This window comes from Ruegeria sp. CG11 (assembly GCF_056537245.1).
The window spans coordinates 1-57,671 of record NZ_JBQFRE010000010.1; the positions used below are offsets into that span (position 1 = coordinate 1).

45 protein-coding genes and 6 pseudogenes are annotated in these 57,671 nt (G+C 55.1%); 32 read left to right on the forward strand and 19 right to left on the reverse strand.

Going from position 1 to position 57,671, the window contains the following annotated elements:
• From ACR0KW_RS17425 to ACR0KW_RS17440, 4 genes and pseudogenes are all read right to left on the reverse strand, one after another.
• Positions 1–196: pseudogene (locus ACR0KW_RS17425) on the reverse strand (YjbF family lipoprotein); the annotation flags it as partial.
• Positions 197–247: 51 nt separating this feature from the next.
• Positions 248–772, reverse strand: coding sequence for a flavodoxin domain-containing protein (locus ACR0KW_RS17430; RefSeq protein ID WP_480806143.1), 525 nt, complete (start codon positions 770–772; stop codon positions 248–250).
• Between the two features lie 132 nt (positions 773–904).
• Positions 905–1,288: a hypothetical protein gene (locus ACR0KW_RS17435; protein ID WP_480806144.1), complete on the reverse strand. Its 384-nt coding sequence runs from the start codon at positions 1,286–1,288 to the stop codon at positions 905–907.
• Between the two features lie 277 nt (positions 1,289–1,565).
• Positions 1,566–7,211, reverse strand: a complete 5,646-nt coding sequence (locus ACR0KW_RS17440; protein ID WP_480806145.1) for a hypothetical protein — start codon at positions 7,209–7,211, stop codon at positions 1,566–1,568.
• Between the two features lie 423 nt (positions 7,212–7,634).
• Between ACR0KW_RS17440 and ACR0KW_RS17445 the strand changes: the two genes are divergently transcribed.
• Complete coding sequence (locus tag ACR0KW_RS17445; protein ID WP_480806146.1) at positions 7,635–8,588, forward strand: winged helix-turn-helix domain-containing protein; 954 nt, start codon at positions 7,635–7,637, stop codon at positions 8,586–8,588.
• A gap of 232 nt (positions 8,589–8,820) precedes the next feature.
• Positions 8,821–10,914: a tetratricopeptide repeat-containing sulfotransferase family protein gene (locus tag ACR0KW_RS17450; protein ID WP_480806147.1), complete on the forward strand. Its 2,094-nt coding sequence runs from the start codon at positions 8,821–8,823 to the stop codon at positions 10,912–10,914.
• 190 nt (positions 10,915–11,104) lie between these two features.
• On the opposite strand, the pseudogene ACR0KW_RS17455 reads toward ACR0KW_RS17450, so the two are convergent.
• Positions 11,105–11,786, reverse strand: a pseudogene (locus tag ACR0KW_RS17455) (IS6 family transposase).
• Positions 11,787–12,288: 502 nt separating this feature from the next.
• Positions 12,289–13,203, reverse strand: a complete 915-nt coding sequence (locus tag ACR0KW_RS17460) for a LysR substrate-binding domain-containing protein (protein WP_480806148.1) — start codon at positions 13,201–13,203, stop codon at positions 12,289–12,291.
• 145 nt (positions 13,204–13,348) lie between these two features.
• Between ACR0KW_RS17460 and ACR0KW_RS17465 the strand changes: the two genes are divergently transcribed.
• From ACR0KW_RS17465 to ACR0KW_RS17495, 7 genes are all read left to right on the forward strand, one after another.
• Positions 13,349–13,840 (forward strand): TRAP transporter small permease, encoded by a 492-nt coding sequence (locus ACR0KW_RS17465; protein ID WP_480806149.1) that lies wholly within the window; start codon positions 13,349–13,351, stop codon positions 13,838–13,840.
• Positions 13,837–15,135 carry a TRAP transporter large permease gene (locus ACR0KW_RS17470; RefSeq protein WP_480806150.1) on the forward strand — a complete coding sequence of 433 codons (1,299 nt, stop codon included), beginning with the start codon at positions 13,837–13,839 and terminating at the stop codon, positions 15,133–15,135. Before ACR0KW_RS17465 ends, ACR0KW_RS17470 begins: the two co-directional genes overlap by 4 nt.
• Before the next feature lie 36 nt (positions 15,136–15,171).
• Positions 15,172–16,164, forward strand: coding sequence for a TRAP transporter substrate-binding protein DctP (gene dctP, locus ACR0KW_RS17475; protein WP_480806151.1), 993 nt, complete (start codon positions 15,172–15,174; stop codon positions 16,162–16,164).
• Positions 16,165–16,238: 74 nt separating this feature from the next.
• Positions 16,239–16,550, forward strand: coding sequence for a (2Fe-2S)-binding protein (locus ACR0KW_RS17480; RefSeq protein WP_480806152.1), 312 nt, complete (start codon positions 16,239–16,241; stop codon positions 16,548–16,550).
• A complete protein-coding gene (locus ACR0KW_RS17485) occupies positions 16,537–17,934 on the forward strand; it encodes an FAD-dependent oxidoreductase (RefSeq protein ID WP_480806153.1) in 1,398 nt (465 codons plus the stop codon). The genes ACR0KW_RS17480 and ACR0KW_RS17485 overlap by 14 nt, the downstream gene beginning before the upstream one ends.
• Positions 17,931–19,046 (forward strand): NAD(P)/FAD-dependent oxidoreductase, encoded by a 1,116-nt coding sequence (locus ACR0KW_RS17490; RefSeq protein ID WP_480806154.1) that lies wholly within the window; start codon positions 17,931–17,933, stop codon positions 19,044–19,046. The genes ACR0KW_RS17485 and ACR0KW_RS17490 overlap by 4 nt, the downstream gene beginning before the upstream one ends.
• Positions 19,047–19,060: 14 nt before the next feature.
• On the forward strand, positions 19,061–19,405 hold the full coding sequence (locus tag ACR0KW_RS17495; protein WP_480806155.1) for a RidA family protein: 345 nt from the start codon (positions 19,061–19,063) through the stop codon (positions 19,403–19,405).
• 212 nt (positions 19,406–19,617) lie between these two features.
• Here the strand turns inward: ACR0KW_RS17495 and ACR0KW_RS17500 are convergent.
• Positions 19,618–20,331 (reverse strand): annotated as a pseudogene (locus ACR0KW_RS17500) (IS5 family transposase).
• 214 nt (positions 20,332–20,545) lie between these two features.
• The gene (locus tag ACR0KW_RS17505) at positions 20,546–21,448 is read right to left on the reverse strand and encodes a LysR family transcriptional regulator (protein ID WP_480806156.1); all 903 of its coding nucleotides are present in this window, start codon (positions 21,446–21,448) and stop codon (positions 20,546–20,548) included.
• Positions 21,449–21,579: 131 nt separating this feature from the next.
• Between ACR0KW_RS17505 and ACR0KW_RS17510 the strand changes: the two genes are divergently transcribed.
• A complete protein-coding gene (locus ACR0KW_RS17510) occupies positions 21,580–22,443 on the forward strand; it encodes an MBL fold metallo-hydrolase (protein ID WP_480806157.1) in 864 nt (287 codons plus the stop codon).
• Between the two features lie 214 nt (positions 22,444–22,657).
• Here ACR0KW_RS17510 and ACR0KW_RS17515 read toward each other — a convergent pair whose 3' ends face one another.
• A complete protein-coding gene (locus tag ACR0KW_RS17515; protein WP_480806232.1) occupies positions 22,658–23,614 on the reverse strand; it encodes an isopenicillin N synthase family dioxygenase in 957 nt (318 codons plus the stop codon).
• Between the two features lie 567 nt (positions 23,615–24,181).
• Between ACR0KW_RS17515 and ACR0KW_RS17520 the strand changes: the two genes are divergently transcribed.
• From ACR0KW_RS17520 to ACR0KW_RS17530, 3 genes are all read left to right on the forward strand, one after another.
• Positions 24,182–25,057 (forward strand): type IV pili methyl-accepting chemotaxis transducer N-terminal domain-containing protein, encoded by an 876-nt coding sequence (locus ACR0KW_RS17520; protein ID WP_480806158.1) that lies wholly within the window; start codon positions 24,182–24,184, stop codon positions 25,055–25,057.
• Positions 25,058–25,109: 52 nt separating this feature from the next.
• Positions 25,110–26,000: a type IV pili methyl-accepting chemotaxis transducer N-terminal domain-containing protein gene (locus tag ACR0KW_RS17525; RefSeq protein WP_480806159.1), complete on the forward strand. Its 891-nt coding sequence runs from the start codon at positions 25,110–25,112 to the stop codon at positions 25,998–26,000.
• A 165-nt stretch (positions 26,001–26,165) separates the two neighbouring features.
• Entirely contained in the window at positions 26,166–27,860 is a 1,695-nt protein-coding gene (locus ACR0KW_RS17530; RefSeq protein ID WP_480806160.1) for a phosphate ABC transporter substrate-binding/OmpA family protein, read from the forward strand.
• Positions 27,861–27,963: 103 nt separating this feature from the next.
• Here ACR0KW_RS17530 and ACR0KW_RS17535 read toward each other — a convergent pair.
• From ACR0KW_RS17535 to ACR0KW_RS17560, 6 genes and pseudogenes are all read right to left on the reverse strand, one after another.
• Positions 27,964–28,581, reverse strand: a pseudogene (locus ACR0KW_RS17535) (IS6 family transposase); the annotation flags it as partial.
• A gap of 69 nt (positions 28,582–28,650) precedes the next feature.
• A pseudogene (locus ACR0KW_RS17540) lies at positions 28,651–29,079 on the reverse strand (integrase core domain-containing protein); the annotation flags it as partial.
• A gap of 219 nt (positions 29,080–29,298) precedes the next feature.
• Entirely contained in the window at positions 29,299–30,369 is a 1,071-nt protein-coding gene (locus ACR0KW_RS17545; RefSeq protein WP_480806161.1) for an ABC transporter ATP-binding protein, read from the reverse strand.
• Positions 30,366–32,582 carry an ABC transporter permease gene (locus ACR0KW_RS17550; protein WP_480806162.1) on the reverse strand — a complete coding sequence of 739 codons (2,217 nt, stop codon included), beginning with the start codon at positions 32,580–32,582 and terminating at the stop codon, positions 30,366–30,368. The genes ACR0KW_RS17545 and ACR0KW_RS17550 overlap by 4 nt, the downstream gene beginning before the upstream one ends.
• Positions 32,583–33,608 carry an ABC transporter substrate-binding protein gene (locus ACR0KW_RS17555; protein ID WP_480806163.1) on the reverse strand — a complete coding sequence of 342 codons (1,026 nt, stop codon included), beginning with the start codon at positions 33,606–33,608 and terminating at the stop codon, positions 32,583–32,585.
• Between the two features lie 57 nt (positions 33,609–33,665).
• A complete protein-coding gene (locus ACR0KW_RS17560; RefSeq protein WP_480806164.1) occupies positions 33,666–34,130 on the reverse strand; it encodes an NUDIX hydrolase in 465 nt (154 codons plus the stop codon).
• A 244-nt stretch (positions 34,131–34,374) separates the two neighbouring features.
• On the opposite strand from ACR0KW_RS17560, the gene ACR0KW_RS17565 reads away from it, so the two are divergent.
• From ACR0KW_RS17565 to ACR0KW_RS17590, 6 genes are all read left to right on the forward strand, one after another.
• Complete coding sequence (locus tag ACR0KW_RS17565) at positions 34,375–35,184, forward strand: DeoR/GlpR family DNA-binding transcription regulator (protein ID WP_480806165.1); 810 nt, start codon at positions 34,375–34,377, stop codon at positions 35,182–35,184.
• Between the two features lie 61 nt (positions 35,185–35,245).
• Entirely contained in the window at positions 35,246–36,220 is a 975-nt protein-coding gene (phnD, locus tag ACR0KW_RS17570) for a phosphate/phosphite/phosphonate ABC transporter substrate-binding protein (protein WP_480469231.1), read from the forward strand.
• Between the two features lie 60 nt (positions 36,221–36,280).
• A complete protein-coding gene (phnC, locus tag ACR0KW_RS17575; protein WP_480806166.1) occupies positions 36,281–37,075 on the forward strand; it encodes a phosphonate ABC transporter ATP-binding protein in 795 nt (264 codons plus the stop codon).
• Positions 37,072–37,887 (forward strand): phosphonate ABC transporter, permease protein PhnE, encoded by an 816-nt coding sequence (gene phnE, locus ACR0KW_RS17580; protein ID WP_480806167.1) that lies wholly within the window; start codon positions 37,072–37,074, stop codon positions 37,885–37,887. The genes phnC and phnE (ACR0KW_RS17580) overlap by 4 nt, the downstream gene beginning before the upstream one ends.
• Complete coding sequence (gene phnE / locus ACR0KW_RS17585; RefSeq protein WP_480806168.1) at positions 37,887–38,702, forward strand: phosphonate ABC transporter, permease protein PhnE; 816 nt, start codon at positions 37,887–37,889, stop codon at positions 38,700–38,702. Before phnE (ACR0KW_RS17580) ends, phnE (ACR0KW_RS17585) begins: the two co-directional genes overlap by 1 nt.
• The gene (locus ACR0KW_RS17590) at positions 38,699–39,604 is read left to right on the forward strand and encodes an HAD-IIA family hydrolase (protein ID WP_480806169.1); all 906 of its coding nucleotides are present in this window, start codon (positions 38,699–38,701) and stop codon (positions 39,602–39,604) included. Before phnE (ACR0KW_RS17585) ends, ACR0KW_RS17590 begins: the two co-directional genes overlap by 4 nt.
• A 632-nt stretch (positions 39,605–40,236) precedes the next feature.
• On the opposite strand, the gene ACR0KW_RS17595 is transcribed toward ACR0KW_RS17590, so the two are convergent.
• Positions 40,237–41,181: a LysR family transcriptional regulator gene (locus tag ACR0KW_RS17595; protein ID WP_480806170.1), complete on the reverse strand. Its 945-nt coding sequence runs from the start codon at positions 41,179–41,181 to the stop codon at positions 40,237–40,239.
• A gap of 56 nt (positions 41,182–41,237) precedes the next feature.
• Here ACR0KW_RS17595 and ACR0KW_RS17600 point away from each other — a divergent pair, with 56 nt between their 5' ends.
• The 8 genes from ACR0KW_RS17600 (at position 41,238) to ACR0KW_RS17635 (ending at position 52,469) form a co-directional block, all read left to right on the forward strand.
• On the forward strand, positions 41,238–41,966 hold the full coding sequence (locus tag ACR0KW_RS17600; protein ID WP_480806171.1) for a TSUP family transporter: 729 nt from the start codon (positions 41,238–41,240) through the stop codon (positions 41,964–41,966).
• A 6-nt stretch (positions 41,967–41,972) separates the two neighbouring features.
• Positions 41,973–42,995, forward strand: a complete 1,023-nt coding sequence (locus ACR0KW_RS17605; protein WP_480806172.1) for a D-cysteine desulfhydrase family protein — start codon at positions 41,973–41,975, stop codon at positions 42,993–42,995.
• A gap of 68 nt (positions 42,996–43,063) precedes the next feature.
• On the forward strand, positions 43,064–44,026 hold the full coding sequence (locus ACR0KW_RS17610) for a TAXI family TRAP transporter solute-binding subunit (protein WP_480806173.1): 963 nt from the start codon (positions 43,064–43,066) through the stop codon (positions 44,024–44,026).
• Positions 44,027–44,347: 321 nt separating this feature from the next.
• Positions 44,348–45,400 (forward strand): helix-turn-helix transcriptional regulator, encoded by a 1,053-nt coding sequence (locus ACR0KW_RS17615; protein WP_480806174.1) that lies wholly within the window; start codon positions 44,348–44,350, stop codon positions 45,398–45,400.
• 568 nt (positions 45,401–45,968) lie between these two features.
• Positions 45,969–47,090 (forward strand): TIGR03032 family protein, encoded by a 1,122-nt coding sequence (locus ACR0KW_RS17620; RefSeq protein WP_480806175.1) that lies wholly within the window; start codon positions 45,969–45,971, stop codon positions 47,088–47,090.
• A 103-nt stretch (positions 47,091–47,193) separates the two neighbouring features.
• A complete protein-coding gene (locus tag ACR0KW_RS17625; protein WP_480806176.1) occupies positions 47,194–50,892 on the forward strand; it encodes an autotransporter outer membrane beta-barrel domain-containing protein in 3,699 nt (1,232 codons plus the stop codon).
• Positions 50,893–51,033: 141 nt separating this feature from the next.
• Positions 51,034–51,360 (forward strand): hypothetical protein, encoded by a 327-nt coding sequence (locus ACR0KW_RS17630; protein ID WP_480806177.1) that lies wholly within the window; start codon positions 51,034–51,036, stop codon positions 51,358–51,360.
• 242 nt (positions 51,361–51,602) lie between these two features.
• Positions 51,603–52,469, forward strand: coding sequence for an alpha/beta fold hydrolase (locus ACR0KW_RS17635; RefSeq protein WP_480806178.1), 867 nt, complete (start codon positions 51,603–51,605; stop codon positions 52,467–52,469).
• Between the two features lie 172 nt (positions 52,470–52,641).
• Here the strand turns inward: ACR0KW_RS17635 and ACR0KW_RS17640 are convergent, their stop codons facing one another.
• Positions 52,642–53,532: a LysR family transcriptional regulator gene (locus ACR0KW_RS17640; RefSeq protein ID WP_480806179.1), complete on the reverse strand. Its 891-nt coding sequence runs from the start codon at positions 53,530–53,532 to the stop codon at positions 52,642–52,644.
• Positions 53,533–53,627: 95 nt separating this feature from the next.
• On the opposite strand from ACR0KW_RS17640, the gene acdA reads away from it, so the two are divergent.
• From acdA to ACR0KW_RS17665, 5 genes and pseudogenes are all read left to right on the forward strand, one after another.
• Positions 53,628–54,845 (forward strand): 3-sulfinopropanoyl-CoA desulfinase, encoded by a 1,218-nt coding sequence (gene acdA / locus ACR0KW_RS17645; protein ID WP_480806180.1) that lies wholly within the window; start codon positions 53,628–53,630, stop codon positions 54,843–54,845.
• An 8-nt stretch (positions 54,846–54,853) separates the two neighbouring features.
• Positions 54,854–55,171, forward strand: a pseudogene (locus tag ACR0KW_RS17650) (thiamine pyrophosphate-binding protein); the annotation flags it as partial.
• A gap of 276 nt (positions 55,172–55,447) precedes the next feature.
• Positions 55,448–55,861, forward strand: coding sequence for a hypothetical protein (locus tag ACR0KW_RS17655; protein ID WP_480806181.1), 414 nt, complete (start codon positions 55,448–55,450; stop codon positions 55,859–55,861).
• A 230-nt stretch (positions 55,862–56,091) separates the two neighbouring features.
• Positions 56,092–56,433 (forward strand): tetratricopeptide repeat protein, encoded by a 342-nt coding sequence (locus ACR0KW_RS17660; RefSeq protein WP_480806182.1) that lies wholly within the window; start codon positions 56,092–56,094, stop codon positions 56,431–56,433.
• 25 nt (positions 56,434–56,458) lie between these two features.
• Positions 56,459–56,596, forward strand: a complete 138-nt coding sequence (locus ACR0KW_RS17665; protein ID WP_480806183.1) for a hypothetical protein — start codon at positions 56,459–56,461, stop codon at positions 56,594–56,596.
• Positions 56,597–56,778: 182 nt separating this feature from the next.
• Here the strand turns inward: ACR0KW_RS17665 and ACR0KW_RS17670 are convergent, their stop codons facing one another.
• Positions 56,779–57,000: a hypothetical protein gene (locus ACR0KW_RS17670; RefSeq protein WP_480806184.1), complete on the reverse strand. Its 222-nt coding sequence runs from the start codon at positions 56,998–57,000 to the stop codon at positions 56,779–56,781.
• The gene (locus ACR0KW_RS17675; RefSeq protein ID WP_480806185.1) at positions 57,001–57,360 is read right to left on the reverse strand and encodes a hypothetical protein; all 360 of its coding nucleotides are present in this window, start codon (positions 57,358–57,360) and stop codon (positions 57,001–57,003) included. It lies immediately after the preceding gene.
• Between the last annotated feature and the right edge of the window lie 311 nt (positions 57,361–57,671).

A 57,671-nucleotide genomic window follows, 5' to 3' on the forward strand; every position in this document is an offset into this window, starting at 1 on the left:
GCTCGGTCTCCAGCAGCATGACACCGGCCAGATCGCGGCTGGGGAAGCCGACCTCGAGCCGGGGCGGGATAGGGCGGCGCGCGGCCAGTACTTCGGCGCGCGGATGGAAGCGCGGGGCGCTGGGAAACAGCGCGCCTTTCAGCAGATCGACATCCTCCTGCGCTTCGCCGCAGGAAATCAGCATCAGGGCCAGCAACGTCCGCAGGTCAGATTTCTGAAGAGTTGCGGCAAAAATCCCCGGGCTGGATCATTTGTTTAAAAATGTTTCCACGGTTTCCTTCAAAGCGTCCCAATCGGTGAATTCCCGTGCGCCATCCCTTGGATCGATCTTTTGATCCAATAGGACAACATGCTGAACGATCTCCTCTTCAAAATACCCATAGTTATCAGGTCGCACAGCACCCGCGACCAAAGCAGTCTGGTTAGGCTCAAAATGCGTGCGCAAAAGCATTTCGGTGAGATAATCCCAGGCGTCCTCCCGACCACTTGCAAAAGCAGCTTTGAGACTAACAGAAAGTACCAGCGACTTCCGGGATGCAAATGCATCCTTTTGCGATTCAATAAACGCTTCGAATTGCTTGGGGTGCCGACGTTCATGGACAGGAGCTGCAAGGATGACCCTGTCCACATCTGCCAATGACACTTGACTTGTCTGATCGCAGGTGTTGATCAGTATTGTATTAAAGCCAGCTTCGCTTGTTACATCGTTGATAAATTGCGCGACCTTGGCCGTCTGGCCTTCAACGGTACCGTAGGCAATAAGCACTGTCATTCCGGCCCTCCCGCAAATCGGTCTGAAAAGCGCACCAACTGTGCCGAAACTTTTCGCCATTGCACTTGATCTCAATCAAAATGCGTAACCCACCAAGCTGTTTGGGCACGGGCGCGACGTCGTTTGGCTGGCTCATGACTTTCTGGAAAGTGCGATAGCTATCGTTAGCCAGAATCCAGTGCGTATGGTCATCGCTCCGACGGTTCGCCATTCAAACGGGGTCCCACCAAGAGCCATTATTATTAGAACAGCGAAGACAAAAAGTGTAAGGACACCAATCAACCAGGCAATTTTCTGTGCCCAAATTGTGGATTTATAGAGTGCGAATGCGCCAAGCAAATAGACGAATCCAGCCAGGAAATTGAACCAAAGCACTAATGGAACTGCATCTCCAACTGCTGCTTTAGCTGCGGCACCCCCGAACAGAGCCGCGCCTCCCGAAAAAATGGTTAATAGACCGAAAAATGCCGCGGCTATTGCAATTGGGCGAACCCAAGGTGGAGAGGAAGACATCATTGTTATTCTCAGGGATTAGATTGAGTGTCGTGTCGCATGCAACCTAAACGTTCAACCCGATGTCAGCTTGATCAATATCAACTCGTCCGTGCCGGGGCGTGGATTTACCCGAAACGGACTTGCCCATCCAAGAGATAACCCAGTACGAAGCGGACATTTGTATGACACCTGATCGCTGGCTGGAATGCGCAACAAAGCAGACATCTGTTTCATTTTACCAGATGACCGCTTCCCTCAGAAAGTATCCGAGAATTTGTCTTTGCGGCTATCTACAAGATCAGAACGACCACCTGAGACCTACTTTAACAAATGGGCCTTGGGCGTCGGTGCCGAATTCCTGCTCAGCGTTCAATTCCAGTTTCAGTCCAGAGGCAAAGTCCTTTTTAAAACCAACCAGCGCACTACCTCCGGTGAAATCCGTGCTTGGGAAGATCAGTGCATTCGTGGTTGAAAATACGGTTACGTCAGCTGATGAGTCACCCAGGTCGCGCCGCAGGACACCGCTGAGCTGGCCTATCAGGACGCCGCCTTTGCCCAAGGGTTTTTCAGCCTCGACCCCAAGTCTTGTTTCGAGAACCTCGGTGGTTACGTCGCCAACCGCCGCATTCGCCAGCGAACCGGTTTCGGCATAACTGTCATCATCCTGCCGGGTGTAGCGGATGTTACCAAAGCCCTGCAGATCAAAGTCACTTTGAAGATCGAACGACCGTTCAACACCGACGCCTAATGTGTACAGGGTCGAATCGTAGTCGCCTTTGGCATCTGGGCTGCCATTGATTTCCCGGGTCTTGTCATTCGACAAAAAGCCAACACCCAAATCTGCCTCAACAGTGTAGGCGCCGAACTGGCGACCGGCAGCGAAGTTCAGATATACGGCGTTTGTGTCGAAAGAGGTCCTGTCGCTATCCCCATCGGCGGTAAACACACCCATGCCAAAGGCCAGGGCCACTCCGTTTTCCAACTGGCCAGAGAAACCAAAGCTGCCATTCAGGATATCAACGTCCGTGTCCGAGGCACTGGATTGCTCGAACCGTTTCGCCTGCGCGTCAACCATCACATAAGGGCGGAACGCGTTCACGAACCCGCCCCCAAAAGCCAAACCCCGAGAGACCTGCGCTGGCGTCTTATATCTCAATGCCTGCCCGGCACTTCCGACCACTGCACCATATGAGGCAATGACGTCCCCCGATGTGAATACATCCGCAGAATCTACACTTGCATAGACCGGGGTGGAGCCGCCTTCGTCGTCGACAAACCATGCCGATCTTCCGTCAGATATTGTTGTCGTGAAAGTTCCGCTGCCAGTTGCCGCATCCTCGAGGAAAAACACGCTGCTACCGCCTCGCGCGTCAAGATTCACGTTGTGATCCGCAACCCGCATGGTGCCAGTCACCCGGTCTTCGGTATCGACGTTCAGCGTCCCTGTGCCGCTATCCAGATAAATTGCATAGGCGTCGCCACTCTCCGAACTGGCTGTGATCGTGCCAACGTCGCTGATCACGCCATCGAAGTCGTTGATATAGATACCAAAGGCATCCGCTCCGTTGCCAGACGCTGTTGCGGTAATCGTCCCTCTGTTGGCTATTGCACCGGATGTATTGCCAATGGAAACCCCTGTAGCCACGGTGGATGCCGTGCCGGATTGCGCATTTGTCGCAATGGCTCGGATCGTGCCACTATTGGTGAAATCCCCGTCAAGCGTACCGGATACGTTGAAGCCCGTCGCGTACATAAAGGAACCGTCGCTCCTGGCGGTTGCAACAAGCGTGCCGGAATTTTCGACATTGCCAGATAGCGTTCCGGTGAACATCGCAGCAGCGGCGCTTGCCCCGATGCCGCTATCAAGACTTTCGACAGTTGCGCTTATTGACCCTGAATTGGTCAGGTCGCCGACGAAACTGTTGTTCAATACCATTCCATATGCAAAGGCAGAAGACCCCCCGTCAACGGAGGCAGTGATCGTGCCGCTGTTGGACAAACTGCCATTCATGCTGCCGCTGATGTTGATGCCGGTGGCCGTTGCGCTGCCAATCCGGTTGCCAGTGACAACTGCGCTGATTGTCCCGGAATTCATGATGTCAGAGTCAGCGTCACGACGGATAAAGATGCCGGTTGCAGAGGCGTATGTGCCGCTCTCGTTCTCGGTTCGAGCTACAATTGAACCCGTGTTGCGGATGCCTCCGCCCGCACTCAGATTCCCGCGTATTTCAAGCCCCGCTGCACTTGCGAAACTTGCCCTGCCAGCGACATTAGTCCTAATGGTTCCGGAATTTTCGAACGTGCCGTTCAAGTCTTCATCTAAGTAGACACCGTAGGCTGAGGCAAATATGCCGCCATTTTGTACCGCAGACGCGTTGATTGTTCCCGAGTTACTGATGTCGCCTGTCACGTCCCTTCCGACATAGACGCCATAGGCCTCAGCCCCTAATGTGACTTCGGTACTGAAGGCCGTAATCACACCGGAATTCGAAACATCACCGGTCAGGTTGCCCCCTACATAAAGGCCCGCTGCGCTTGCGTGGCTTTCGCCGTCTGCGGCGACACTGATGGAACCGGAGTTGACGATTTTCCCGGTCATATCATTGCCGACAAAAAAGCCGTACGCTTCAACAGATTGCGTCTGGTCCGTACCGATAACCGTTATCGAACCGGAATTGGTGAAGTTGCCATCCAGGCCATTGTCCAGGAAGAAGCCACTTACCGTTGCTTCGGAGTACCCGTCTGCACGGGCAAAAACCGTTCCGGAATTGACAATGTCGCCGGTCGCGTTTCGAAAAACATAAAGGCCGTAGGCCTGAGCTTCTTCGCTTTGAGCCGTGGCGACTGTGGTTATGGTGCCGGAGTTGGTGAAATCGCCATCAAGACCCCGATCAAAATAAAACCCGCCGACAGTAATTGAAACGTTTGCATCGCCGCGCACATCTACCGTGCCGGTATTTAGAATATCTCCGGAAACGCTGCCATCGATATGGATTCCATAAGCATTGGCTTCGTCGTTGTTGCTTGTGGAACTGTCGGTTGCAACGACCGTTATTGAGCCTGAATTCGTGAAATCTCCGTCAAGAGTACTATCGATGTAAATCCCGCCGACTGTGACCGAGAATCCCTCGCCCTGTGCATAAAGAGTTCCAGAGTTGACAACGTTGCCATCAACGCTGCTGCCGACATACAGGCCATACACGTCCGCTTCGCCGCTTATAAGGCCAGGAGCAATAGCCGTTATGGAACCCGAGTTGGTGAAAGTACCAGAGAGACTGTCGTTAAAATAAAAGCCTGCGACCGTCGCCGATTTCGCCTGATCAATTCTTGCCTGAACATTGCTGCTGTTTGAGACATCTCTGTTCACGTTCCCGTTGACGTAAACACCATAAGCTTGGGCATCACTACCAGTCGCATTTGCTGTTGCCGTAATTGTCCCGGAGTTCGAGAAAGACCCGTTCAGATCGCTTTCCAGATGAACGGCCAAAGCTGTCGCGCCGAAACCACCGGTCGCGCTTACTGCTATTGCCCCGTTGTTGTTCAGGTCCCCGGTTACTATTCCTTCAACGCGCAATCCGGTAGCTTCTGCATCTCTCCCATTAGTTGCCGATGCCTGAATTGTTCCGGAATTGTTGAGGTCGCCGTTCAACTGGCCTTCAACCAGGAAGGTGACAGCATCAAGTGTACGCCCATTTTCAGCAGCAACACTTATCGTGCCGGCGTTGCTGATATCCCCGGTCATGTCGCCGCTGACTTTGAACGCGTCGGCCCCTGCGCCGCCAAGAGAGTCGGCCAGAATGGTAATTGTGCCGACGTTTTCGAAGTTTCCAGCCAATCCGCCGTTTAGGGTGAATCCGCCCGCATCCGCGTCGGTGGCTCCGTCCGCTGTTACTCTGACGGTACCTGAGTTTGTAAGGTTACCGGTCACTAAACCATTGACAGTAAGTGCCCCCGCTGTCGCATTCCCACTGCGGTTCGAATCCGAGTGAATTGTGATCGTTCCTGAGTTCGCGAAACCTCCGTCCAACGCACCTGCGATCTCGAAACCATGAGCGTGGGCGTCAGTGCCATGCGTCGCGGAGAGTGCCTCGACGCTTACAACACCGCTGTTTTCCAGCGCGCCGGTCATATTCCCACTGAGAGAGAATGCGGTCGCGAATGCCGAATTTCCGGCGAGAAGTGTCGATACGGTAATGGAACCTGACCCGGCATTCGTGAAATTACCGATCAGCCCGCCGGAGATATCGAATCCATAGGCATCAACGTTTTTGTCGCCAGTGGCCGTTACATCCAGACTGCCGCTGTTGGTGATGTTGCCTTGCATCCTGCCAGAAACGAAAAGACCAGTAGCCTCTGCGCTGGATGAATTGCTGACGCTGTATACGGTGACTGTGCCGGAGTTTTCAAAATTCCCGTCGAGCCCGTTGGACACATAGAAACCGTAGGCGCTCGCCTTCGAGTCTCCGGAACCAAAAACATCTACGGTACCGCTGTTGCCGATGTTCCCTGTCATCCCACCGCTGACATAAAGCGCGGCGGCTTCTGCCGACTGGTTCTGGGCTGTGGCCGAAACGAAAACGGAGCCGGTGCCGGAGTTCGAAAAATCGCCGGTCAGCTGGCCGTTGATATGAAACGCGTCCGCGTCTGCTGAAAGCCTTCCATCAGCCATAACCGCCACGGCACCAGCATTCGTAATGTTCCCATCCAAATCGCCGTCGACATTGAATGCATCCGCGTCTGCCGACCGGCCCCGAGCTGTGGCCGAAACGGTAACGGATCCGGTATTCGAGAAATTACCGGTCAAACCACCGTTGATATCAAACGCATCCGCGCCTGCTGAAAACCCGCCATCAGCCGTAACCGTCACGGCACCAGAATTCGCAATGTTCCCATCCAAATCGCCGTCGACATTAAATGCGTCTGCGTCTGCCGACCGATCCCGGGCTGTGGCCGAAACGGTAACGGAGCTGGTGCTGGTATTCGAGAAACTGCCGGTCAGCCCGCCGCTGATGTAAAACGCATCGGCATCTGCCGAAATCTTGCCGTCAGCCGAAACCGATACAGCACTCGAATTCGTAATGTCCCCGTCCATACCGCCGCTGACATGGAACGCGTCTGCTTCAGCAAAAAAATTGTTCTCGGCGCCAATGGTGATCGTGCCGGAATTCTCGAAACTTCCGCTGTGTCCGTTGTTGATGACGAACCCGTCCGCATCCGCGGTGGTATCGCCAGAGGCCAATGCGTCCAGCGTTCCCGTATTCGTGATATTCCCGGTCATGCCGTCGCTGACACTGAACCCGGTGGCAATCGCCCTAAAAGCACTTGTATTTGAAGCGTTCACCGTGATCGTATTGAAATTCGAAAAATCACCGGTATAGCCGTCGTCAATGACGATGCCATAAGCGTGGGCGTCTGTAATCCCCTTGGCCGTGGCATCGATTGTGCCACTGTTTTCGATTTTTCCTGTCACGCCCTGACTGGCGTAAATCCCATAGGCGTTGGCGAGAGTGGACGTACCTGTTGCGGCAATCGAAATAGTGCCGGTGTTGGAAAGATATCCTCCAAACTTGTCGTTAAAGAAAACGCTATACGCCTCCCTGACGATCCAATCCTCAACGTCCAGGGAAATCGAGCCATTGTTGATGATCTGACCGGTCGATGTCACCTCGGAAGAGAATCGCAGGGCCGTTGCCTGGGTTGCGCCGGACAAATTGAGACTGATCGACCCGTCATTGGTGAACGTGCTGGAATAAACAGGCGCAACAGTAACCGCAGGAACGCTTGTAAGCCCCACATCGACTGACCCCGTCGACGTGATCATATTGTCTTCGTCAATCGAAAACGTGTACGGGCTTGTCTCCGGCGTGGAGATGGTCTCAGCCACAGCCACTCCGTTTGACAGCGCGCCCACCGACACCGACGCCAGGAACAGCGATGGCGCCATGCTCGCCACTGTCCCTTTCCATTTCACTACTCGACCGCCACGGACCACGTGGTTTTTCACGTGCCAACCCAATTTGGTACTATTCACCGTCTGATCCCCTCGGAACCTTTATTTTTGTTTTTGCCGGTTAGAAAACCTACCAGCCTGAACCACAGTCCCGTGAAATCCGTCACCCCAACGAAACGGTGTGGACAAAGTCGCTGGATGGCAGCGTTTTGCTTCCGGCGGCCACCTTTGGCTGCGCCCACAGAACCATTCCTCAGTGCCCGTTAAGCGCGAAGTAGCCCGAGCTTTCTACTCGCCCCCCACAGTGGGAATCTGCACCCACAAGTCCCATTTTTTTAACTTGAAGTTGAGTTTGGATGTGGAATCACACAAGAATTACACCTAAACGCAGATCAAACCGGCGAGAGGTTGAGCAGCATGAACGTGACCCCCCATTTGATCAGCTATGGGAACTGGAGTTTCGACGCCGCACGAAACCTGCTGTATGTCGACGGCGAGGTGGTGCGGTTGCAACGAGGCGTCTTGAAGCTGCTTCAATATCTGTTGCGTCGTGAGGGTGCCGTGGTGACGAAAGAAGAGCTCATCGAAGCCGTTTGGAGCGGCCGCGAAGTCTCTGATGCTGCGATGTATAACCGGGTCGGTGCATTACGGAGAGCATTGGCAGATGACGAAGGTCCGGAGCGTTGCATTCAGTGGGAATATGGCCGGGGGCTGCGTTTTGTCCGGCCCAATACCTCCCGCGTTGAAAGTGCTTTTTCCACGTCAGAAATTGTGCCTTCTTTGCCGCGCAAAGCCCGCTTTGACTCAACTGAAACAGGCGAATCCGTGGAACAAAAAAGGCACTTCATTGGTGTCAGCCCACTCAAGGATTGGCGGAACATTTTGGGGGTCTACCATTCGTTCTACCGCACACCATCATGGCCCAACACAATTAAGGTCGGTGTGACTGTACTGAAAGAAGTTGACGGCCAAGTTGTCGTATGGACGTCGGAACGCGGTGAAGATCGCAAGGTCGGCACCCGCCAAAGGGCACGCTATCGAGGTTCCGCAGTCTTCATAAACGGGCGCCTGTATGTGACGGAACAAAACTCTGAACCGCCGCATTCTGTGTGCCAATTAACTCTGGATGCACCACATGCGTACAGGCCTGATATCATGACGGGCTTGATGCACGGCAGTTCCTGGCGGCTGGGAGGGGCACCCTATGCGACAAGAGTGGTTTGGCGCCGCATACCACTTGGAATGAACCTGCGGGCAGCGCTTGAATTTTCTGGCCCTTATCCGGAAAACACTGATTTGATCGAGCCGACTATCCTCAAGAGCGTCGGACCCGACTGCCTGACATTTCATGAACGGACAAACGACCTTTGAGCAGGTTGACCAAAGTGTTCAATGACTGATCCTGGGTCTGAATTCGAACGGAAACTAAAGCACTTTTACACACAGGTTTAGCGGGACTTGAAATCGTGCCGGTATAGCCGCGCCCGGGGTTTCTGTGGGACATGGACGGGCCGCCGGGTTTGTGTTCTAGGTTAGGCCAGTTTTCGCAGGAAGTGGGGACAAGGCTGGTCGCCAGACCATACCAAAGATAGGAGTTCTCAGAATGGTTCACGGCAAGCAGATGTCGGTTCAGGACGCCTTTCAGCAGGGTATGGCGCAATATCAAAAAGGGCAGCTGAAACCGGCTGTGCAGGTATTCTCCGAAATCATCCGCGCCGCTCCACATTATGCCCCTGCTCATCAGATGCTCGGTCTGATCGCCTACCAGACAGGCCAGATCGAACCGGCGGTCAAAGCCATGACCGAGGCGGTTCGCTTGCAGCCCGACAATGTCAATTTCCTGACCAATTTCACCGAGATACTTCGTTCTGCAGGCCAAATGGAACAAGCGCTTGAGGTCGGCACGCATTCCGTCCGTCTGGCGCCGGGAAGTGCAGCAGCGCACTCCAACCTGGGGCTGGTCTATTATGACCGGAACAATCTGCTTGAGGCTCAAGCATCGCAAGAGCGGGCCATAGCGCTGGACCCGGAGTTTGATCGCGCCATCAACAACCTGGGTAGTATCGAACGTGACAATGGAGATCGGGGTAAGGCGGCTGACCTTTATCGCAAGGCGCTTCGGATCAACCCGAACTCGTCGGAAACTGTGAACAACCTGATCTCTGTCCTGATCGAAGGCGAAAAAGTCACCGAAGCGCGCTCTTTTGCGAAAACTCTACTTGAAAAGTTTCCGCGTGACGCAGAGCTGCACCGCAACTTTGGCCGGATTTTTTTGCTCGAAAATAATCTGGACAAAGCGGAAAATGCCTTTCGGAACGCGATCTCGCTTAATGACGGAAAGGCGGAAAGCTACGTTGGGCTATCGCAGGTTCTTTTCGAAAAGAACCATCCGAAACTGGCATTGATCGAAGCAGAGCACGCCTTGCGACTGGATCCGGAAAGCGCGTCGGCCTGTCATCAGGTTGGAGTGGTCAAAGCGCATCTAGGCGATGAAGAAGCCGCAATCGGATATTATCAGAAGGCTCTGGATCTGAAATCTGATCTATCATCCAGCCGCATGGCGCTGGGGCATCTGGAGATCGAACGCGGCAATTTCGACGGGGCCAGAGCGTATTTTGAACAGGCGGCCGCAACAGCAGACGATAAGCTGAGCGTGACAATAGCTTTGGCCAGGCTGGAAAAGATCACCCCGGACAGCCCTGTTTTTCAAGCGTTGGAACAGGCATTGCCGGATGCGGCATCGATGTTGCCGCAAAAGGCCACCGCATATCACTACGCTTTGGGTGAGTGCTATGAAAAGCTACAACGTCACGAGGATGCCTTTGCGCAGTTCAAACGCGGTGCTGACATCAAGCGTTCGATCGCGGAGTACGATCCGGCAGAAAACGACCGCCTGACGGATGATCTGATCACAACCTTCAACCGGGCCATGATCGCAAGTCTACGGAAACATGCAGTTTTAACTGAACGGCCCATCTTTGTGCTGGGGATGCCGCGTTCGGGCACGACGCTGACGGAGTCCATCCTGAATGCCCACCCCAAAGTGTTTGGAGCGGGCGAGTTGAATGATCTGCAAAACACTTTTGGACGGCTTGGAGATGGCAGCAGCAATGTACCGCAAGCGGTCAAGTCCGCGAGCGGCGAAAAGCTGGCGCAACGGGCTCGGGACTATGTCGAAGCCCTTACACAGCACGCACCCGACACGCCTCATATCGTCGACAAAATGCCGGCCAACTTTCAACTCGTCGGGCTCATCCACGGGCTGATGCCGAACGCCAAAATCGTTCATGTTGCGCGCAACCCGTTCGATACCTGCTTGTCTTGCTACACACGGCTGTTCGAACGCAGTCAGCTTCACAGCTATGATCTCGTTGAACTTGGCCGCTATTACAATAACTACACCCGTATCATGAACCACTGGCGCAATATCTTACCTGAGGATTCCTTCTACAATGTTCAATACGAAACTCTGATAGACGACATCGAAACGGAAGCCCGCCGCCTGATTGAGTATTGCGGTTTGGACTGGGACGACGCGTGCCTCGAATTCCACAAAAGCAAACGTAGAGTCCGCACAGCCAGCGTTCAGCAAGTGCGTAAGCCGTTGTACACATCATCCAGGGAAAAGTGGCGGAAATACGAGATACAGCTGCGACCCTTGGTGGACACGATCACTGAAGCTCAGGGTTTGGGTTAGCAACAATGGTCACCATCAACTAAACCCGTCATTCGTCGCAGTGCGACATTTGCGCAGAATGGGGCTCTTTTCGGACCTTAGCCGCAATTTGTACAAACGTCTGCTTCCGGATCATCTCAAATTAAACGTTTTCGTGAACGGTTCTGTCACAAGTTTTGTGGCGGCAGCATCAGTGGAGTTGGTGAGCCGGTTATCCCGCCGGTTGGGCGAACTGCTGAAACGGGCGGAGTCCAAGCGTGAATTGACCCTTGGGGATCATGTTGACCAACTTGATGCCATCCAGGGCAGATGTGGCTAAAGCGAAGGATTTGAAGCCGAGCATGGGCCTGATCCGTCGTTTGATGAATCGATGGTCTTGTTCAATGATGTTATTGAGGTACTTCCGCCTGACCATCTCAATCGGTATTGGGCAACCAAAGCCTTTTCAGCATCTTGTTTACGACCTTGATGCCGGCCCTGTTGGCACCACTTTTGCCGATGACGATCTTTCGGGACAGTCCGTTCACCTCGAGAGCGCGAGAGAAGAACTTCGTCGCAGCGGCCTTGTTCCGGCGCTTGGACAGTATGAAGTCAAGAGTTTTGCCGTATTTGTCGATGGTTCTATAGAGGTAAACCCATTCACCTTTAACTTTTACATACGTTTCATCCATGCGCCATGAACGGTTTGTGGGGCGTTTCCGATACCGTGCGGCGTCAGCTGCGAGACCGGCATATCGACTGACCCGACGGTTCAGCGTTGCATGATCAAGATCCACGCCACGTTCCGCCATGATTTCTTCCTGATCGCGATATGAAACACCGTAGCACAGATAGAAAAAGACGGCATGTAGGATCACATCCTTTGGGAAGTGCGCACCTTTGAATGAAACCATCTTTTCTGCACTCCCGAGTTGAAACTCGGGCCGCCGATATCACAAGGATTTAACCTCAAACCGAGCGCTCAGGAAATTTGCGACAGAACCGTGCCGAGGCCGGGTTGCGTGCAATTGGCCTGAACGGGTGATGGATGGCGCCAACGGATCCAATATGAGGGCGTAAGCCGAATAAACTCTACCCCTTTGGGCTGCTCGTCACCTCGCCAAAACGCGAAGTACATCGAACAAAGACCACCTGACACATATAGCCCCGGCATCACCGGGGCTATTACCCGGCCGATACGCGCTCGCCAAGAATTGACCTCGCAATCGTCAATACCCGTGTTGCCGGTGGTTGAAATGAACCTATTACCCACGCCGATCTTTGGATTACGACCCCAGAGCAAGACCGGTTCTGCCGTCGAGTACACCATGTGACCGACACCAAACATCATAGAGAACCACGATAATTTCCGGGGCAAATCCCAGGCTGGATCAACCCGGCTTTGTGGAATCTGCTTCAAAACTGATCGTTGATACGCTCCAATGCTGCCTCCAGCTGCAGGGTAAATTCACTTGCCAATGCAGATGGGGGACGGTGCGCCGGGCGCATTATCGAGACGTTCAAAACAACATTGGGGCGGAACGGCCGGAATTCAACTGGTCTCGGCACGGGTTGCATGTTGATGTATCCAGCTGCGGTTATAGGATCGCAGATACAATAACAAAGCTCCTTTTCTACCAGAGACAATGCCGGTTGAAAGGTTCGGAGTTCGAACCGTTGTTCGAATTTCGCTTTTTGACTGGCGAAAGCTCTTTGGGTTGCAATCAGGTTTGGATGCCCGTCTTGCAGCCCGGCCATCGGGCGGCCCGACAAGTGGCGGGCTTCGATCGTGTCCAACTCGGTCAGTGGATCATCCGCAGGAATTGCGCATACGCATCTCATGTCAAAGTTGATGGTTTCAATAGCTGCGGTGGGTTTCGGTGTTTCGCCCAACCCGATGTCATATTGCTGAGAGGCCACCCATTCTTCGATGACCGGCGATGCACGCATCATCAGCGATGCTTTCACATCCGGCTTGTCCAACAGAAACTCGCCCAGAATTTGCGGCAAAAGCAGACTGGCGGCGGCGGGCATGCAGGCGATGTTCAGGCGACCCTTGGTCAGAGCGCCGATCTCGCGCATCGTCCGGGTCGACAGCATCAGACGATCCAGGATCGCCTCAGCCTCGGTGATGAAGTACTGAGCCTCGGGTGTAGGGGCCATTTTGCCGCGCTGCCGACGGAACAGGGCGATCCCCAACTCTGCTTCGAGGTTCGCGATCAGCGCGCTGACGGCCGGTTGGGTGCGGCCGAGGATTCGTGCGGCCTCGGATACTGAGCCTGTCCGCATGACCTCACGAAAGGCCTGCAACTGGCGAAAGCTGAGATTCATTTGTCTCTGATAACCTTAAGTTTTCCTACGATATATAAAGTAACTTTATCCTATAATCAATTTAATCGTTTTGACTTAATGTCTCGCACCCGCAATTTTTTCCGCCACGAATGCACCACCTGCATTCGGTCTGACGGAGGGGGAAATGACACGCTTTGCAAGTGTCCTGCTAACAGTCCTGATCTGCCTGGTTGCCATTGGGCAATTCGTGCAGGTGATCACGAGATACGTGCTGGAAATCCCCGTTATGGGGCTGGAAGAAAGCCTGCTTTACCCCACGCTGTGGCTGTACATGATGGGTGCCGTCAATGCCTCGCGCGAGAACACGCATATCCGCGCAAACGTGCTTGAGATCTTTCTGTCCACCGAACGGCAGCATCAAGTGCTTGCGGTTATCGGAGAGGTTATCAGCCTGATCGTCGGCCTCTGGCTGACCTCCTGGGCCTGGGACTTCACCAAATACTCGATGCGTGTATGGCGTGAGAGTCCTACCCTGTACCTTCCGACCTTCTATGTCGATGTCGCGTTGTTCGTCGGCATGGTGCTGATGATGATCTTCACCGCCTGGCACCTGCTGACGCATCTACGAGCGCTGTTCGCTCCGATCGTTCCCACCCCTCAAGGAGACGCGCAATGATCGAGATCGCGCTGTTCGCCGTCCTGGTTCTGGTCATCCTGCTGACGTTGGGTGTTCCGCTGCCCTACTGTTTCGGGGCGGGGCTGATGGTGATGTATTTCGCCGGTGACGTTGTCATGAAGGGCAATATGCTGTGGGGCTTTCAGCAGCTAGGCAATCCGGTGCTGCTGGCCATTCCGCTGTTTGTTCTGGCCGGGACGATCATGTCCGTCTCGGGCATCGCCGCCAGCCTTCTGAACTTCGTCAATATTTTCATCGGTCACTTGCGCGGTGGTCTGGGTGTGGTCGCAACTGTTTCTTGCGCGCTGATTGGTGCTATCTCGGGTTCGGGCCTGACCGGGGTCGCCGCGATTGGTCCCCTGCTGATCCCCGAGATGGAGAAACAGGGCTATCCCCGCGAATATGCGACGGCGCTGATTGCCAATGCTTCGCTGCTGGGTCTGCTGATCCCGCCTTCGGTGACGATGATCGTCTATGGCTGGGTGACAGACACCTCAATTCTGGCCTGCTTCCTTGCCACGTTGGGTCCCGGCCTGCTGATCATGGCAAGTTTCTCGGCCGTCAACATCCGCATGGCGCGCAAATTCCCCCTGCGGTTGAATGAACCGCTGAAAGGGCAGGCTTTTGTGTCCGAGGCAACCTCGCGCGGTTTCAAGGCAACGCCCGCACTGTTGATGCCGGTGATCATTTTGGGCGGTATCTATGGCGGTATCATGACCCCGACCGAAGCCGCCGCCGTGGCTGTGATTTATGCGATCCCAGTAGGGTTTCTGATCTATAAGGGATTGGACATCAAAACCTTCTTTGGTGCGGGCAGAGAGGCCGCGACCTCGGTCGGTGCGATTATGCTGATGATCCTGTTCTCGATGATCCTCAGCCAGATGTTCGTTTTGGAAAGCGTCCCGCAGGCAATCGTCGAAGCGATCTTTTCGGTAACCGAGAACAAGGTACTGCTGCTGATCCTGATCAACATCCTGCTGTTTCTCGTCGGCATGGTTGTGAATGATGTCACCGCCATCATCCTGATCGCCCCGTTGTTGTTGCCGCTGATGCAGGCCATCGGTGTCAGCCCGATCCAGTTCGCCGCGATCATGGGGGTGAATACCGCCATGGGCGGCGTGACACCGCCCTATGCCTCGATCCTGTATTTGGGCGCGCGCATCGGTCGGGTGCCGGTCACAAAGGTGATCCGCCCGGCCATGACCCTGATCCTGCTGGGATATCTGCCCGTCGTCTTCCTGACCAGCTTCTGGCCGGATCTGTCGATGTGGCTGCCCCGTTTCTTTGGCTACTAAGCCGTCCTTTTCATCATCCACGGAGGAGATCTATCCATGATGAGCTTTCTGAAATCCACCTGCCTGGCCGCAGCTGTTGTGGCAACTGCGGGAATCGCAACTGCCGAAACGCTGAAGATCAGCCATATTCGCCCTCAGGGTGCGACCATCGACAATGAACTGAGCGCTTTTGCTGATGAATTGAAGGCCGCCACCAATGGTTCGTTGGAGCTGAACCTGTTCCCGGCATCTGCCTTGGGTGACTACACTTCAGTTCAAGAACGGATTTCGGTTGGTGCCATCGACATGGCAGTGCAGCCCGCCGCCACAGCAGTTGATCGCCGTATGCAGATCTCGGCTTTCCCCTATGTTGCAGCAAACTGGGGCGAAGCGAAAAAGATCTACGGTCCCGGTGGCGCGATCCACACAGCCATGAAGGATCTTTATGCCAAGCAGGATATCACCATGCTGGCAGCCTATCCGGTGTATTTCGGCGGCGTTGCCCTGAATACCGACGCGGTGAACCCGGGCGATCCGACAACCGCAAAAGGTATCAAGGTCCGTGTGCCGGGCATCAAGAGCTTCCAGCTGACTGCGGATGCTCTGGGATACATCTCGTCGCCCATTCCATTTTCCGAAGCGTTCACCGCCGTCCAAACTGGTGTCGTTGATGGGGTCGTCGGCTCGGGTGCCGAGGGCTACTATGCCTCGTTCCGTGATGTGACCACGTCTTACGTGCCCGTGAACACGCATTTCGAAGTTTGGTACATGATCATCAACTCGGGCACTCTGGCCGAACTGAGCGATGAAGACCGCGCAGCGTTGGAAAGCGCGGCACTGGCGTTCGAATCCAAACGCTGGGACACCGCCGAGGCCGATCAGGGCGCGTTCGAGCAGAAGCTGGCCGACAATGGTGCAACCATCGTGTCATTGACGGATGAAGAGCTTGCCGCCACCGCTGCCCATGTACGTGCTCAGGTCTGGCCGCAGGTCCTTGAGGACGTGGGTCAGGATTGGGGTCAGTCCATCCTCGACAAGATCGGCGAGTAAGCGGTCAGACCCTGATATCGGGCAAGGCGTACTCCTCCCCGCGCCTTGCCCTGCCAGCCCACGGAGATCAGCCAATGTTCAGATCCTTGCAAGACGACGACCACGATCTGGTGACGCTGTTCGTCAATGGTCAGCCGGTCAAGGCGCGCAAAGGCCAGTCGGTATGGTCTGCGATGGCTGTGGCAAGTCAGGTCGTGACCCGTAAGGCGGCCTTGTCGGGTGAAGATCGCAGCGCTTATTGCGCCATGGGCGTCTGTTTCGAGTGCATGGTCGAAATCGATGGCCTCCCCAACCAACAAGCCTGTTTGCGCCGGGTGGCGGATGGGATGAGTATTGCGACACAAGATATTACCGAAGACTCCGAGGCAACCGATGAAGGCCTTTGATTGCGCGATCGTCGGGGCTGGCCCAGCTGGTATGTCGGCCGCTATTGATTTGGCGCAGGCCGGCGCGAATGTTGTAGTTCTGGACCGGGCCGATCGGGCAGGGGGGCAGATCTATCGCTCTGCGGCAGACAGCCCTTTGCCGGACGCCGCACACCTGGGACCGGATTATGCGGCAGGCGCTGATCTGATCACCCGCTTCGAACAATCCGGCGCGACACATCTTGCCGGAGCAGACGTCTGGCATTTGGGGGATGATGGTCGCATTCTGTTTTCTTATCAGGGTGAAACCCGAGAATTGCATTGCCGTGAGATGCTGTTGTGCCCCGGCGCCATGGAGCGACCCATGCCAATACCCGGCTGGACCTTGCCCGGCGTCATGACAGCGGGTGCGGCGCAGGTGATGCTCAAGTCGGATGCGGTTGTTGCGGATGGGGCTGTCTTTGCCGGGTCCGGTCCATTGCTGTACCTGATAGTAGCGCAATATTTGCGATTGGGTGTACAGGTGGCCGCGCTTGTCGATACGACCCCGCGTCAGCATTATCTCGATGCTGCACCCCTTATGCCACGCGCCCTGCAGCAGCTTGGGAACCTGCGCAAGGGCTTGTCTTTGTTGCGGGAAATCCGCGCTTCGGGTGTTGCCACCTACCGATACGCCGAGAACCTTGAGGTGATCGGCGATGACAGGGCCACGGGCCTGCGTTTTACGGCATCGGGCCAGCAACACGAGATTTCGGCCGATACAGTGTTCCTGCATCATGGCGTCCAGCCCAACCTGAACATGTCCCGGGCGATGGGGTTGGCGCATCATTGGAACAGCGCACAGATGTGCTGGCAGGTTACGGTTGATGCGCTTGGCCAAAGCTCGGTTCCTCATGTTTCGGTTGGCGGCGATGGCGCTGGAATTATTGGCGCAGATGGCGCGCGTGCCGCGGGGCGAGTAACCGCGCAGAATATCCTGTTTCGCCTTGGTCGGATTTCCCAGGCTGACAGGGATCAAAGGGTACGCGCTGATCTGAACGACTTGTCGGCCTTGACGCCGTTTCGCCGGTTCATTGACTGCCTGTACCGCCCGACTGAGGCGCTGAGATTGCCGCGTGATGCGGAAACTCTGGTTTGCCGCTGCGAAGAGCAGTCCTTGGGCGACTTGCGAAAGGGGTTTGAACAAGGCGCGCGAGACCCGAACGCCCTAAAATCCCTGATACGGTGTGGAATGGGCCCATGCCAGGGTCGGCAATGCGGCCATGTCGTGGCCGGGCTGCTGGCGCAGTGGCGTGCGGAAAGCCCCGAAGAGGTCGGGTATTACCGACTGCGCAGCCCTCAGCGCCTGCTGACCTTGGATGAGTTGGGCCGGTACGGCTCAGTTTCGGCGGAGGCAGCGGAATGAAGGCAGACGTTCTGATCATTGGTGGTGGCATTCAAGGCTGCGCAACTGCTTACCATCTGGCGCGAAAAGGCGCATCCGTGATCGTGGTTGAAAAGGACTACTCCGGGCGACATGCCTCGGGTGTCAATGCGGGTGGTGTGCGGCTTCTGGGACGTGACATGGCCGAGATCCCTTTGTCGAAAGCGTCGATGGAGATGTGGCAGACACTGGATGTAGACCTGGGTCATGACACCGGGTTTCGCCGGCAGACGCTGGTCAACATCGCAGTGGATGAGATGGACCTGGCGACCGTGCAGGCCCGCGAGGCCAAGATGCGTGACGCCGGATTTACGCATGAACGGATTATCGATCAGGCCGAACTCAGGGAACGATTGCCGCATGTGAGTTCCGATTGCGTTGGCGGTGTGATCTCTGAGCTGGACGGGTATGCGATCCCTTTCAAGGCGACGTCTGCGTTTCGCCTGGCGGCTGAAAATTATGGCGCTCAGGTGATCGAAGGCGAAGAGGTTCTGGGCCTCCGCCGCGTGGGCGATGCCTGGCTGGCGCAGGGTGCCCGGCACAGGTATGAGGCCGAAACCGTCGTCAACTGCGCCGGGGCCTGGGCGGACAAAATCGCGCTGATGATCGGAGACAACGTTCCCCTTAGCCATGCCGCTCCGATGTTGATGATTACTGCCCGGATGCCACATTTTGCCAAGCCAGTCGTCGGCGCGATCAGCCGACAATTGAGTTTCAAGCAGTTCGAGAATGGTACGGTGTTGATCGGTGGCGGTGCCAAGGGGTTTGCGGATCGCGCCAACAACCGCACGCGGCTGGATTATGCCAAACTGGCCGCAGCCTGCCGCACCACGGCCGAGTTCTTCCCGATCATGCGCAAGGCCAGCATCAATCGTATGTGGGCCGGGCTGGAAGCCTATATGCCTGACAACCTTCCCGTCATCGGCCCGGCTGTGAATGCCCCGCGTGCGTTCCACGCCTTTGGGTTTTCGGCGCATGGATTTCAGATGGGACCTGTCGTAGGGCAGGTTCTGGCGGATTTGGTGATGGGTGGGCAAAGCCGTTTCAATCTATCGCCCTTCCGCATCGATCGATTTGACCGCAAGGTTCTGTAAAGGAGATATCCGAGATGACAATCACCCGTATCGAAACTGGCCAACGCATGAGCAAGATCGTCAAGCACAATGGCGTCGCCTATCTGTGTGGCCAGACTTCGGACGCTGCTACGGTTGCGGATCAGACCCGCGAAATCCTGTCCAAGGTCGAGGATCTGTTGGCCAAAGCGGGCAGCGATAAAACCCGCATTTTGCAATGTGTGATCTGGGTGGCCGACATGGCGGATTTCGCCGAGATGAATGACGTTTGGGACGCTTGGGTGCCGGAAGGTCACGCCCCGGCGCGTGCTTGTGGCGAGGCCAAGCTGGCGCGCGACGTGCTCAAGGTTGAGATGATTGTGACGGCCGCTTGCGATTGAGTTTCACGGGATTTGCCTGCTGGAATTGCGAAGGCGAAACCGCATCGAGTTCTCGAAGATGGCTTGGGGTAAAAGCCCCGGTTTATGTCTGCGTTCAGAAATTTGGGGCATCGTGATAATGGAAATATCTCAATGGTGATGTTGAATTAGACAACAGGTTCGTCAAAAGGAACACGCGCCTGATAATTGGCGAATACCCTTAGGGTCTGGATTCATAACCAATGGATGACGGTTGCAGCGAGAGTGATTTCTGACAGAAAGACCTTTGCGCATCTGTCGTAGCGTGTCGCCACACGCCGCCACCCCTTGAGTCTATCGAACATGATCTCAATCCGGTTACGCTGTTTATTTCGGCGTTTGTCATACTTCACGGTAGTCTTGCGCTGTCTTCGGCCTGGGATGCAGGAACGTATACCTTTGTCTTTCAACGCATCTCGGAACTAGGCGGCATCATAACCACGATCCCCGAGCAGCCACTCCACATTTGGTACGCTGCTCAGTAGCGCTCGCGGGCCGAACTTGACCAGCGGTGACGAAAAGGCTGTGCGGTCGCCCTTGGTTGTCACAGAAAGCATGCAGTTTGGTGTTCATGTCGCCCTTGGTTCGACCAATCAGGCGGCCACGCCCCCCTTTTTCGCGGCCATGCTGATCGCGATACGGTGTGCCTTCAGATAGGTCACATCGATCATCACGGTTTTCCCCTCGCCGTGTTCGGCAGCCGGGCCCACCATCATCTGGGCACAGATGCCTTTCTCGCTCCAACGTTTCCGCCGGCTGTAGAGCGTCTTGTGCGGCCCGTATGCCTCTGGCACATCTCGCCATCGCAACCCATTGCGGTTGAGGAAGATAATCCCGCTCAACACCCTTCTATCATCGACCCGTGGCTTGCCGTGCGACTTAGGGAAGAAAGGGGAAAGCCTGGCCATCTGCTCGTCGCTCAGCCAGAAAAAGGTCGCTCATATCACAGCTCCGTTTTCCAGGCCGTGAATCACGCAGCGCATTAAAAAAACCAATGCATCCTGACTCTAGATCACACCGTCATCTGCCTCAAATTTACTGACGACGGACAAAGATCAACAAAAAGCCGCGATGCTGGTTGTCGCTGCTCATTTTGCCCAAGGGTGGTTTGGCTGTTGCTGCCTACGCCAGTTTTTTTCGTATGTGCTCGACAAAGATCTGCGAAAACCGTTGTGTGGCGGTCGATCTGTACTGCGTCGGCGGGTAAACTGCGAATATGCCTCCGGACGGGAGGGTCCACTCCGGGAGAAGCTGGACAAGGGATTTTTCCGCAAGCTCTTTTCGGACGTAGAAGTCCGGAAGGATAGAGATACCTGCCGATTCAAGTGTCATTGCTTTGATTGCAGGTGTTACGTCGGCCGACAGGGCCCGCGTCATTTCAACATCGACCGAGTCGCCAGAGCACCCTAAAAATCGCCATCGGAGCGGAGTAGATAACGCCTGATGCTCGATAAACGGAAAATCCGCCAAATCGCTTGGCGTTTTGGGGTCGCCAAACTCATTGACCACTCTTTCAGAGGCGACGACGATCTGCCTGAATTCGCCCAGTTTACGCGCAATGTTTGCGGAATCGGCCAACCAGCCGACCCGATACGCGATGTCGAACCGTGCCCCAACCGGATCAATCCGTGCATCACTCAGCGTCAGCTCTATGGTTACTGCGGGGTACAATCTACGAAACTCTGCCGCGACCGGGGCAACATAATCAGCGCCGAAATCAAGTGGTGCAGTGATGCGCAATGACCCGGAAGGTTCGGTGCTGCCGCGGCGCACCATCGCATAGGCTTCTTCTGCTTGCGCAACTGAGGCCTGCGCAGCCGCATAAAACGTATGGCCAATTTCCGTCAGGTTCAGATGGCGGGAATTTCGAACAATTAACGTTGCTCCCAGCTCTTCTTCAAGAAGCTGCAATTGCTTGCTGACAACTGCCTTGCTAACACGCAAGCGATCCGCCGCAGCCGTAATGGTTCCGGCCTCGGCTATGGCTACAAAATACTCCAAACGGTTCAGGTTGGACTTTGACATTTATTGTCATCTTTTAATTGACGGTAAGTCCACATAATGCGTATTTAGCTGACAGCGTCGACTCCTTATTTGAAACGCACAGGGCAATCGCGACGGCTATTCAAGGTTGCCCCCTGACAAAGGAGATGACTATGAAAGCAATCCTGACCGCCACAGCAGCTGCGATGATCTCGTCGGCCGCGGTAGCCGCTGATATGAAAATCACCCATTTCACGCCTGACGAAGGCAGCCTGTTTCCGGTTTCTTCAAATCTGATCGAAGGGCCCAATGAAGTGCTGCTGGTCGATGCGCAGTTTGAAAAAGATGATGCCGAACAATTGGTCAGCATGATCAAAGCTACTGGCAAGCCGCTTACGACTGTTTTCATCAGCCACAAGGATCCCGATTTCTATTTCGGGCTTGATACGATCCGCGCGGCCTATCCCGATGTCAAAATCCTCGCCACACCGGCAACCGTGAAGGGGATCGAGAAGACGATCCAGCTCAAGTATGATTTCTGGGGGCCAATCCTGAAGGAAAACGCGCCTACCGAGCTGATCGTCCCGAACGTTCTGGAGGGCGACAGCCTGACCGTCGACGGAGAGACCATTCAGGTTGTCGGTCTGGAGGGCCATGATCCCGTCCACACATTCCTCTGGGCGCCCAGTGAGAAGACCGTTCTGGGCGGTGTGGTTCTTTACGAAAACGTCCATGTCTGGCTTGCAGACAATCAAACGCCTGAAAGCCGCGACAAGTGGCGCGCGACATTGGACCAGGTCACCGCACTCGATCCCGAGCGTATCATTCCCGGTCACGTCATCGGCGAAAGCGCCGAGGATGAGAGCATCGTTGATTTTACCAGAGAATACGTCGCGGCGTTCGAAGTCGCATCGCAGAAGGCGGAAAACTCTGCCGAGCTGGTTGCGGCGATGAAGGAAGCCTACCCAGACTTTGTAAACGTGGGCGATCTTGAACTCAGCGCGCAAGTTATCGAGGGTGAGCGTTCTTGGCCTTAAGGTCAAGGCCAGTGACAGGGCGCGAGATCGTCGAGCCCTGTACTTCAAACAAACAGAGCGCCGGGTCCTTCGATCCGGCGCTCTGCCATTGAAATGTGCGGGACTGGAGACCGAACTCATCCACCTCGACGAGCAAAATTAGATACATCCGCCCGTGTCCTTCGCGGCTTTTGATATCAGTCTACCGAGGCGCTACTACCAACGCTGCGCACTTCTAGGTATCCGACTGGCCAACCTGATGTGCTTCGTAGCTCGCTTCCAGTTCGCCTCTTAGAAACTCTCCAAAGTTCAGGGGATCGAACCTCGCAGTTCCCGTCCCCGGAAGTGGCGCGATTTCGCCGGAGACATGTGGGTCGAAGAAAAACGGAACGGAATAGCGCTGTTGTCCGGTCGCGTTGATCACCCGGTGCGGGGTGGACAACAGCTTTCCGTTGGAGAGCCGGTGCAGCATATCGCCGACATTGACCACAAAGGCATTTTCGATTGGCGGTGCGTCCACCCAATGGCCGGCGGGTGTTTGGACTTGCAAACCGCCAACATTGTCCTGTGCAAGCAATGTCAGACATCCAAAGTCCTTGTGGGGGGCAGACCCGAACAGATCATCCGGAGCCTGCGGCGGCTGTGGTGGATAGTGGAGCAAACGCAGCCAAATCGTTGGCGTCTGGAATGCACTGAGGATCGAGCGATCGGCGACGCCAATTGCATCGAGAGCAAGACCCATGAGTTTGTAACCCAAGTTTGTCATCGCCGCAGCATAGGCCTCGCAGGCCTCTCGAAACCCTTCCAGATCTGGCCATTGGTTTGGTCCGGACAGATAGACGGCAGAGTCGACCTCTGCATCCTCGCGCATCATCATGAACGACGCGGACTGATTGGGTTTAGTCACCTTGGCCAGGTCAGAGTTCACGTCCGTGGATGTGTTGATCGCAATGTAGCCGCGATGGCATCTATCAAGCGCGATTGCCTGTTTTTCGATCTCCGGCAGGGCATGAAACGCCCTTGAGGCGGCAAAAACGGCAGCGCGCAAGCCCGGGTCAACGCCGTGATTAACAACGTACCCAAAACCGGTTTTTCCGTAGGCTTCGGCAAATTCCAAGGCAAGGCTGGTCGTATCCTCGCCATTGATCAGAGGTGCAAGATCAAGCACCGGGATTTCTGTGAATTCAGTCATCTGAGGTCTCCAAAATTGTTTTTCCGGGTGGGTCACAAATGCAAAGACCAGCTATCCGGCAAAACGCTTTCGACGATGAGCAGAGTGGCGCTCTAAGGCGACAAGATGGAGAAACTCGGACATATGCCGCAGGCTATGACGGACCAATCCCTCGATCAATCAAAAATAGCTACGGTTCAAGGCTGCCATTGAACCCTCAGTCCCGGTGCTGGGTTTAAACGCCTTTGCTTCAGCAACGGAAAAATTGGATGGAATTGTATTGGCGCATATGATCCGCAAGGATTAACTCATGCCCGGAATCTTTCCGTTTTGGTAGTTTGCGGAACTTGCCTCTTAAATCCGTTGTTACGGCGCGTTCTCTGCATCCAACTCATCCAACCAAAACTTCGTAAAGATACTGACCAAGATTCAAAAAACTAAACCTATTTAGGTGTTCACCACTATTTAATGATCTAGGTCAAGGTGAATCACCTTAGGGCTGTATAAGTCGCTCAACCCAGAAAGCCTGCTCGTCACTAGATGATGGGTTGAGTCGAGACCCTAACCGGCAATCCCGGAGACCCTATGATGTTAAGAAACGTGCTTGCGATCGCTTTGGTGCTGGTTGCTCCGACAGGTGTGTTTGCGCAATCCACGGCCGCGTCAGCAGATTCTGCGGCACAGGCAACAAATCGAATCAACATCGCAGGACGTCAACGGATGTTGTCGCAGCGGATGGCGAAAGCGGCTTGCCTGATGGCACAGGACATCAGCACAACCACGGCTTATGACCAACTGACCCAAGCACACAGCTTGTTCATTCGTTCAGATAGCGCGTTGCGTAAAGGGGACCCGGAATTCGGGCTGGCCCCGGAAGAATTCAGCTCTGTTCTCGAGGCGCTTGAAGAGATCGATCCGCATTGGACAGTCTATCGGGACATCGTTGATGTCGGGATCGAAAACGCAGCAATCGAAAGTGCGGATCTCGAAGTCCTCGACAACGCCAGTCTCAACGTGCTCGAGTTTATGAATGCAGCGGTTTACACCACCGCGCAGGCCTATGCGTCCGCAACCCCGGAGGTTCCGCTGGGCCTTGCGATGACAATCGATGTTGCCGGGCGTCAGCGAATGTTGACACAGAAGGCTGTGAAAGAAGCCTGCCTGATGCGTGTCGCAACTGACCCCGCTGTGCAGGCCGCGCGGCTGGCGGAGACAGTGGACTTGTTTGACCACTCTCTCGTGGCCCTTCTGGAAGGCTTTCCTGCCGCAGGCGTTATTCCTCCATCCAACCCAGAGCTCTCCCGGAAACTACGCGAAGTGTCCGATCTTTGGGGGCCAGTGAAAGTGCTTCTCGACCGCGCGGTTGCCCAAGAACGACTGACGGACCGGGACCTTGCAGCTCTTGCGAGGAAAACAGAACCTCTTCTGCGCACGATGAACGAAGCCGTCATCATGTACAGGTGACCAATACAAAACGACCTGAGACAGGCAATTCTCAGCACAAAAGGAAATAAGAATGATCAGAATGGTTCTGACCGCAACCCTCTTGGTCTGCGCAACAGTTGCGCCCCAGGCCTCGACTGCACAGGACAGCACAAATGTGGATCAGGTTACACATCGTGTGAATATTGCAGGCCGTCAGCGAATGCTGACCCAGCGCATAACCAAAGCCGCTTGTCTGATGGCGCGGGATGTGGGATTTACCACGTCTTTTGACCAGATGACCCAAGCCTATAGCCTGTTTTTGCAATCGGACCAGGGATTGCGCAACGGGGACTCCGATCTGGGTCTTGAGGCTGAAGGCAACGACACAGTCATCGGGGCGCTTGGGGCGATCGATTCACATTGGGCCGCTTACAAGGCGATCATTGAAACCGGCATCGATAATGCCACTATTGCCAACGCAGAGTTGGATGAACTCGACAGCGCAAGCCTGCGGGTGCTGAAGTTCATGAATATCGCTGTCTATAAAATGGCACGGGCCTATGCCTCTGAAACGGAGTCGGTTTCTCTGAATCTGGCGATCACCGTTGATATCGCCGGGCGCCAGCGCATGCTGACCCAAAAGGCAGTGAAAGAGGCCTGCCTGATGCAGGCGGCGGAAGATCCGGCTGAGCAGGCGGCGCGTTTGGCCGATACGGTTGAACTCTTTGATACCTCGTTGTCCGCACTGCAGGACGGTTTCGAGGATATTGGCGTCATTGCCCCGCCCACACCGGAAATCGCCCGAAAACTGCGCGAAGTCGAAGAGTTGTGGAATCCGGTAAAAGGACTGCTGGAACGCGCGGTGAACGGCGAAGTGCTGTCAGACCGTGATCTGTCCGTTCTTGCACGCGACAGTGAACCGTTGCTGCAGCGTATGAATGAAGCAGTTGCCCTTTACACCACGCAATCCTCTTCAAGCTGAAGGCATCCATCGGGGGCTGCTGCGGGCGCAGCCCAATCCCCAGCCACCCGATCTTTCGGCGAATCCAACAGGCGAAATTTGGAGTAAAATCAGATGTCCCATGCTTTCTGGACCTCAAAATCATTCCTGGCGCACAATTCCAGACAAGTGTTTGTGGCCGCCAGCATGTTCGCATCTGCTTTTGCTCTTGAGGCAAGCGCGCAACCGGCAAATGAAGTTGAACTCACCACTCATGACGGCGGCACGAGTGTCCGCGGCGTAATTCTGGAGTATGACGGGGCCACCTATGTCCTGCAGACAGAGTTGGGGAAACTGACACTTTATGCTGCGATGCTTAAATGTTCCGGTGCGGGCTGTCCCGGAGCTGACGGAACTATCGCGGAAGCCGAACCGGAAGAAGAGGTAGTCGACACAAGGGTGACGTTGGTCTCGCGGAGCGATGACACAGAAGTTATCGGGGAGTTGGTCGAATACAGCGACAGCTACTATGTCGTTGAAACCCCGCTCGGTAGCTTTCAACTTTCCACGGACCGGGTAGACTGCATTGGCGCCGCCTGCCCGGATTTGAATCTCTATGATCCGAAGATCGCTGTGCTTGGCGGGACCAACGCAGTTGACTTCATGATGCCGGCATTGCTGAGCGAATATGCGCGCGAGCGTGGGCTTCGCTATCTGATTGACGAGCAATCCCCAGGTCGTTCTGTTGTCACTCTTCTGAGCAGTGAGGACGGTTCCGTGGTCGCCGAAATAGACATGCAGCCTTCCAACGCGGCCGATTCCGTCTTCGCTCCGGACATCATGATCACAGACCAACCGATCGACACGGCTGCGGGTACGGAGCGGGAGTTTATGCTTGCACTGGACAGTCGCGTTCTGATTGCCGGCGACAAAAACCCTGTCCGCGACCTGAGCATTGAAGAAATCGCGGGCATTCTGTCCGGTGATTTGCGGTCCTGGGAAAACCTGGGCGGGGGCAATTCGCCGGTTACGCTGCATCTGCTAGAAGGGGATAGACCAGCGCTCTTTTATCAGAAGATCTCTGGCAGTCCCGATGGCCCCCTGGTCGCGGATACAGTATTTCATCCCAGTGCGCAGGACTTGATCAATTCCGTCCGTGCAGATCGCTCGGCGCTTGGTCTCCTTGATCGCGTGCAGGTACAGCGTGATGGGGCCGATATGATGTCCATCCGTAAAGCCTGTGGGCTTATGTCTGAACCGTCCAATTTCGATCTGAAAATCAACAACTATCCGTTGTCGCGCCCAATCCTTGCGTACGCCGCAGAAGAGAATCTGCATTCGGTTGCCGGTGATTTCCTTCAATGGACGAAGACAGATGCTGCACAATCTGTGCTTGAGGATACAGGGTTCGCCAGCGCGCGACTTCAGCGCATGAAGATACAGGACATGGGTATAGCCCTGATCCACGCCGCTGCCGTCGAACCGGATTTCAGCGGGGATGAGTTTTCGTCTATGATGCGCGAGTTGCGCCGTGCTGACCGCCTATCGATCACGTTCCGCTTTGACAATGCCTCCAGCAATCTGGATGCGGAGTCTGTGCTGAACATCCGCGACCTGGCAAGCCGACTGCGCAACAGCGAATTCGACGGGCTGGAACTTCTGCTTGTCGGCTTTGCCGATAGCGTGGGTGATGCGCGGAACAACACGCGGCTTGCGCAACAACGCGCCGAGGCAGTGCAAGAGGTGCTTGCAAATGAATTTGCCGCTGATGGGCTGAGCGAATTTGACATTCAGGCGCTGAGTTTCGGTGAACAGATGCCGCTCGACTGCAATGATACCGATGAAGGCCGGGCCAGCAATCGTCGCGTTGAAGTCTGGGTTCGCGTGCCCGAAAGTTCTTGATCAGGTGAAGCCAAGGGATTTTGTTGCGAAATTCCTTGCTGACTGTAGAGGGGTTCTGTCGCAAATTTCTTTGAAAGCTGGGTAGGTGGATTAGACGGATCTATTATCCTGCCACTTGCGCGAACTGCTGAAACGGCGAGAGGCCGGATATGAATTGACCTTTTCGGATCATGTTGACCAGTTCATTCCCTGCCAGAGCGGACGCTGCTGATTCAAGTGACTTGAAACCCAACATCGGCTTGTTCCGACGTTTGATAAAACGGTGGTCTTGTTCAATAATGTTGTTGAGGTATTTCCGCCTCACCATCTCGATCAGCATTGGGCAACCAACGCCCTTTTGACTCTTGTTCATGGCTTAAATGCCAGCGGTGATGGCCCCGCTTTTGTCGATAATAGTCTTTCGCGGCAATCCGTTCGATACGAGCGCCCCGGCAAATTACTTTGTCGCAGCAGCTTTATCCCGGCGCTTGGATAGCATGAAGTCCAGTGTCTTGCCGTGTTTGTCGATAGCGCAATAGAGGTAAACCCATTCACCCTTCACTTTCACATGGGTCTCATCCATGCGCCAAGAGCGATCCGCGGCACGCTTCCGGTTTCTGGCAGCTTCAGAAACCAGACCAACATACCAGCTGACCCAGCAATTCAGCGTCGCGTGATTCTGTTCAACGCCACGTTCCACCATGATTTCTTCCAGATCCCGAAATGACACACCGTATCGAACACTGAGCTGCCTCATCTGACGGGCCCAGTTTGACTGTTGGTGCACCATTGGCTTTTGTTCCATTGGGATGATGGTTTCGGGCGCTGACGATCGGTGCCCAGAGCGGTGGGTAATTTGTGTTGTAGTGTTTCCTCCACTGTTCGATCAGGATTTGTGCTTCGCGCAGGTTGTAGAAAATCTCGCCGCTGGGCCGGCCATTGAAGCTTTCGCAATATCCGTTTCCCTCGGGCTGCCAGGTTCAATATGAGCCGTCAGGGCACCGACGGCGGCAATCCGTTCTCGGACGGCGTGGGCGATAAATTCTGACCCATTGTCTGAATGTATGAAACCGGGCGGGCCACGAAGGATGAACAGATCCGTCAGGGAATCGATTGCGTCGGGATTGGTCAGCTTGCGCTTCACCCTGATCGCTAGGCACTCCCGGATGTACTCATCACTCGACCATTGTTCTCGAACCATTGGCGCATCAATGGTTCTCCGTTCAATCCGCTCAACACTAACGGACCATCCAGCCTCTGTCAGCAGCGCAGGAACCTTGGCTGCTTCGCAGGCCATTCGCTCGCCACTGATCCAAATTTGCGTGACATTTGACAAGACTTCACTGGATGTAAATTCTATAGAGCGTTTGTGGCCTGTCGCACTCAGGCCCCAATCCGCTATCGGGACGACCGGAACGATAGAGAGCTCGGGGCAGGTGATGAGCATAAAACTCAGTAGTTAGTCCGGCAAAAGCACCGGCCCTTTGGCGGCAAAACCCATCCTGATTTCGGTGCCGGGTTCTAGTGGTGCTTCGACATCATCGTGGACGGCAAAAACCTGACCGAATGCACCTGTCAGCGTGTATTCCATCCGAACGCCGACATAGGTCGCCTTAGCCACCGTGGCTGATATGCCCTGGTCTGAACCGATCACCAAACGTGAGGGTCGCACGGCGATGGTTGCAGCCCCTTCGGACAAACCGCGACGTTGCAGCGTGTGGCGGTAGCCTTCTATTTCTATCGTTGCCGCGTCGCCATTGATATCGACGATCTGGCAATCCAAAAGGTTTGCCTCGCCTATGAAATCGGCAACAAACCGGTCATTCGGGGCATCGTAAAGCTGGCGTGGTGTGCCCATCTGAGCGATCGCCGCGTTGCGCATGACAACAATCTCATCAGAGACCGCCAGCGCCTCCTCCTGATCGTGGGTCACGTAAACAACTGTCAGGCCGAGGTCTTGCTGGATTGCCCGGATGTCCTCGCGCACCTGACGGCGCAATTTGGCGTCCAGATTGGACAGAGGCTCGTCGAACAACAGCACTTGCGGCTCAAGAACCAGCGCGCGCGCGACGGCAACACGCTGTTGCTGGCCGCCGGATAGTTCCGAGGGTAGGCGGTTGTCGAACCCCTGAAGACCAACCAACTCCAAACCATACAGTGCGCGGCTGCGAGCCTCATCTTTTGCAAAGCCCGAGAATGTGAGGCCATACATCACGTTCTCCAGCACGCTCATATGAGGGAAAAGCGCGTAAGACTGAAACACCATGGATACGTCGCGGTCGGTGGCCGGCAGTTTGGTCACGTCCCGGTCACCAATCAGGATCTTGCCGGAACTGGCCATCTCTAACCCTGCAATCATGCGCAGCGTTGTTGTTTTCCCACAGCCTGACGGGCCAAGCAACGTGACGAGCTTTCCGGCGTCTACGTGAAGATTGATATTATCGACGGCGACGATATCCTTGCCGAACACTTTAGACACGTTCTCAAAGCGTACCGGGGCGGCCTTGGAACCGATTTTGGTGTCGGTCATGGCGATGTCTCCGTTCCGTGCTGAGTGCGCCGGCCAATCTGGACCCGACCGACGAGAAGTTGCAATAAGCCGACCGCCGCGAGCATCACGAAGATCAGCGTTGTCGAATAGGCGATAGCAAGGCCATAGTCGTTATTCTCGACCCGACCGATGATATAGCTGGTTGCCATGTCATACTCCGCGCTGACCAGAAAGATGACAGCCGAGATCGCCGTCATGGCGCGGACAAAGCTGTAGACAAGAGCAGCAAGGATCGCGGGGCGCAACAGCGGCAGGATGACGTTTCGGAACGTCTGCCAGGAGTTTGCGCCAAGGGTCAGCGAAGATTCATCAAGACTGCGGTCCAGCTGCGACATGCTTGCGATGCCCGCGCGAACACCAACCGGCATATTTCGGAAGATGAAGCTGACCACGAGGATGACACCTGTACCCGTTATTTCGATTGGCGGAACATTGAAGGCAAGGATGTAGCTAACGCCGATTACGGTACCTGGGATAGCGAATGACAGCATGGTGCCGAATTCAAAGGCGTTCTTGCCCGCAAAGCTCTGCCGGGTCAGCAGATAGGCCGTTACCAGCCCAACGGCGGCAGTCAATGGTGCTGCAATGGCTGCGATTGTGATGGTGGTCCAGAAACTGTCCCAAGCGGCTCCGGTCCAACGTATACCCTCTTCTTCAAAGCGGACTGAAAATGCGGTGATGTAGTGTTTAATCGTCAGCGAGTTGTCGACCCCCCACAGCTCGACCACACTGCCGTAGATGATCATCGCATAGACAACAATTGTGAATAGTGCCCAACCCAGAGCGATGAGCAGCACGGGAACAGAAAGGCCGGTAGGCATCAGCGGATGAACCCCTGCATCCCCCTTACCGGTGACGGTTGTGTAGCTCTTCTTACCCAGCCAGACGCGCTGCGCATAAAAGGCCGAAAGGGTAAAGAACAGCAGCACCATGGCCAGGACCGCAGCCCGGCCTTGATCATATTGAGCGCCGACAATGGCGAAGAATATTTCGGTCGAAAGCACGTCGAAATTTCCGCCCAATACAAGCGGGTTGCCGAAATCGGCCATGCTTTCGATGAAGCCCAGAAGAAATGCGTTCGCAAGACCAGGCCGCATCAGCGGCAAAGAAACCGTCTTGAACGTCTGCCATCTGCTGGCGCGAAGCGTCTGGGCAGCTTCTTCCATTGAAGGCGAAACGCCTTCCACAACGCCTATCAGTACGAGAAACGCAATTGGCGTAAACGCGAGTGTCTGAGCGATCAGGATGCCCGGCATTCCGTAAAGCCAGCGTGTCGGCTGCGTGCCGAAAAGCTCGGCAAAAAACCGGGTGACGGAACCGGACAGGCCAAAAAGCAGGATGAGCGCGAGACCGATCACGAATGGCGGGGTGATTATTGGCAGTACGGTCAAGGCCCGAAGCGCGCGCTTGTAGTGAAAGCCCGAGCGCGTCACGACCAACGCGAAACACAGACCCAGGACCGTGGTGATGACGCCCACGAGGATGGCGAGGAACAGTGAATTCCAGGCGGCGCCGCAGCGCGCACCCCGAAAACAGCCCAAACCCCACAGTCGATCATCAAAAAACTTCGAGAAAAATACCGCGATGGAATACGCGCCGTCTTCAGTGACGAAGGCCGCGAAAAGCATCTTGGCGATGGGGAAAAAGACAAATGCGGTGACGATTGTTATCACACCGCCAATAGCACTTACGACGAAAACGTCACCGTTAATGGCACCTCTTGCAGCGATCCCCTGAGTGAGCAGGAACAGAAAGCTAGATGCGCAAATCATTGCGCCATAGCCCATTCCAAACTGACGGTCGCCAAGCTCGCCGAACAATGCTTCCAACCAGTCGAAGTTGAAGCCTCTGATACCAATGCTGAACCCCTGAGCGATCAACCAGCCGAAGCCGAGCGCACCGGACAGGATCAGAATGCGCGCGTAGAGCGGGTCAGATTTGGCGCGCTTTAACACCAGAAGCGGCAATACAAGCGCTATCAGAAGTGGAGTGAGCCAGAGTTTTTCGCCTTGCCCGATCAGAAATGCAGCCGGGGCATAGTCCTCGTCGAATGGGTAGCCGTCCAATAGCCATTCGAAGGACCATAGGCCGCCGTCAACCATGTACCATGGCAGAAAGCAGAATCCGACCCACCCGGCGATGATCCAGAAGATCAGGACCGGATGGGTCGTTTTTGATATATTATCAGTCATTTACTGCGGCAGAACCGAAACTTCCTCGTCCCATTTCTGCAACAGGCGCTTTCGTTCATCTGAGGAGCCATACTTCTTGAAGTCATAGTCAATCAGCTTGATCTGACTCATGTCAGGCGCGCTTTCCGAAGTTTCCGCGCCCTTGTTCGATGGCACCTGAAACGCATTGACCTGAAGGGCAAGATTTTGCGCTTCGGGCGACAGGGCCCAGTCATAGAACTTCTTCGCCTCTTCCTCGTTGCGGGCTCCTTCAATAATCGACATCGAGCCGATTTCGTATCCGGTGCCCTCGCATGGTGCCACGACCTTGATAGGGAACCCTGAAACGGCCTGCTTCACGGCGTCATGCATGAAGACGATACCAATTGTGTTCTCACCACGTCCGGCGGCCTTAATCGGTGCTGAGCCTGACTTGGTATACTGGTTGATATTCGAATGCAGGCCTTTCATGAACTCAAAGCCTTCGTCCTCGCCGAAGATCTGCACCATTGAAGCCAGCGTCGTATAGGCCGTACCTGACGAGTTCGGGTTCGCCATCTGAACATGCCCTTTGTATTCGGGCTTCAACAGGTCTTTCCAGCAGGCAGGTTCGGGCAGATTGTTTGCTGCGACAAGGTCGGCATTGTAGCCGTACCCAAGCGCGCCTGAATAGATGCCGATCGTTTTGTTGTCCGCGCTTTCAGCCTGGGATATCGCCCAATCGTGAAGTTGGTCGCGCATTGGCGATAGGTATTCCATCGTCAAGCCTTCCTCTGCGGCCTGCAAATGCGGATCACCCGTACCACCCCACCAAACGTCTCCCTTCGGGTTCGAACTTTCGGCCCGGATTTGTGCAAAGGTCTCGCCTGACGATTTTCGAGTCATGTTGACGTCGATGCCAGTCGCATCTTCAAAGCTGCGCGCCATAAGTTGGCACCAATCTTCTTGCGCCGAACAATAGAACGTAAGCTTATCGGCCTGTGCCGCCGACAGTGACGCGGCCAAGGCAATCACTGATCCAACCGCAGTGGTTGTCAATTTCCTCATTTTTTCCTCCCTTTGTGCTTATTGTGTCCGGGCTTCCCGGTTCTATTATGCCCTTCCTCAAGCAGCCTTTCGAAGCTTCTTCGCGACCGATTTGACTTCTTGATTGTCTGTTAGATTTTTCAGCAATTGTGACAGGTCTTTTTCTTCGACCAGCTTTGCGGCTTTTGCCGGTGAAAACCAGTGACGCGTTCGCTCACCTTCTTCCTTCCAGCGTCGCTTCAGCTTTTCAACGACCAATGGATAAAGGGTGACGCGGCAGCGAACGCTGCTTCTGCCTTCATATCGCTTGTCGTAGAAAAAATGACCGATTGGCCGTTTCGAGATGGTGCCGACCGCACCCGCTTCTTCCTGAGCTTCTATTTCAGCGGCATGCCACGGCTTTTTGCCGTCCATAAGCCATCCCTTTGGTATAACCCACCGGCCCGTATCCCGTGAAGTGACCATCAGAACACGCAACTTGCCAGTCTTGTCCCAGCGCATCGGAAGCGCCGCAATCTGATTTGCCGTTTCGCTGTCGCTCATGCTGTCCCTCAATGCCACACGATCAAAACCGAAAAGGAAGCTGTCTAAATAGCAAGTTGGCCGGTTAAGACGCTTCCTCGATTTCCATTCTGAGTATGATCAGCATGTGCATTTTAGCTCTGCGCTTTGAAGTACTTGGATTCTCTCGAATTCTCACAACCTTCCGAGGGTTATGCAACAAAAATTATTGCAAAATGCCCGAAAGCCCACAAAGGTAGATTTCGAAACCTAGTCGGGTCGTCGGATGTCCAAAACCAAAACGCGCGGCAAAATGTCTGAAAAGAAGCAGAGCCGGGTAAAGAAGTCCGACCGGCGCCAACAGATACTGTTGGAGTTGAAGCTACGCCCGCACGTCCGCATCAGCGAACTGGCACAGCGATTCAACGTCTCCAACGAAACAGTACGCAGGGATTTCGACGCTCTGTCGAATGACGGCTTGATAGCGCGTGCACACGGCGGGGCATCAGCCCCTGCGCAAGGACAGTTTCCGGGTTTGGATGAACGGACAAGCGCCCGGGTTGAGGAACGCGAACGGATAGGTGTTAGAGCCGCAGAACTGATCCAGGGCGGTGAAACGGTCATGATCGATTCCGGTTCAACCACCATCGAGATGGCACGTGCACTGGCTTATCTCGGCACGCATTGCACGGTGATCACCAATTCAATTCCCGTCGCGATGACCCTTGGTCATGGGGCTGCCCAAGTCCTGCTATGCCCAGGGGAATATTTGGCTACTGAATCCGCAACGATAGGCACCGAAACGCTGGAATTTCTGTCCCGTTTCAATGTCGACAGATGTATGATCGGCTCCTCGGGTTTCTCAGCCGAAGGTCCTTCTGAGACAGTGCGGGGCTTTGCTGCTGTAAAGAGAATGATGCTGACGCGCTCCGAGAAGCGGCATCTTCTGATTGATTCCGGGAAATTCGGCCGCAAAGGCCTGTCTCACGTGGGAGACCTTGGCGGTCTGGATTCCATCGTTACCGATAAAAAACCAACAGGAGAATTGCGTAACGCTATTGAGGGCGCCGAGATCGATTTACTCGTCGCCGGGTAGGCATGACATGATTGATTAACAGCGGATCAAAAAAGGACCGCGCATAACTGGGAGGAAAAACATGAAGATCGATATAAAACTATTGATTGGGGCATCCGCGATTGCGCTCATGTCGCTGAGTGGGACGGCGTCGGCACAAGATTGTCCGCGCGGTGACCTGGATGAGCGGTTTTGTGATGCCGACGGGGATTTGATTGCTGATATCCCCACAGACCCCTCCGAGCAAATAGATCCTGACACCTTGATTTTTGCCTATACTCCGGTTGAAGACCCCGCCGTATACAAAACTGCGTGGTCGGATTTTCTCGACCATTTGAAAGCGGAAACTGGCAAGGACGTTGTCTTCTTTCCGGTTCAGAACAACGCCGCCCAGATTGAAGCGATGCGTTCGGGGCGTCTGCATATTGCGGGCTTTAACACTGGCTCCAACCCGCTGGCGGTAAACTGCGCCGGGTTCCGCCCGTTCACAATCATGGCTTCGAAGGACGGTAACTTCGGTTACGAGATGGAAATCATCACCTATCCGGGCTCGGGCATCGAAAAGGTCGAGGACATCAAGGGCAAGCAACTGGCGTTTACGTCGCCCACATCCAACTCTGGGTTTAAAGCGCCTTCAGCAATCCTGAAAAGCGACTTTGATCTTCTGCCCGAACGCGATTTCGAACCTGTCTACTCGGGCAAGCACGACAATTCGATCCTGGGTGTTGCCAACAAGGATTACTTGGCGGCCTCGATCGCGAACTCGGTTAAATCCCGGATGATCTTGCGCGATGTGATCAAGGAAGATGATGTCGTGACGATTTACAAGTCGCAGACCTTCCCAACGACCGGGTTTGGCACGGTTTACAACCTGACGCCCGAGTTGCAGGAGAAGATCCGCAATGCTTTCTTTAACTTCGACTGGGACGGCACGACACTTGAAGCCGAGTTCTCGAAATCGAATGAAGGTCAATTCCTTGAGATGACCTATCAGGAATTCTGGGACGTCATTCGGAAAATTGACGCGGCAAATGGCGTCTCCTACGCCTGCCAGTAACCCTTGGCCAATCTTGCGGGCCTGAAAGGGCCCGCTACTCACCCTAATCTGGGGCATTTTATGCTGCGTCTTCAAAAGCTGACGAAAACATACAAGACCGGAGATCAGGCGCTGAAGGCCATTGATCTTGAGGTTCCAAAAGGACAGGTTCTTGCATTGATCGGTCCCTCGGGGGCAGGCAAATCGACCATGATCCGCTGCATCAACCGGTTGGTTGAACCCACAAGCGGTAGTGTCCTTTTGGATGACGTGGACCTGACCAAACTCGGATCTGGAGCCTTACGGAAAGCGCGCCGTGAAATGGGTATGATCTTTCAGGAATATGCCTTGGTCGAACGCCTCACGGTGATGGAAAACGTTCTTTCGGGACGATTAGGATACGTTGGATTCTGGCGCAGCTTCCTGCGTCGATATCCGCAGTCGGATGTCGACGAAGCCTTCCGCCTGCTTGATCGGGTGGGGCTGCTACATATGGCCGACAAGCGGGCGGATGAACTGTCAGGTGGTCAACGCCAAAGGGTCGGCATCTGCCGCGCCTTGATTCAAAACCCGAAACTGTTGCTGGTTGATGAGCCAACTGCGTCGCTGGACCCAAAGACCAGCCGTCAGATCATGCGCCTAATCACCGAGTTATGTCAGGAACGCGGATTGGCAGCCATTATCAATATCCATGATGTGGCGCTCGCTCAGATGTTTGTTCCCCGCGTCGTGGGACTCCGCTTTGGCGAAATAGTGTATGATGGGCTGCCCACAGGCCTTACCCCCGAAAAGCTGACCGAGATCTACGGGGAGGAAGACTGGGAAGCAACCATCGAAAAAGTCGACGAAGATGAAGATGTCGAGGCTGCAGAATGAGCCACCGAGAGTTAGACGACATGCTGGGAAAAGGCTGGCGTAAGCCCGCCTTTGTTAAAAACCCATTGCTCCGCTGGGCATTGCTCCTTGGCTTTTTCGCCTACCTGGTCGCGGCGTTCATGACCATCGAAGTTGATTGGGGCCGTGTCTATGAAGGGCTGGATCGGGGATGGGCGTTTGTACTTGCGTTTACCAGCCCGGACTTCATTTCACGGTGGTCAGACATTTGGAGCGGCCTTCTGGAAAGTATCGTGATGACCGTGGCCGCCTCGGTGGTGGGCATCCTGATTTCGATTCCGATTGGATTGGGAGCGGCCCGCAATATCGCGCCATTGCCAATCTACATGATTTGCCGAGGCATTGTCGCGATAAGCCGGGCTTTGCAAGAGATTATCGTCGCCATTTTGCTGGTGGCTATCTTCGGTTTTGGTCCGCTGGCCGGATTTCTGACGCTTTCCTTCGCTACCATCGGGTTTCTGTCCAAACTTCTGGCCGAAGATATCGAAGCTATGGACAAGGTTCAGGCCGAGGCGATTAAGGCCTCTGGAGCGCGTTGGCCACAATGGATCAACTATGGCGTTCAGCCTCAGGTAATGCCGCGACTTGTGGGTCTTTCCATGTATCGGATCGACATCAACTTCCGAGAAAGCGCGATCCTCGGGCTCGTGGGGGCTGGTGGAATTGGTGCAACTTTGAACACCGCATTCGACCGCTATGAATACGACACTGCGGCAGCTATTCTCATTCTTATTATCGGCATCGTGATGGCTCTTGAATACCTTTCGGGAATTATACGAGCGAGGGTTCAGTAATGCCGATAGTTGAACGCGACGATGCGCAAATCTGGCGTCGCCGGACAACGGGTCAGAGTCTGGTTCGTTGGTTCGGCTGGTTTCTGGGCGTGGCGATCTTTGTTTACTGCTGGCAGCTGATCTCAGAGTCGACGACTTGGTTTTTCGTCTGGGATGCGCCCCGCATCGCCAACGATATTTGGACCCGAGCAACGCCTCCTAAATGGGATTACATCACCCAGTTGGGTCGCCCGATTTGGGACACGCTAAACATTGCCACCCTGGGAACCATAATTGCCCTGTGCATGGCAGTGCCAGTTGCCTTTCTGGCGGCCCGCAACACCACACCATCGGCTCTGTTCATCCGCCCTATTGCCCTGTTGGTCATCGTCTCGACCCGCTCCATCAACTCGTTGATCTGGGCGCTTCTATTGATCGCGATTATTGGTCCTGGCGTCTTTGCCGGTGTCATTGCAATCGCCATACGTTCAATCGGGTTTTGCGCAAAGCTTCTTTATGAAGCGATTGAGGAAATTGATCACACTCAGGTCGAAGCGATCACGGCGACCGGTGCTTCACGTTGGCAGGTCATGGCCTACGGAATCGTTCCACAAATCCTGCCCGCTTTCGCAGGCATTGCAGTCTTCCGTTGGGATATCAACATCCGCGAGTCCACGGTGCTTGGGCTGGTTGGAGCCGGGGGCATCGGGTTGCAATTGTCGGCTTCGCTAAATGTCCTGGCCTGGCCACAAGTCAGCCTGATCCTGATTGTAATTCTTGTCGCGGTCATGATCAGTGAATGGGTTTCTGCGAAAGTAAGAGGGGCCATCATTTGACCGGGTTCTCTGCGCAAGAGGCTTTTGATGCCTACGAGGCTGTAAGACATCGCCTTCCGGAAAACAGAACTACCGAAGTGAACTATCGTAAGGCTGAGACGCTAGAGGACATCGCTCATGAGTTCGACGTGTTCCTTCTGGACGCCTTCGGGGTTCTTAATATCGGTGATACGGCGATCCCAGACACACCAGAACGGGTCAGGTCACTGAAAGCAGATGGCAAACGTGTTCTGGTCGTGTCAAATGCCGCAGGGTTTCCTCACGCCACTCTATTAGAGAAATATACCCGACTAGGTTATGACTTTGCGCCACAGGACGTGATTACCAGTCGGGCTACATTATTGTCAGAGCTAAACGGCCAAAGTGAATTGCATTGGGGGTTGATGGCGACACCCAGCGCCGGTCTTCGCGACCTGGAAGGGTTGAAACTCACCTATCTGGAGGATGACCCAAATCCCTACGAAACCGTTGATGGATTCCTGATGATCGGTTCAGCGGCTTGGTCTGAATCCCGGCAAACCATGTTAGAGTCCGCCTTGTTAGAGCGTCCCCGCCCGGTAATGGTTGGCAACCCTGATATTGTCGCTCCTCGCGAGTATGGATTTTCCATGGAGCCCGGCCTTTTTGCGCACCAACTGGCAGACCGGACAGGTGTCGCCCCTCAGTTCTTTGGAAAGCCGTTTGGCAACATCTATGATCTTGCTTTCCGACGTCTCGGACACATCGAAAAGTCCCGAGTTCTGATGGTTGGTGACAGCCTGCACACCGACATTCTGGGCGCACGTAATGCCGGCATAGTTTCGGCGCTCATCTCAGGATTTGGGTTCTTCGCAGGGCATGATTTTGAAGCAGCTATCAAGAGGGCAGGGATAGTACCGGACTTTGTTTTAAACCGGCCTTGAGTATAGAGCGTTCCCTAAAGATGGATATTCTGTTCAACTCGAATGTCGGGTAGGCCTGCGTTACGAACATGCTTATCATGGTAATTCAGATCCGCGCCCGAATTGCAGCTTTCGAGAACCCCACCACAGCAATGTGCCCCCTGGACCAACGTCCGGATTGGGTCGGCAGTGACCAAAGCCGAAAATATGTACAAATCATAGTGAGGCGACATCGGCAATTATGAGGATGGCCCATTAGAGGCATTCGTTGCTACTGCCAGCCCCGAGTTCAACTTCTCTTTACTGGGCGTTCAGCCAATGCCCACCAAAGTGGCAACACCACGAGCGAGGGATTTATTGACGCCGAAGCATCAATGTGGACCTCGTGAGATCCAGATTGGGACGACCGACAATACGCAAGCGATGTTCTGGGCGTTTGAGAGACCGGTATTAGACGTTGTTTTTGCATTCGATGCCAAAGCTGACGGCTTTCACCAGGAAGCCTGCCAGAGCGTTTGTGCAAGCTTCGGCGCTGATGTTTTCGTTCTTCGCCAGCGGGGCAGATCTAGGTTTCGTGTTCAGTGGAAGCTAAAAAGAGGTCGTACACACAAACGCTCGCACTTCAGACGATGATGAATGGTATATCCTTGAGCTTAGTGGGTCTGATCCTGATGCTCTTTCAGTTCATTTGTAAATCTTTGCAAACCGGGAATGTCATTTGATGCGGAAAAGGTGATCATTCGGACCGGCCAACTGAGGTCGTATGTCAAAGGCACGGCGGACACATCGTCTGCTGTCGACATGCCTAAAATATCTTTGTCAACGATTGCACGGCCTGCGCCCTGAGCGACCATGCGAACCAAAGCGGATTGTGTCTGGGCTTCGGCTCTGACCTGAAATGGAACCTCAGAGCTGTCGAACATTACCTCCACTGCTCGACGGAACGGGCTGCGAGGTGTCAGCATGATTTGAGGAGCCTCCGCGAGTTGAGCAGGCGAGACTTTGCGCGCTTTGGCCAGCGGGTCGTCGCGGGGAACAATCACCACCGGTTGAAGGTCGGCCAACCGAGTGCAAGCCAGATTTGGATCGCCGGGATCAGACGATACAATTGCGCAATCCACTCGTCCTTCGCGCAGCGCGGCCATTCCGGCCTTCTCGTCCAGAACATCGACATCCACTCTTAGGGCAGAGAGTTCCGCCATGAGTCTGCCGGCTGCAACCGCAACGCGGGTATCGGCCACTGCCGGAACCGTTGCCACACGCAAATGTCCTCCAGTGCCAGAGGCGATTTGAATTGCGGCCTCCTGGATACGTTCCAAGCCCTGATAGTGTTTTTGAACCGCCTGCTGCAGACTGTGCGCCGCGGAGGTTGGCTCGAATTTACGTCCCGATCGATCGAACAGGGGCACGCCCATTTCGGCCTCAAGCTCAGCGACGACACGGCTTATAGCGGGCTGAGATATGTGCAGGGCATCTGCCGCCTTTCGCGTGGACCGGTGTCGATAGGCCATCTGGAAAAGCTCAATCTGTCGGGCAGTTATGCGCATATGAATTGATAACACCAGCGTATCAATAAATACAATAAGATGATTTTTCATTAAGGCTGTGCGGCGTTACCGTTCCGTTCATGAACTGTGAAACAATGGATCGAAACGTGCCCGCTGACCTACTGATCTTGCTGCTTGCCATTTTAACAGGGGCAGCGATTCAGGTCGGGGTCGGGATTGGGTTCAGCATCGTTGTAGCGCCTGTGATGATGGTGTTGCTGGGGACGGCCACGGCTGTTCCGGTCTTGCTTATGCTGAACACACTCGTATCGCTTGTCGCGTCGAACAGGCGGGTGTGGTCCATGAACACTGCACTGATCCGAAATGCGGTGATTGGGTGTGTTGCGGGCATCGCTCTGGGTCTTTTGATTTACCCTTATCTGTCGGAACGCATGGTGTTGGTCCTGACGGGCGTTCTTTTACTTGTCGGAGTAGCCACCTCGTTGCTGCCGCAGGATAACAAGGTTGGGCCGCGGGGATTTCAGGCAATTTCGGGCCTGTCCGGCCTTGCCACAGTGTGGGCAGCCACTCCCGGTCCTTTGATGATTCTGGGCTTTCTGGCCTCGGGTCGAACCCCGCACGAAGCGCGTCGGTTGGTACAGCCCGTGGCACTGGTCGCATATGGTTCAGCCTTCGCGTTGCACTGCCTGTCGGACTGGGCGGCCTTTGCCAGCGCCCCGTGGCTTTTGCCGTTTGTCGCGGCCACAATTGCTGGCAGTCTGCTGGGGCACGTGATCGGTCCGCTGCTGCCGCAACAGGCCATTACCCACGCCATTCGGATTATCTCGATTCTCGCGTGCGCGGCCCTGTTCCGCCGTGCCTATCTGGTTGGATGACAAGTGATGACTGAACAGATGAATATCGACCTGAAACTGTCTGAGTTCCCGCGCGCTCGTTTGATGACCGAAGTCACACCGGTCGAAAGGCTGGATCGCCTGTCAGACCGCCTGGGTATTGACCTCTGGCTGAAACGGGACGACCTGACCGGGCTTAGCTTTGGTGGCAACAAGACTCGGCAGTTGGAGTTCTATTTTGGCGAAGCGTTACAACAGCGGGCTGACACCGTCCTGATTACCGGAGCGGTACAGTCGAACTTTGTACGCACAGCGGCCGCCGCGGCGGCCCGTTTGGGGATGAAATCCGTTCTGCAGCTGGAAGAGCGGGTGCCGGGCATGGGAGAGCAGTACTACCAGTCGGGCAATGTCCTGCTGGCCAAAATCCTGGGCGCTGAACACATGCACTTTCCGGTAGGAGAAGATGAAGTCGGCGCGGACAATGCCCTGCATGAAAGGGCGGCTCAGCTGGTTGCCGCCGGCCATCGGCCCTATGTCATCCACCTTGGTGTCGACCACCCGCCCTTGGGGGCATTGGGCTATGTCCAGGGGGGCGCGGAACTGAGCGCGCAAATGAGCGATTTTGATGCCGCAGTCGTGCCTTCGGGCAGCGGCTCAACCCACGGCGGGTTTCTGACGGGGCTACGGCTGTCCGGAATGCGCGCGCCCGTCTACGGCATCTGTGTGCGACGCGATCAGGATCAGCAATACGCGCGCATGGAAAAAGTCCTCGGCAGATTGGCCGCCTTGATGGATTTCGACCCGGCGATCGTCATGAACGGCATCAACGTCTGGGATGGCGCACTCGCGCCCGGATATGGGCGAGTCGGGGAAGGGACGCGTGATGCCCTGACCCTCATGGCGCGCACTGAAGGTATTTTCTTGGATCCAGTCTACTCGGCAAAGACATTTGCCGGGCTATTGGGACTGTTGGACGAGGGTGTGATCTGCAAGGGCCAAAAGGTCGTCATGCTGCATACCGGGGGGCTACCGGCACTGTTTGGGTATCAGGACGTGATTGGATCGATCTGACAAAACCCAGTGCGCTGACACCACGATCATTACCAATCAAAACAACACATATTCACAGGGAGGAAACGATGAAAAAGAACAGGATCTTAGCTACGGCAATGGCACTGTCGCTTGGAGTTGCGGCAGCTCAGGCAGAAGAGTTTGTCACGATTGGCACAGGTGGCGTGACCGGGGTTTACTATCCCACCGGCGGATCAATTTGCCGTCTGATGAACAAGAACCGCAAGGAAACTGGCGTGCGTTGCACGGTCGAATCCACAGGCGGTTCGGTTTATAACATCAACACCATCCGCGAAGGTGAATTGGAATTTGGCGTTGCACAGTCCGACTGGCAATTCCACGCGCTTAACGGCACCTCTAAATTTGAAGAAGCCGGACCTTTCGAAGACCTGCGTGCAGTGTTTTCCGTTCACGCCGAACCCTTCAACGTGATGGTGCGCGCAGACTCGGGGATCGAGCATTTTGACGATCTGGCGAGCAAGCGGGTCAACATCGGCAATCCCGGCTCTGGCCAGCGCGGCACCATGGAGGTGCTCATGGACGCCAAAGGCTGGACCAAAGACACGTTCGCCCTTGCCGCCGAGTTGAAGTCAGCCGAGCAATCCAGTGCCTTGTGCGACAACCAGATCGACGCATTCATTATCACGGCTGGCCATCCCTCGGGCAACCTGACCGAGGCTGCCACCACATGCGACGCCAAGCTGGTACCTGTGACCGGTGAAGCCGTAACGGGTCTGATCGACAACAACGCCTATTACCGCTCGGCCACAATTCCCGGCGGTATGTATCGCGGTACCGACAGCGACGTCGATACCTTTGGGGTCGGTGCAACACTTGTGACATCGGCCAACGTATCTGATGCGGCGGTTTATGCCTTGGTGTCGTCCATCTTCGAGAACTTCGACGATTTTCGCACCTTCCACCCGGCCTTCGCCAACCTGACCAAAGAGGAAATGGTCACGGCTGGTCTTTCAGCGCCAATCCATCCGGGCGCACTGAAATATTATCAGGAAAAAGGACTGTTGGAATAGGTCGGAACACTTTCGGAAGCGCTCGTCCAACACGTGCCGTGGCTGCGCTACCTATGTGTTGGATGAGGTTTCCGGCCAATGTCCGCTTCGTCTCAGTTCCACCGCGGCGTGGCGATTGTAGTGAAGGGCGGCCCCGGGCCATGCTCGAGAAACGGTTTCACGTCACAGGATTGGTATTGGGCTTACATTGTCCGCAGCCGAGAGCCCAACCCGTGAATTCGACGTTCTCTGTACGCCCTCGCAGCACTATTGTGCCCGTCTTGACGAAATGAGTATGTGCGGAACTCAAAGTGATAAAGGTACTGTCTTCAAAGGTTACTTATGGTAGAGCAAAACACGTTAATCTCCCACAGATTTGACACCAACTTGTCGCCGAAAAAGCAGCAATACGCGTTGTTTCGCGAGGAACTGTTCGACTTGGCGGGTTATGAAGTTGATCGCCCCGGACCTGTTGATGACCCGTTTAGCCTCACTGGCGAAGCCAAAATAACTCCGAAATTCTTGATTTACACATACCAAACCTTGACGCCGTGCGTCTTCCACAGATCGGAGCTTGGCATGGCGCGCGCGGAAAGGAACTACTTTGGAGTACACTTTCAATTCAAAGGAGAAGATCTGTCGACGCGTCATTCAGAAGGTTCGGCGCATACCAGGACGGGGGAGCTGCTTTCGCTCGACACCGAGCGACCGTTTTCCTACCAGCATAAAGGGGCGACGTCTTACTCGTTGAATCTGCATCGGAAGAAGATTCAGGAAGAGGTTCCTGGAATCTCGCAGCTACACGGCTTGGTGTTGCGAGACAGCCCGGTCACCAGAATTCTCAAAACTGCAATTACCGGCGTGTTCAGCGAATTGAATCACGCGGACGATCGCGAAATCGAAACGCTTTCTGATATGCTCTATCGCCTCACTGTCGACGCGTTCAGACATCAGCGGATACAGGAACTCGAAACGCGCGAAATCAGAGATGAAACCGTCCTTTGCACGGTTGTAGATTTTATCCATCGGAACTTCCATCGTCGTGACCTGACACCGGAAGTGATTGCCAAGGCAGTCGGAATATCACGTTCCAAATTGTACCAGATTTGCCAGCAAACGGACACACCTCAGCGCCTTATTCGATTGATACGATTGGAAAAAGCCGCGGGCCTGCTAAGGGCCGATGCCAACTGCAATATTGGTGATGTTGCCTATAAAACAGGGTTCTCTACTCGCCCGGCATTTTCCCGAGCGTTCATGGAACACTACGGTGTTTCACCGACAGACTACCGCGAGGGGCTACGGGAAAAATTGCCTGAGTTTCAAAGACTAATCCCACCGACCGGAAGGGACTGGAGACTGAGGTCTTCGCTAAAGGCGGCGGCACTAGGTTAACGCCGGGATGCCGGAGACCTCTCCGGACCTACAGGAAGGCTAGCTTATGTGAGTTATGAAACTCGCAACAATTCCTGCCAACTCAAAGCACTGCTTTTTTACGGCTCGGGGCCCGCTCCAAGTCCAGTCTTTTGCGTTTGCCAGTTGCGCCTCCAAAGCGGCAGTCGAATGGTTCAAAAAAGACCGAACCACATTGAATTTGAATGAGAGCGGCTGCCGTCCTGCGAGGTGGCGTTCTCGTCGAATCTTTAGGCTGAATTCTACGTAATCACTGTGTCGGTCAGGGCTGAGTTTTCCTGATCTTTCGACCTGCATTCACCTGTACCCGGCATCCAGCGCAGCACGAGATTCATTCCGTTCATAAATGGTACCACTGCGTCCAGCTCGGCGAATGCCTGCTCGAAACCAAATCCGTTCTAAGGCAATGAATTTACTGGTTCGGATGCTGATCCGGTACTCAGGGGTTTGGGATGCGACGCAGCAGGTCATCTTTCAGCCGCATAAGAGGCGGCAACACTGGTTCAAACAACCTTGCCGTTACGGCTTGGTCTCTGCCGGAGGACGCGCGATGAGCGATGTTCTCTGCGAACAATTTCAGTCTGGCGCAGCCGCTGAAAGTAACACAACGGGTTCTTCTCCGACGACACCCAAAGTTGACTATTCGGTCTCTGCGGGTCTGGCCGACCGGCTCGGAGGGCTTGGGCTGTCCATCGCCTTTACCTCCTACCAGTCGGGGTTCCTTTACATGGTGGGGGTCAAGCCGGGTGGTGGGATCAACATCCATCAGATGGCTTTCCCCCGACCAATGGGTATCCACCGTCATGGCGCGCACGGGTTGTCGCTGGCAGCAGACGATCAAATTCTGCACCTGCAGAACGTGCTGGATCCGCAGGAGCGTGTGAATGATCTGTTCGACGCCGCCTTCATGCCGCGTCAGAGCGAGTTTACCGGGCAGCTGGATCTGCACGACCTTGGCATCGACGCCGCAGGCAAGGCGATCTTCGTCAACACGCGATTTAATTGCCTCGCAACGCCGGACCCGCGCCACAGCTTTCGAGAGGTTTGGCGGCCCCCGTTCATATCATCGCTGGTGGATGAGGATCGATGCCACCTGAACGGGTTGGCGATGAAGGACGGGCACCCCCGATATGTCACAGCTGTCAGCCGGTCGGACACGATCGACGGTTGGCGCGACCGGCGTGCGGATGGGGGCATCGTTATTGATGTCGAGACGGGAGACATCGTTTGCGACAACCTGTCGATGCCGCATTCGCCGCGATGGCATGACGGACGGTTGTGGCTGCTGAATTCCGGCCGCGGAGAGTTGGGCACAGTCGAATTCGACCGGAACGGCAAGGGTTGTTTTGAGCCGCATGTTTTTTGCCCCGGTTTTGCCCGTGGTCTGGCCGTGCATGGTCGTTACGCCTTCGTCGGCCTGTCCAAGCCCCGTTACAAGCGGTTCGAGGGGCTGGAGCTTGAAGCCCGCCTTAACAAGGCCGACAGCGCGCCGTGGTGCGGACTCCAGATAATAGATCTTGAGACCAGGACTTGTGTGGACTGGCTACGGATAGATGGCGATGTGGCCGAGCTCTACGACCTTGAGCTTTTGCCGGGTCATCTCTGCCCGATGGCAGTTGCACCCGGCACCCCTGAGGCCGCAACGCTGATCACCCTTCCGAAGCAAGCATAGAAAACTCAACAATAAAATCAAAATTGGTACGGACATAATGAGTAAAACAGATCAGAGCACGAACCTGCCACACTATCGAGCACTCCTTCTGCGTGGCGGTCGGATGACAAAGTATAAGGGTCAAGTGGCAAGTTACGCGCCAGCATTGGGACGCATTCTTTCGGGCGTTTCTGCGGCGGCACTTGGCGCGACCACGCTGCTGACTGCAGGCTCTGCGCTTGCGGGTAGTTGTGGCCTGGAGGTCCCCGGCATTTATTTGTGTTCCGGGCCGGCTGATCCGATCAACGACACCAGCGTGACGATCATCAACGGCGCGCCCATATCTGTAGAAACGCTTCCCGGCTTTGGCATTGAGCCTTTCAATTCCCATAACGCCATTGATCTGTTCAGTAATTTGGGCGTGACGTTTACCGACAACAATGAGTCAACAATCATTTCGAAATCCAACGACGCGCTTCGAGCCGTCGTTTATGGCGGCGGCGATGTGACGGTGACCACGACCGGCACGCTCAGCGGAGCGCGCAACGGTATCTTCGCTCGAAAATACAGTGAGTTGTCGGAAGGGAGCATCTCAATTACAGCGGCGAATGTCAGCGGTGCGGCGGATGACGGGATTTATGCCAGGAACGACCGTGGCACGGACCTTTCAATCACAACCTCCGGGATCGTTTCAGGGGGCCGGTCTGGCATATTTGCGCTAAACACCGGTAGCGGTGCGACAACAATCTCGGCGGCAGGTGTCTCTGGTGCTATAGGTGACGGCATTTCGGCGGCGAATTCCGGTAGCGATCTTTCCATCACTGCAACTGACCGTGTCATCGGCGGCGATCGGGGGATTGCAGCCACAAACAATGGCACCGGCGCGTTGACGATTGCTGTTGAAGAGGTGGTCGGCTATGGCGCCGAAGGAATTTCTGTCCAAAACAGCGGCTCCGATCTGTCCATTACGGCGTCCGGACCGGTTCTGGGCCACTCCACCGGTATCGACGCATACAACGATGGCACGGGCGCACTGACGATCACAACTGCGGAAGTCACCGGGACCAACGGTTCTGGGATAAGGGCGGCAAATCACGGCTCCGGCACCAAATTATCGGTTACGGCATCGGGTACTGTGACGGGTGCTCGTGATGCAATTTACGCAAGTGGTCGCGGAACGACCGGAGGTATAACGATCGACGTCGGAGACGCGATCAGCACAGATGATGGGTACGGCATCAATGCTCGTAACTATGGCAGAGGATCGCTGGTGATCTCTGCGGCCAACGTCACCGGAACCGCCAACAATTCAGGTATTCTTGCCATTAACAGAGGCACCGACCTTTCGATCACGACAAGCGGGCATGTGACAAGTAGCTGGCGTGGGATTTCCGCAAGTAACACCGGCACCGGAGATATGACCGTTTCGGTCGCGGATGTGACATCAACCCGCCAAAACGGGCTGAACCTGAATAACTATGGTGCGAACCTGTCGGTCACATCCACTGGCACGATCAGCGGTGCTACGCACGGAATCCAGGCGCGAAACGACGGCTCCGGAGCCCTGACGATTGCAGCGAAGGATGTCACCGGAACCCTGGGCAGTGGCATCTATGCCCGAAACTTTGACTTTGGCACGGATCTTTCAATTACATCGTCGGGAGCCGTGTCAGGTGGGTCGTTCGGGATATACGCACGCAACGATGGCAGTGGAGCGCTGACGATTACGACGTCGGACGTCACTGGCACGACCGGACTTGTGGCCATTAACCGAGGCAGCGGTGCTCTGACGATTTCGACGTCTGATGTCACTGGCACCACTGGCAATGGTCTATTAGCACAGAACGAAAATGGTACCGATCTTTCAGTCACCTCCACTGGCATGATCAGCGGCGTTTCAAACGGGATACACGCCGAAAACTTTGGGTCAGGCCTGACATCAGTTACCGTGTCCGGCGCTGTTTCAGGGGGGTTTGGTGCCGGGATTCTGACCCGGACGCCCAGCGGGTCGAGCGTGATCACTCTCAACAGCGGTGCGTCGGTTTCTTCTTCGTCTGGCGAGGCGATTGTCGACGGTGATGGCGGCAATAGCCATGTCATTCTGCGGTCGGGATCAGCGATTGCAGGTGAGGTGCTGCTGAGTGACGGTATCGACGCGCTGACGATTGAAGGGGGTGCGGATATCAGCGCGGCAACTTTGTTCGACGGCGGTGATGGCACGCAAGATGCCGTGACCTTTTCGGCCTTCAACGGCAATTTCGACGGCGCTCTGTTCACCAATTGGGAAAACCTGACGGCAGACAATGGAAGTGTCCTGACTCTGGACAGTTCAGCATCAAATATTATTTCTCTTGCGGCAAACAACGGATCAACCATCGCAGCAGGGGAGGCAAACCTGTCTCTGAACAGCAACCTGCGGATCGACGCGACCAGCCGTTTCCAGGCTGGGTTTGGCGGATCGGGGGCGGTCAGGGTTGAAGGAGAAGTCAACAACGATGGTCTTATCAGTTTGGCGGATGGGCGCGGGGGTGATCGCCTGACCATTGGCGGCGATCTGACAGGGTCCGGCACTGTTGCGCTCGATGTTGATTTTGATGCCGGAACCAACGACCAGTTGATTGTGACAGGCAACAGCGTAGGGGCACAACAAGGCCTGCAGGTCCAGAAATCCGGTACTCTTGCAAATCTTCAGACTTATGCGCTGGCCACGGTTTCTGACACGAGCTCTGCCGCCGATTTCCATCTGGTGAACGGTGATTTCGTGACCAAAGGCGGAGAAACCGCAATCGTCGGAGGCGCGTATACCTTCCTGCTGGATTACGATCCGGCAACAGGTGAGTTCATTCTGTCCCCCTTCACTGCGAACGGTGGGGTGAACCTGAACCCGAACCGGGCGTTCCTTGCAGCTGGTGTCCAACAGTTCAGCGACCAGATTGCCTTGGATGGAGCGTTGCGCCGCCTGACCGGCAGAACAGACGCAGAAGACGCGAACACGGTCAGCCGATCTCTAATCGAGCTCAGCACTACCGATCAACCATTGGTCTGGCTGAACGCTGAAGGTGGGCGCGACCGCTATACGTCTGGTGATCGTACCAATGAAACGACCAGCGGCGGCCTGCGTGTCGGTGCCAGCCTGCCATTTGCCGAGATTGGCAGCGGCTCTCTGATTGGTGGGTTCGAGTTCGGGGCAACGACACTATCGACAAACAGCGAAACATCATTGGCGGACGGCACGATTGATACCGACGCCTATGATGTGACGTTGAGCGCGTTGTGGCTGGCTGATAGCCAACTCTATCTGGATGGCCAGGTGCGCTATGCGATCTTCGACAGCACGACCAGAGCCGCTGGTGGCCAGGAGTCCGATACGGATGGGGATGGCTTTGCCGCCTCCATCGAAGTTGGCAAGGTTTTCGCCCTTAATAATGGGCTGAACCTTATTCCCCAGGCGCAACTTCTCTACAGCAATGTCGATTCCGACGATCTCAACGATGTTTCAACCGATACGGCCGGAACGGTGTCTGACGGTGACACGCTGAGTGCGCGCATCGGTCTGCGGGCCGAGCGTGAGTTCGGCACCAGTGTCCTTTTTGGCCAGTTCGACTATTACCATGCGTTTGATGATGAAACGTCCGTGTCCTTTGGAAACGACACGGTTCTGACCGAACGCGGCAGGAACAACGTCGAGCTGACACTGGGTGGCCACATGGACATCACGGCAAACACCACGTTGTTCGGAGAAGTGTCCGCCCAGACCGGATTTGGCAGCAGCTCTGACGACTACGGCGTTGCTGGCCAATTGGGTTTCGAATTCCGGTTCTGAACCATACTCCACGAGATAAAGACGGTGCCTCCCCCCCCTCGTACCGTCTCTTGTGGGCCACCGCACCGCTCACTCACTTTATCAATCACGAGCAAAGGTGGCCCACAAACAATTTAACGATCAGACAGAAGGATCAACACAATGAAAACTCTAATCTCTGCAGCACTTGTCATGGCGGCATTGGCCGTTCATTCGCCGGCTCAAGCGGAAGATCTGGAATTCCTGCTCTACAACGACAGCAGTGCCGACCTGGTTGAATTCAACGTTTCCCCCGCATCATCCGATGATTGGGAAGCAAACCTCTTGGCGGGTGGCTATCTGGCTCCTGGGTATGAAATTGGCGTGGATATCGCAGACGGGCTAACGACCTGTGTCTATGATATCCGGGGCATCTTTGCCGACGGTTCCGAAGCCGAAGATTATTCGCTGAACCTATGTGATCTGGGTGAATATACATTCACCGACTAGGTAAGGCGTCATACTTAACGGCGAAAGCTCCGAGAAGTTGGAGCTTTCCACAAGCGCTTGATCCGATTGTCACCATTCAGGTCGCTCAGTTCGGAGTGGGCCCGAACTGACATCTGCATTTCACTATACGGACCAAAGAATAAGGTACCCAATAAGTAAGAACGCTCGTACCCTTGGATCATATCTCTGCCAGCACTCCAATGAACTCACAACCCAAGATTATTTCGTTTTAGGAGAACAACTTGATCGAACACATAACTCTCAGAGATGGTAGAACGCTCGCTTTCAGCACATACGGCGACCCTAACGGAACACCCGTGATTTTTAGCCACGGGTTTTCCGACTCTCATGTAATTCGTCAACCCGACGACAGCCTAACCGCCTCGCTTGGTGTGCGGTGGATTGCAGCAGACCAGCCCGGTGTCGGAGGGTCCAGTCCAAAGAAGGATCGGAAAATGGTCGATTGGGGCCCCGATATGGAGAATCTGGCTGATCATCTTGGCCTCGATACATTCAACGTAGCGGGCCATTCCGGCGGCGGCCCCCACGCTTTGGCGGTGGCATTTCACATGCCCGAACGTGTGCGCAAAGTAGCGCTCGCTTCTCCTGTGGCGCCATTTGATGAGCCCGGCGTGACCAAAATGCTGGTGCTGAAGGACCTGAAGACCATCGCGAAACTGCGCCATCTGACCTTTCTGATCCGTTGGGCAGAGCGTATGGGCGCCAATAGTGCAATGAAAGACATCCCTTCATATGTGGAGTCTGTCGTTGACCAAATGCCCAACGAAGCCAAAACAATACTCCGCAATCCAGAGCAGCAAGCCATTTTCGAAGAAAACTTTCGTCTTGGTTACTTACAACACGAGGAAGGTGTTTTCGAAATGACGATGGCGCTTTGGGACTGGGGATTTTCACCAAAGGAGATCCGGCAGCCAGTGGAGATGTTTTATGGTACCGCGGACGACATCATCTCACCGGAAATGCCACGGCACCTTTGCTCTGAGCTCCCCCGCTGCACAGCGCACGAGTGGGCAGGCGCAGGACATTATGGGTTTGTGGATCGCGAAAGGTGGACCGAATTTGTCGGTGCGGTTGCCAGTCTATCGTAGCAAGTCAATGGTAGCGATGTCCGCTTTTGGAGAGGCACACCATAGCGCTCTTGTCTCCAATTGACGGCCGCTGAGGGCCGGTGTTGAACGTGAATTTCTCGGTATTGCTCAGTGTTACACGGTTGCGTCAAGTTCCTCGTCGATTCAGCCGAGGTCGCGAGCGTGGGAAAGGTCAATCTTTTTTGCTCACAACGTGAGCCTCGTCGGCCGAAAACAACTCCGCGAGCACCGCCTCCCTTCCAGCCAGTGCGCCCTCGCGCACGGTCGCAAGAACGAGTTTTCTGGCTGATGTTTGGGGAAGCCGGATGCTTTTGACGTCGTCAGACCGATACCGCATAACATCGGGGGCGGGCAGAAGCGTAAAACCCAGACCCGCCGAGACACACTCCATGATCGCTTCAAGATTATCGAGGACAATAGTCTCGGAACCCTTTGGTCTTTCGTGCTTCAGCATCTCTCCAGCAATGAGTTTTCCGATCCCTGTGTCGGGCATGAAGTGAAAGAACGGCTGCGCATTCAATAAACCGCCGAGGCCGTCTTTCAGCAAGCTCTCATGGGCCGCAAAGACAAAGGGTTCCTCTCGAAGCACCAATTCCGCAAGCGCGTCGGGAACACCTTCGGCATCCGTGACAAGCGCGGCATCAAGCTGTCCGCTTACGATCTTCTCCTGTAGTGCCTTGGACAGGCCGGTTTCAAACGAGAAGGTCGCTTGCGGTGCGTGATGCTTTGCGTTGTTCAAGAAGCCCGGCAGCAGGCGAACGGCAGATGTTGTGACAAAACCAATTCGGAAATGCCCGACCAGCGTGTCTGTCGGGCGGCAGATTTCGAGAAGGCTATCTTCATGCTGCAGGAGGGGGATTGATGCCTCGACGATAGTCCGACCGATTGGCGTAAGTCGCGGTGGTCGCACGGTGCGGTCAAAGAGGTCAACGCCAAGCTCCGTCTCGAGTGCCTTCATCTGCATGGAGAGTGCGGACAACGTCATGTTTAGTTGCTCGGCCGCCTTTGCAAAGGAGCCGACCTTGGAGATCCGCATGAGGGTTCTGAGAGAGCGTGTCTGCATAACTTAAGAAATTATGTATTTGATATTAAATCTTATTATATTGAGTTGTATTTCCGCAAGCGTATTCTGGTGAAAACAGAAACGAGGGACACGCCATGACGCATCCGCTTGTGAACGTTGCAAGAGAACTGGCCCCAGGATTTGAGAAACGCGCCGCAGAGTGGGACAGATCGCGCACCTATTGTTGGCCGAACATTGGCGAGCTGGTTGATGTCGGCATCATGGGCATGTCTATTCCAAAGAAATATGGCGGGCAGGGCGCAAGTTTTCTGGACGTGACCATGGTGGTCGAAGAGATCGCGAAAGCCTGTACCCTAACGGCCCGCATCGTTGTCGAAGGCAACATGGGCGGTATCAGCGCGGTCATGGGGTATGGCAATGACGAGCAGAAGGCTTTTTGCGCTCAACATGTGTTGGCAGGAGACAAGCCCGCGATCTGCATCACGGAACCTCACGCAGGAAGTGCCGCGACCGAAATGCAGACTACCGCCCGGAAACAGGGTAACACATACATCCTCAACGGGACCAAGCACTGGATCACAGGTGGTGGGGTTTCGAAGCTCCACCTGGTATTTGCCCGCGTGCTCGATGAGGCAGGCGTGGAACAGGGGATTGGCGGCTTCATTCTGTTTGCCGACCCGATCTCGGGTAACATGCCAAGGGGGTTCACCGTAGTAGGTCGAGAATACACGATGGGCCTATGCGGTATGCCCGAAGCAGAATTGCGGTTCGAGAATGTCGTGATCGACGAGCAATGGCTAGTCAAACCACCTTCGGGTCTCAAGCGCGGTTTCGCCGACCTGATGAACGCCTACAATTCGCAACGCGTTGGTGCCGGCACCATTGCCATGGGTGTCGCGGCAGGGGCGCTCGCACATGCCAAACGCTATCTCTTACAACGCGAACAGTTCGGACGCCCGCTCGCTGAATTCCAGGGGCTTCAATGGATGCTCGCCGATATGGACACGCAAGTTCATGCGGCCCGGCTGCTTCTCCATGAAGCGGCGCGTTCACGTGGTCCAAATGGCAGTCAGTATCCAGACATGACGATGGCCGCCCGCGCCAAGCTCTTTGCGTCCGAGATGGCCATAAAGGTGGTCAGCGACGCGCTGCAAATGTTTGGAGCACGCGGCTACAGCGATCGCGAACCTCTGGAACGGATGTATCGCGACGTGCGCATGTTCACTATTGGTGGCGGGACCGCACAGATCCTTCGAACCCAAGTCGCCGGGAACATTCTTGGCATCAAAACACCCCAGACACGGGACGGATATACTTGCCTTGCCGACATGGCGCGTTACGCGGCTCAATAGGAGGCCCCATGAAAACTGACAAAGACCTGCGGGCCGCCGACCTCCTCGCCCGGCGGCTCCACGAGGCTGGTTGCCAGCACGCTTTCGGCATGCCCGGCGGAGAGGTGTTGACTATTGTAGACGCCCTCGAAAAGGTCGGCATCCAATTCGTCCTATGCAAGCATGAGAATAGCGCCGGCTTTATGGCCTAAGGGGCGCATCACATGAACGGAGCACCAGGTATTCTCGTGGCAACGGTTGGCCCTGGCGCGTTAAATGGTGTGAATGTTATCGCCAACGCACAGCAAGATCGTGTGCCGCGCATCGTCCTGGCCGGCTTGCGCGGCGAGGAGAGTATCGCAACACTTTGCCGCCGGGCAGGCATTGTCGAGAGCCTGTATTATTCCTAGTCGAAGGAATTCCTTGAGGCTGGAAAGAGCCGACTGGCTGGTGACACGGGGCGGGCCCAGCACAAGATCCGAACTGTGCATGGGAAGGGGTTCCGCTTTGTTGCTGAAGTCGACATCGCCGAGGCCAAAACACAAAATACACCGGCACCGGACGGGATTGTTCTTGCAGTTCTTCCGTTCCGAAGTTTGGGCACAAGTTCCAACGACCGGTTTTTGGCTGAAGGACTGACCGAAGACACGATCACCAACCTGTCCCGGTTTCGCGAACTCACCCTGTTGTCACATCGCACAACCGCGCAGTTGGCTTCGGAAAAGGTTTCAAACTCTGAGATGTCGGACAGATATGCGGTCACCCATGTTGTCGAAGGCAGCATCCGAAGGTCACAAAGCCAGTTGCTGGTGACTGTACAAGTGACTGAGGCACGAAACGGCAGGCTCGTCGCCACCGAACAATTCGATCGCGGCGGCGGACCCGAAGAGTTGTTGGATATTCAGGAAGACATAGCCGCCTTGATTGCCGGACGGCTTGGCAGTCGCCACGGACTGGTGGCGAAACACGCTGCGCGATCACTACCCGGCGGGCGGACGAGTCCCTGGGACACTTATTTTCTCGTTGCGCAGTTTTAAGAGTACTATCGGTCCTACGATCACTCTGTTCATGCTGACATTCGGGACAGGTTAAAGGATGCACTCGAAACTGATTCCCAATCGTCAGATGGGTGGGCGGCATATGCCATGCTTTTGCTGGAAGAATACCGATATCACGTCAACCAGCACCCCGATGTGGATGCCTTGGCGCTTTCGGCAGAAGCTGTACGCAAGGCGGTGAACGCGACGGGCTGAATGCGTTTGCGCAGATGACACTGGCGTTGACCATCTTCTATCAGATGGACATCACCGGATTTAGGGTTGCGGCCGAACGGGCGCTCGAGTTGAATTCCGACCATTGCGATGTGTTGGCCAAGATCGGTTCCTGCCATCTGTTCCTGGGTGAATATGATCGTGCGGTCGAATTGTTGGATCGCGCAATTGACCTGAGCCCAGTTCACCCCGGATGGTACCACTACGCGCGATGTTGGCTCTATGCCTCACAGGGCTTTACCGAGGTCGCGCTGATCGAGATCGAGAAAGTTCCCATGCCCAATTTTTTGGTATCAGGCGCATCTTGCCTGGCTTCATGGCGAATTGGGCAACACTGAGAAAGCCCAAGCAGCAGCCGAGTTCATGCGGGAAATGTTCCCGATCTTTGAGGACGTCGTCCATGAGGAAATCGCGTCGACCGGGATCACTCCGGAACACGGCGAGATGGCCGTGCGAGGATGGCGCAAGGCCGGGCTCAAAATTCCGGAATATCCGAATTAGGTCTTAGACGCCGCATTGCAGGTACGGCGATCAAACCGGAGACCGCAATGGCGGCGGCCAAAGCCGGATAGCGATAACAAGGCCTCCGATAATGCCCCCATTGCAAGCCCCAGAAGGTAGCGAGCCATACCTGCGGCTGGTGCGTCTGTCCGATTCAGGTAAAGCGGAAAGAACAGAAAAAGTCAGAATGTATTCAATAGGATAGTTGCGCCGATCAGCACCTCGAATTCAGACAGATAGGTCAGCCCGCCCGCAAATGCTGCGAGAAGCAGGCCAACGACCTGGGCGTGCAGGCTCAACTTCTTGGGCAAAATGCCAGCGAGGCAGAAACCCAATCCGGACAGCAAAAGGCTACCGGCCAGCCAGGCGCTGAGACTGCCAAGGTTCAGCTCTACCAAATACACTTAGAGAAAGGCCCAGTAGGCACCCATACAGATGAAAAACGGCAGCAAGCTAATGTCCTGCTTCCAGTTGAAGTGCCCTATCTTGCTCTGGTTTTGCACCGGAATTTTCCGCAACAACAAGATTACTTGTATCGCCGAAAGAAAGGCCAAAAGCGGCAGTAGTGAAATCTCGGCTACATGGATTGTAACCAACAGAATGAACGAAGCGGCACACCCAATGGCCATTCCATTGCCGATCATTCGCAGAGCCTTTGTTTCTGTGAAACTGCGCGACAGGGGTAGAGCCAGAACAATGCCCAACAACAGTCCGACACTACTCGCCCCGGCAAACAAAACCGACATTGAAATAGCGTTTACCATCGCAGCACCAACAATGCCGCAGCACGCTACTATCTATCCCAGCCGCGCGTGGCAAAGCTCTGTATCGCGTGTCGGATCCAATCGCGCACCCGACCGCAGAGGATAATAGGACGATGCTTGCCATCAGGCCGACCAATACATCCTAAATTCCGCTTTTGACGGCCAATTCGGCCAGCCAAATAGGCATCGTATTCAGAACGGTAACGGACAAGGCGATTATGAATAAACGCGTCAATTGATCACTCTCGCCAAATCAACGCCTATCACGCTGATCTTTTTCATAGACGCCTCCATCCAGGTTGTTTGCAAAC

What these genes read in the sequence shown, in the direction of transcription:
- ACR0KW_RS17430 (WP_480806143.1), bottom strand. Translation starts at nt 772, where the DNA reads ATGACAGTGCTTATTGCCTACGGTACCGTTGAAGGCCAGACGGCCAAG.
- ACR0KW_RS17435 (WP_480806144.1), bottom strand. Translation starts at nt 1,288, where the DNA reads ATGATGTCTTCCTCTCCACCTTGGGTTCGCCCAATTGCAATAGCCGCG.
- ACR0KW_RS17440 (WP_480806145.1), bottom strand. Translation starts at nt 7,211, where the DNA reads ATGGCGCCATCGCTGTTCCTGGCGTCGGTGTCGGTGGGCGCGCTGTCA.
- ACR0KW_RS17445 (WP_480806146.1), top strand. Translation starts at nt 7,635, where the DNA reads ATGAACGTGACCCCCCATTTGATCAGCTATGGGAACTGGAGTTTCGAC.
- ACR0KW_RS17450 (WP_480806147.1), top strand. Translation starts at nt 8,821, where the DNA reads ATGGTTCACGGCAAGCAGATGTCGGTTCAGGACGCCTTTCAGCAGGGT.
- ACR0KW_RS17460 (WP_480806148.1), bottom strand. Translation starts at nt 13,203, where the DNA reads ATGAATCTCAGCTTTCGCCAGTTGCAGGCCTTTCGTGAGGTCATGCGG.
- ACR0KW_RS17465 (WP_480806149.1), top strand. Translation starts at nt 13,349, where the DNA reads ATGACACGCTTTGCAAGTGTCCTGCTAACAGTCCTGATCTGCCTGGTT.
- ACR0KW_RS17470 (WP_480806150.1), top strand. Translation starts at nt 13,837, where the DNA reads ATGATCGAGATCGCGCTGTTCGCCGTCCTGGTTCTGGTCATCCTGCTG.
- dctP (WP_480806151.1), top strand. Translation starts at nt 15,172, where the DNA reads ATGATGAGCTTTCTGAAATCCACCTGCCTGGCCGCAGCTGTTGTGGCA.
- ACR0KW_RS17480 (WP_480806152.1), top strand. Translation starts at nt 16,239, where the DNA reads ATGTTCAGATCCTTGCAAGACGACGACCACGATCTGGTGACGCTGTTC.
- ACR0KW_RS17485 (WP_480806153.1), top strand. Translation starts at nt 16,537, where the DNA reads ATGAAGGCCTTTGATTGCGCGATCGTCGGGGCTGGCCCAGCTGGTATG.
- ACR0KW_RS17490 (WP_480806154.1), top strand. Translation starts at nt 17,931, where the DNA reads ATGAAGGCAGACGTTCTGATCATTGGTGGTGGCATTCAAGGCTGCGCA.
- ACR0KW_RS17495 (WP_480806155.1), top strand. Translation starts at nt 19,061, where the DNA reads ATGACAATCACCCGTATCGAAACTGGCCAACGCATGAGCAAGATCGTC.
- ACR0KW_RS17505 (WP_480806156.1), bottom strand. Translation starts at nt 21,448, where the DNA reads ATGTCAAAGTCCAACCTGAACCGTTTGGAGTATTTTGTAGCCATAGCC.
- ACR0KW_RS17510 (WP_480806157.1), top strand. Translation starts at nt 21,580, where the DNA reads ATGAAAGCAATCCTGACCGCCACAGCAGCTGCGATGATCTCGTCGGCC.
- ACR0KW_RS17515 (WP_480806232.1), bottom strand. Translation starts at nt 23,614, where the DNA reads ATGACTGAATTCACAGAAATCCCGGTGCTTGATCTTGCACCTCTGATC.
- ACR0KW_RS17520 (WP_480806158.1), top strand. Translation starts at nt 24,182, where the DNA reads ATGTTAAGAAACGTGCTTGCGATCGCTTTGGTGCTGGTTGCTCCGACA.
- ACR0KW_RS17525 (WP_480806159.1), top strand. Translation starts at nt 25,110, where the DNA reads ATGATCAGAATGGTTCTGACCGCAACCCTCTTGGTCTGCGCAACAGTT.
- ACR0KW_RS17530 (WP_480806160.1), top strand. Translation starts at nt 26,166, where the DNA reads ATGTTCGCATCTGCTTTTGCTCTTGAGGCAAGCGCGCAACCGGCAAAT.
- ACR0KW_RS17545 (WP_480806161.1), bottom strand. Translation starts at nt 30,369, where the DNA reads ATGACCGACACCAAAATCGGTTCCAAGGCCGCCCCGGTACGCTTTGAG.
- ACR0KW_RS17550 (WP_480806162.1), bottom strand. Translation starts at nt 32,582, where the DNA reads ATGACTGATAATATATCAAAAACGACCCATCCGGTCCTGATCTTCTGG.
- ACR0KW_RS17555 (WP_480806163.1), bottom strand. Translation starts at nt 33,608, where the DNA reads ATGAGGAAATTGACAACCACTGCGGTTGGATCAGTGATTGCCTTGGCC.
- ACR0KW_RS17560 (WP_480806164.1), bottom strand. Translation starts at nt 34,130, where the DNA reads ATGAGCGACAGCGAAACGGCAAATCAGATTGCGGCGCTTCCGATGCGC.
- ACR0KW_RS17565 (WP_480806165.1), top strand. Translation starts at nt 34,375, where the DNA reads ATGTCCAAAACCAAAACGCGCGGCAAAATGTCTGAAAAGAAGCAGAGC.
- phnD (WP_480469231.1), top strand. Translation starts at nt 35,246, where the DNA reads ATGAAGATCGATATAAAACTATTGATTGGGGCATCCGCGATTGCGCTC.
- phnC (WP_480806166.1), top strand. Translation starts at nt 36,281, where the DNA reads ATGCTGCGTCTTCAAAAGCTGACGAAAACATACAAGACCGGAGATCAG.
- phnE (WP_480806167.1), top strand. Translation starts at nt 37,072, where the DNA reads ATGAGCCACCGAGAGTTAGACGACATGCTGGGAAAAGGCTGGCGTAAG.
- phnE (WP_480806168.1), top strand. Translation starts at nt 37,887, where the DNA reads ATGCCGATAGTTGAACGCGACGATGCGCAAATCTGGCGTCGCCGGACA.
- ACR0KW_RS17595 (WP_480806170.1), bottom strand. Translation starts at nt 41,181, where the DNA reads ATGAAAAATCATCTTATTGTATTTATTGATACGCTGGTGTTATCAATT.
- ACR0KW_RS17605 (WP_480806172.1), top strand. Translation starts at nt 41,973, where the DNA reads ATGACTGAACAGATGAATATCGACCTGAAACTGTCTGAGTTCCCGCGC.
- ACR0KW_RS17610 (WP_480806173.1), top strand. Translation starts at nt 43,064, where the DNA reads ATGAAAAAGAACAGGATCTTAGCTACGGCAATGGCACTGTCGCTTGGA.
- ACR0KW_RS17615 (WP_480806174.1), top strand. Translation starts at nt 44,348, where the DNA reads ATGGTAGAGCAAAACACGTTAATCTCCCACAGATTTGACACCAACTTG.
- ACR0KW_RS17620 (WP_480806175.1), top strand. Translation starts at nt 45,969, where the DNA reads ATGAGCGATGTTCTCTGCGAACAATTTCAGTCTGGCGCAGCCGCTGAA.
- ACR0KW_RS17625 (WP_480806176.1), top strand. Translation starts at nt 47,194, where the DNA reads ATGACAAAGTATAAGGGTCAAGTGGCAAGTTACGCGCCAGCATTGGGA.
- ACR0KW_RS17630 (WP_480806177.1), top strand. Translation starts at nt 51,034, where the DNA reads ATGAAAACTCTAATCTCTGCAGCACTTGTCATGGCGGCATTGGCCGTT.
- ACR0KW_RS17640 (WP_480806179.1), bottom strand. Translation starts at nt 53,532, where the DNA reads ATGCAGACACGCTCTCTCAGAACCCTCATGCGGATCTCCAAGGTCGGC.
- acdA (WP_480806180.1), top strand. Translation starts at nt 53,628, where the DNA reads ATGACGCATCCGCTTGTGAACGTTGCAAGAGAACTGGCCCCAGGATTT.
- ACR0KW_RS17660 (WP_480806182.1), top strand. Translation starts at nt 56,092, where the DNA reads ATGACACTGGCGTTGACCATCTTCTATCAGATGGACATCACCGGATTT.
- ACR0KW_RS17665 (WP_480806183.1), top strand. Translation starts at nt 56,459, where the DNA reads ATGCGGGAAATGTTCCCGATCTTTGAGGACGTCGTCCATGAGGAAATC.
- ACR0KW_RS17675 (WP_480806185.1), bottom strand. Translation starts at nt 57,360, where the DNA reads ATGGTAAACGCTATTTCAATGTCGGTTTTGTTTGCCGGGGCGAGTAGT.